57 protein-coding genes (2 of these 57 cut by a window edge) are annotated in these 56,283 nt (G+C 60.3%); 19 read left to right on the top strand and 38 right to left on the bottom strand.

The features are described from left to right. Positions 1-1,669, bottom strand: the 5' portion of a protein-coding gene (locus ACZZZU_RS22295; RefSeq protein ID WP_463551840.1) for a DNA internalization-related competence protein ComEC/Rec2. Its footprint begins 557 nt before the window's first position; 1,669 of the gene's 2,226 nt are visible here — the first part of the coding sequence; the start codon lies at positions 1,667-1,669; its stop codon lies off the left edge, out of view. A 136-nt stretch (positions 1,670-1,805) separates the two neighbouring features. On the opposite strand from ACZZZU_RS22295, the gene ACZZZU_RS22290 reads away from it, so the two are divergent. Then, entirely contained in the window at positions 1,806-2,369 is a 564-nt protein-coding gene (locus ACZZZU_RS22290; RefSeq protein ID WP_463382239.1) for a DUF2062 domain-containing protein, read from the top strand. Between the two features lie 60 nt (positions 2,370-2,429). Here the strand turns inward: ACZZZU_RS22290 and ACZZZU_RS22285 are convergent, their stop codons facing one another. The 8 genes from ACZZZU_RS22285 to ACZZZU_RS22250 all read right to left on the bottom strand — a co-directional run bounded on the left by ACZZZU_RS22285 (position 2,430) and on the right by ACZZZU_RS22250 (position 10,179). Beyond that, positions 2,430-3,083 carry a hypothetical protein gene (locus ACZZZU_RS22285; RefSeq protein WP_463551839.1) on the bottom strand — a complete coding sequence of 218 codons (654 nt, stop codon included), beginning with the start codon at positions 3,081-3,083 and terminating at the stop codon, positions 2,430-2,432. Between the two features lie 94 nt (positions 3,084-3,177). Continuing rightward, a complete protein-coding gene (locus tag ACZZZU_RS22280; protein ID WP_463551838.1) occupies positions 3,178-3,942 on the bottom strand; it encodes a hypothetical protein in 765 nt (254 codons plus the stop codon). Beyond that, on the bottom strand, positions 3,939-4,550 hold the full coding sequence (locus tag ACZZZU_RS22275) for an RNA polymerase sigma factor (protein WP_122496862.1): 612 nt from the start codon (positions 4,548-4,550) through the stop codon (positions 3,939-3,941). Before ACZZZU_RS22275 ends, ACZZZU_RS22280 begins: the two co-directional genes overlap by 4 nt. Before the next feature lies 1 nt (position 4,551). Beyond that, entirely contained in the window at positions 4,552-6,297 is a 1,746-nt protein-coding gene (locus ACZZZU_RS22270; RefSeq protein WP_463551837.1) for a vWA domain-containing protein, read from the bottom strand. 173 nt (positions 6,298-6,470) lie between these two features. After that, complete coding sequence (locus ACZZZU_RS22265) at positions 6,471-7,910, bottom strand: aminotransferase-like domain-containing protein (RefSeq protein ID WP_122496858.1); 1,440 nt, start codon at positions 7,908-7,910, stop codon at positions 6,471-6,473. Between the two features lie 278 nt (positions 7,911-8,188). Then, positions 8,189-8,998 (bottom strand): OmpA family protein, encoded by an 810-nt coding sequence (locus tag ACZZZU_RS22260; protein WP_122496856.1) that lies wholly within the window; start codon positions 8,996-8,998, stop codon positions 8,189-8,191. Further along, entirely contained in the window at positions 8,995-9,348 is a 354-nt protein-coding gene (locus ACZZZU_RS22255; RefSeq protein WP_241000653.1) for a DUF4398 domain-containing protein, read from the bottom strand. Before ACZZZU_RS22255 ends, ACZZZU_RS22260 begins: the two co-directional genes overlap by 4 nt. A gap of 12 nt (positions 9,349-9,360) precedes the next feature. Further along, a complete protein-coding gene (locus ACZZZU_RS22250; RefSeq protein WP_122496852.1) occupies positions 9,361-10,179 on the bottom strand; it encodes a transporter substrate-binding domain-containing protein in 819 nt (272 codons plus the stop codon). Between the two features lie 115 nt (positions 10,180-10,294). On the opposite strand from ACZZZU_RS22250, the gene ACZZZU_RS22245 reads away from it, so the two are divergent. Beyond that, positions 10,295-11,224 (top strand): alpha/beta fold hydrolase, encoded by a 930-nt coding sequence (locus ACZZZU_RS22245; protein WP_463551836.1) that lies wholly within the window; start codon positions 10,295-10,297, stop codon positions 11,222-11,224. Positions 11,225-11,285: 61 nt separating this feature from the next. Here ACZZZU_RS22245 and ACZZZU_RS22240 read toward each other — a convergent pair whose 3' ends face one another. Continuing rightward, positions 11,286-12,215 carry an electron transfer flavoprotein subunit alpha/FixB family protein gene (locus tag ACZZZU_RS22240; protein ID WP_463382235.1) on the bottom strand — a complete coding sequence of 310 codons (930 nt, stop codon included), beginning with the start codon at positions 12,213-12,215 and terminating at the stop codon, positions 11,286-11,288. Continuing rightward, positions 12,216-12,965: an electron transfer flavoprotein subunit beta/FixA family protein gene (locus tag ACZZZU_RS22235; RefSeq protein WP_463541656.1), complete on the bottom strand. Its 750-nt coding sequence runs from the start codon at positions 12,963-12,965 to the stop codon at positions 12,216-12,218. Positions 12,966-13,286: 321 nt separating this feature from the next. On the opposite strand from ACZZZU_RS22235, the gene ACZZZU_RS22230 reads away from it, so the two are divergent. Beyond that, complete coding sequence (locus ACZZZU_RS22230; RefSeq protein WP_463551835.1) at positions 13,287-14,951, top strand: electron transfer flavoprotein-ubiquinone oxidoreductase; 1,665 nt, start codon at positions 13,287-13,289, stop codon at positions 14,949-14,951. Positions 14,952-15,282: 331 nt separating this feature from the next. Here the strand turns inward: ACZZZU_RS22230 and ACZZZU_RS22225 are convergent, their stop codons facing one another. The 6 genes from ACZZZU_RS22225 to ACZZZU_RS22200 all read right to left on the bottom strand — a co-directional run bounded on the left by ACZZZU_RS22225 (position 15,283) and on the right by ACZZZU_RS22200 (position 20,147). Continuing rightward, a complete protein-coding gene (locus ACZZZU_RS22225; protein WP_463551834.1) occupies positions 15,283-15,846 on the bottom strand; it encodes a DUF1285 domain-containing protein in 564 nt (187 codons plus the stop codon). A gap of 12 nt (positions 15,847-15,858) precedes the next feature. Continuing rightward, a complete protein-coding gene (locus ACZZZU_RS22220) occupies positions 15,859-16,461 on the bottom strand; it encodes a DUF4823 domain-containing protein (RefSeq protein WP_122496840.1) in 603 nt (200 codons plus the stop codon). Between the two features lie 94 nt (positions 16,462-16,555). Then, entirely contained in the window at positions 16,556-17,773 is a 1,218-nt protein-coding gene (locus tag ACZZZU_RS22215) for a multidrug effflux MFS transporter (RefSeq protein WP_463551833.1), read from the bottom strand. 92 nt (positions 17,774-17,865) lie between these two features. Next, positions 17,866-18,315 carry a MarR family winged helix-turn-helix transcriptional regulator gene (locus ACZZZU_RS22210; protein WP_463551832.1) on the bottom strand — a complete coding sequence of 150 codons (450 nt, stop codon included), beginning with the start codon at positions 18,313-18,315 and terminating at the stop codon, positions 17,866-17,868. A gap of 133 nt (positions 18,316-18,448) precedes the next feature. Continuing rightward, positions 18,449-19,417: a GTP 3',8-cyclase MoaA gene (locus ACZZZU_RS22205; protein WP_463382229.1), complete on the bottom strand. Its 969-nt coding sequence runs from the start codon at positions 19,415-19,417 to the stop codon at positions 18,449-18,451. A 91-nt stretch (positions 19,418-19,508) separates the two neighbouring features. Continuing rightward, complete coding sequence (locus tag ACZZZU_RS22200; RefSeq protein ID WP_122451389.1) at positions 19,509-20,147, bottom strand: TetR/AcrR family transcriptional regulator; 639 nt, start codon at positions 20,145-20,147, stop codon at positions 19,509-19,511. 78 nt (positions 20,148-20,225) lie between these two features. Here ACZZZU_RS22200 and ACZZZU_RS22195 point away from each other — a divergent pair, with 78 nt between their 5' ends. Both ACZZZU_RS22195 and ACZZZU_RS22190 read left to right on the top strand, forming a co-directional pair. Further along, a complete protein-coding gene (locus tag ACZZZU_RS22195; protein ID WP_463551831.1) occupies positions 20,226-21,359 on the top strand; it encodes an aminotransferase class V-fold PLP-dependent enzyme in 1,134 nt (377 codons plus the stop codon). Between the two features lie 363 nt (positions 21,360-21,722). Next, complete coding sequence (locus tag ACZZZU_RS22190) at positions 21,723-22,100, top strand: hypothetical protein (RefSeq protein ID WP_463551830.1); 378 nt, start codon at positions 21,723-21,725, stop codon at positions 22,098-22,100. Here ACZZZU_RS22190 and ACZZZU_RS22185 read toward each other — a convergent pair. From ACZZZU_RS22185 to ACZZZU_RS22125, 13 genes are all read right to left on the bottom strand, one after another. Continuing rightward, a complete protein-coding gene (locus ACZZZU_RS22185) occupies positions 22,085-22,870 on the bottom strand; it encodes a TatD family hydrolase (RefSeq protein WP_122496832.1) in 786 nt (261 codons plus the stop codon). The two genes, ACZZZU_RS22190 and ACZZZU_RS22185, sit on opposite strands and share 16 nt — an antisense overlap. A 12-nt stretch (positions 22,871-22,882) precedes the next feature. Continuing rightward, a complete protein-coding gene (locus ACZZZU_RS22180) occupies positions 22,883-23,239 on the bottom strand; it encodes a PilZ domain-containing protein (RefSeq protein ID WP_108097397.1) in 357 nt (118 codons plus the stop codon). 35 nt (positions 23,240-23,274) lie between these two features. Then, a complete protein-coding gene (locus ACZZZU_RS22175; protein ID WP_463551829.1) occupies positions 23,275-24,261 on the bottom strand; it encodes a DNA polymerase III subunit delta' in 987 nt (328 codons plus the stop codon). Then, positions 24,254-24,886 carry a dTMP kinase gene (gene tmk / locus ACZZZU_RS22170; protein ID WP_463382224.1) on the bottom strand — a complete coding sequence of 211 codons (633 nt, stop codon included), beginning with the start codon at positions 24,884-24,886 and terminating at the stop codon, positions 24,254-24,256. Before tmk ends, ACZZZU_RS22175 begins: the two co-directional genes overlap by 8 nt. A gap of 18 nt (positions 24,887-24,904) precedes the next feature. Next, positions 24,905-25,960: an endolytic transglycosylase MltG gene (gene mltG / locus ACZZZU_RS22165; RefSeq protein WP_463551828.1), complete on the bottom strand. Its 1,056-nt coding sequence runs from the start codon at positions 25,958-25,960 to the stop codon at positions 24,905-24,907. Positions 25,961-25,963: 3 nt separating this feature from the next. Then, positions 25,964-26,779 carry an aminodeoxychorismate lyase gene (pabC, locus tag ACZZZU_RS22160; RefSeq protein WP_463551827.1) on the bottom strand — a complete coding sequence of 272 codons (816 nt, stop codon included), beginning with the start codon at positions 26,777-26,779 and terminating at the stop codon, positions 25,964-25,966. Beyond that, on the bottom strand, positions 26,779-28,023 hold the full coding sequence (fabF, locus tag ACZZZU_RS22155) for a beta-ketoacyl-ACP synthase II (RefSeq protein ID WP_122496822.1): 1,245 nt from the start codon (positions 28,021-28,023) through the stop codon (positions 26,779-26,781). Before fabF ends, pabC begins: the two co-directional genes overlap by 1 nt. Before the next feature lie 111 nt (positions 28,024-28,134). After that, a complete protein-coding gene (gene acpP, locus ACZZZU_RS22150; protein WP_058066290.1) occupies positions 28,135-28,368 on the bottom strand; it encodes an acyl carrier protein in 234 nt (77 codons plus the stop codon). 195 nt (positions 28,369-28,563) lie between these two features. Continuing rightward, on the bottom strand, positions 28,564-29,307 hold the full coding sequence (fabG, locus tag ACZZZU_RS22145; protein ID WP_122496820.1) for a 3-oxoacyl-ACP reductase FabG: 744 nt from the start codon (positions 29,305-29,307) through the stop codon (positions 28,564-28,566). Positions 29,308-29,322: 15 nt separating this feature from the next. Next, on the bottom strand, positions 29,323-30,261 hold the full coding sequence (gene fabD, locus ACZZZU_RS22140; protein WP_463551826.1) for an ACP S-malonyltransferase: 939 nt from the start codon (positions 30,259-30,261) through the stop codon (positions 29,323-29,325). A 116-nt stretch (positions 30,262-30,377) separates the two neighbouring features. Continuing rightward, a complete protein-coding gene (gene plsX, locus ACZZZU_RS22135) occupies positions 30,378-31,388 on the bottom strand; it encodes a phosphate acyltransferase PlsX (RefSeq protein WP_463551825.1) in 1,011 nt (336 codons plus the stop codon). Between the two features lie 3 nt (positions 31,389-31,391). Next, positions 31,392-31,574 carry a 50S ribosomal protein L32 gene (gene rpmF, locus ACZZZU_RS22130; protein WP_108097406.1) on the bottom strand — a complete coding sequence of 61 codons (183 nt, stop codon included), beginning with the start codon at positions 31,572-31,574 and terminating at the stop codon, positions 31,392-31,394. A gap of 12 nt (positions 31,575-31,586) precedes the next feature. Beyond that, entirely contained in the window at positions 31,587-32,114 is a 528-nt protein-coding gene (locus ACZZZU_RS22125; protein ID WP_463382218.1) for a YceD family protein, read from the bottom strand. Positions 32,115-32,219: 105 nt separating this feature from the next. Here ACZZZU_RS22125 and ACZZZU_RS22120 point away from each other — a divergent pair, with 105 nt between their 5' ends. Next, on the top strand, positions 32,220-32,798 hold the full coding sequence (locus ACZZZU_RS22120; protein WP_122496812.1) for a Maf family protein: 579 nt from the start codon (positions 32,220-32,222) through the stop codon (positions 32,796-32,798). A 111-nt stretch (positions 32,799-32,909) separates the two neighbouring features. Here ACZZZU_RS22120 and ACZZZU_RS22115 read toward each other — a convergent pair whose 3' ends face one another. From ACZZZU_RS22115 to rluC, 3 genes are read right to left on the bottom strand one after another with little or no spacing between them, the layout of a single operon-like run. After that, positions 32,910-33,872 carry a S49 family peptidase gene (locus ACZZZU_RS22115; RefSeq protein WP_122496810.1) on the bottom strand — a complete coding sequence of 321 codons (963 nt, stop codon included), beginning with the start codon at positions 33,870-33,872 and terminating at the stop codon, positions 32,910-32,912. Then, positions 33,853-34,557 (bottom strand): HAD-IA family hydrolase, encoded by a 705-nt coding sequence (locus ACZZZU_RS22110; RefSeq protein ID WP_463382215.1) that lies wholly within the window; start codon positions 34,555-34,557, stop codon positions 33,853-33,855. Before ACZZZU_RS22110 ends, ACZZZU_RS22115 begins: the two co-directional genes overlap by 20 nt. Continuing rightward, positions 34,550-35,503: a 23S rRNA pseudouridine(955/2504/2580) synthase RluC gene (gene rluC, locus ACZZZU_RS22105; protein ID WP_463382214.1), complete on the bottom strand. Its 954-nt coding sequence runs from the start codon at positions 35,501-35,503 to the stop codon at positions 34,550-34,552. Before rluC ends, ACZZZU_RS22110 begins: the two co-directional genes overlap by 8 nt. A gap of 569 nt (positions 35,504-36,072) precedes the next feature. On the opposite strand from rluC, the gene rne reads away from it, so the two are divergent. After that, positions 36,073-39,303: a ribonuclease E gene (gene rne / locus ACZZZU_RS22100; protein ID WP_463551824.1), complete on the top strand. Its 3,231-nt coding sequence runs from the start codon at positions 36,073-36,075 to the stop codon at positions 39,301-39,303. A gap of 356 nt (positions 39,304-39,659) precedes the next feature. Here the strand turns inward: rne and ACZZZU_RS22095 are convergent, their stop codons facing one another. Beyond that, positions 39,660-39,995: a ferric uptake regulator family protein gene (locus ACZZZU_RS22095; RefSeq protein WP_122496804.1), complete on the bottom strand. Its 336-nt coding sequence runs from the start codon at positions 39,993-39,995 to the stop codon at positions 39,660-39,662. Between the two features lie 382 nt (positions 39,996-40,377). Here ACZZZU_RS22095 and ACZZZU_RS22090 point away from each other — a divergent pair, with 382 nt between their 5' ends. The 6 genes from ACZZZU_RS22090 (at position 40,378) to ACZZZU_RS22065 (ending at position 45,893) form a co-directional block, all read left to right on the top strand. Further along, positions 40,378-41,571, top strand: a complete 1,194-nt coding sequence (locus ACZZZU_RS22090) for a PepSY-associated TM helix domain-containing protein (protein ID WP_463551823.1) — start codon at positions 40,378-40,380, stop codon at positions 41,569-41,571. Continuing rightward, positions 41,568-42,116 (top strand): thiamine pyrophosphate-binding protein, encoded by a 549-nt coding sequence (locus ACZZZU_RS22085; protein ID WP_463551822.1) that lies wholly within the window; start codon positions 41,568-41,570, stop codon positions 42,114-42,116. Before ACZZZU_RS22090 ends, ACZZZU_RS22085 begins: the two co-directional genes overlap by 4 nt. Next, entirely contained in the window at positions 42,113-42,433 is a 321-nt protein-coding gene (locus ACZZZU_RS22080; RefSeq protein ID WP_122496797.1) for a hypothetical protein, read from the top strand. The genes ACZZZU_RS22085 and ACZZZU_RS22080 overlap by 4 nt, the downstream gene beginning before the upstream one ends. 111 nt (positions 42,434-42,544) lie before the next feature. After that, positions 42,545-43,192, top strand: a complete 648-nt coding sequence (locus tag ACZZZU_RS22075) for a 7-cyano-7-deazaguanine/7-aminomethyl-7-deazaguanine transporter (RefSeq protein ID WP_463551821.1) — start codon at positions 42,545-42,547, stop codon at positions 43,190-43,192. A gap of 294 nt (positions 43,193-43,486) precedes the next feature. Beyond that, positions 43,487-44,953, top strand: coding sequence for a nucleobase:cation symporter-2 family protein (locus ACZZZU_RS22070; protein ID WP_122496794.1), 1,467 nt, complete (start codon positions 43,487-43,489; stop codon positions 44,951-44,953). 127 nt (positions 44,954-45,080) lie between these two features. Next, a complete protein-coding gene (locus ACZZZU_RS22065; RefSeq protein ID WP_463551820.1) occupies positions 45,081-45,893 on the top strand; it encodes an outer membrane protein OmpK in 813 nt (270 codons plus the stop codon). Between the two features lie 345 nt (positions 45,894-46,238). On the opposite strand, the gene ACZZZU_RS22060 is transcribed toward ACZZZU_RS22065, so the two are convergent. From ACZZZU_RS22060 to moaA, 3 genes are all read right to left on the bottom strand, one after another. After that, positions 46,239-46,688, bottom strand: a complete 450-nt coding sequence (locus tag ACZZZU_RS22060; RefSeq protein ID WP_122496790.1) for a PA2169 family four-helix-bundle protein — start codon at positions 46,686-46,688, stop codon at positions 46,239-46,241. Positions 46,689-46,898: 210 nt separating this feature from the next. Then, positions 46,899-47,717: a substrate-binding periplasmic protein gene (locus ACZZZU_RS22055; protein ID WP_463551819.1), complete on the bottom strand. Its 819-nt coding sequence runs from the start codon at positions 47,715-47,717 to the stop codon at positions 46,899-46,901. Between the two features lie 161 nt (positions 47,718-47,878). After that, a complete protein-coding gene (moaA, locus tag ACZZZU_RS22050) occupies positions 47,879-48,883 on the bottom strand; it encodes a GTP 3',8-cyclase MoaA (RefSeq protein WP_463552174.1) in 1,005 nt (334 codons plus the stop codon). A gap of 314 nt (positions 48,884-49,197) precedes the next feature. On the opposite strand from moaA, the gene ACZZZU_RS22045 reads away from it, so the two are divergent. Further along, positions 49,198-49,836, top strand: coding sequence for a TetR/AcrR family transcriptional regulator (locus ACZZZU_RS22045; protein WP_463551818.1), 639 nt, complete (start codon positions 49,198-49,200; stop codon positions 49,834-49,836). 179 nt (positions 49,837-50,015) lie between these two features. Here the strand turns inward: ACZZZU_RS22045 and ACZZZU_RS22040 are convergent, their stop codons facing one another. After that, positions 50,016-50,447 (bottom strand): GlcG/HbpS family heme-binding protein, encoded by a 432-nt coding sequence (locus ACZZZU_RS22040; RefSeq protein WP_122496786.1) that lies wholly within the window; start codon positions 50,445-50,447, stop codon positions 50,016-50,018. Between the two features lie 327 nt (positions 50,448-50,774). On the opposite strand from ACZZZU_RS22040, the gene gcl reads away from it, so the two are divergent. The 5 genes from gcl to pyk form a co-directional block, all read left to right on the top strand. Then, the gene (gcl, locus tag ACZZZU_RS22035; RefSeq protein ID WP_463551817.1) at positions 50,775-52,550 is read left to right on the top strand and encodes a glyoxylate carboligase; all 1,776 of its coding nucleotides are present in this window, start codon (positions 50,775-50,777) and stop codon (positions 52,548-52,550) included. Between the two features lie 145 nt (positions 52,551-52,695). Beyond that, the gene (hyi, locus tag ACZZZU_RS22030) at positions 52,696-53,478 is read left to right on the top strand and encodes a hydroxypyruvate isomerase (protein WP_463551816.1); all 783 of its coding nucleotides are present in this window, start codon (positions 52,696-52,698) and stop codon (positions 53,476-53,478) included. An 11-nt stretch (positions 53,479-53,489) separates the two neighbouring features. After that, positions 53,490-54,380: a 2-hydroxy-3-oxopropionate reductase gene (locus ACZZZU_RS22025; RefSeq protein WP_122451362.1), complete on the top strand. Its 891-nt coding sequence runs from the start codon at positions 53,490-53,492 to the stop codon at positions 54,378-54,380. A gap of 239 nt (positions 54,381-54,619) precedes the next feature. Beyond that, complete coding sequence (locus ACZZZU_RS22020; protein ID WP_463551815.1) at positions 54,620-55,894, top strand: glycerate kinase type-2 family protein; 1,275 nt, start codon at positions 54,620-54,622, stop codon at positions 55,892-55,894. Continuing rightward, on the top strand, positions 55,891-56,283 hold the beginning of the coding sequence (gene pyk / locus ACZZZU_RS22015; protein ID WP_463541621.1) for a pyruvate kinase. The gene runs 1,053 nt beyond the window's last position; only the first 393 of its 1,446 coding nucleotides appear in the window; the start codon lies at positions 55,891-55,893; its stop codon lies off the right edge, out of view. Before ACZZZU_RS22020 ends, pyk begins: the two co-directional genes overlap by 4 nt.

The following is a 56,283-nucleotide window of genomic DNA, read 5'->3' as shown; positions in this document are numbered from 1 at the left end:
CGTTGTCGGCATGGCTGATCAGCAGCGTGTCCAACCGCCCGACCCCGAGGCTGCGCAACGAGGGCACCACCAGCCGTTCGCCGCTATCAAAATCGCCGTGACGCGGGCCGGCGTCATAGAGCATGGCGTGGTTGCGCGTGCGCACGACCACCGCCAGGCCCTGACCAATATCCAATTGCAGCACCTCGGCCTGGCCGCTGGGAATGGAGGTCGTCGGCGGCCAGAAAAGCGGCGCCAGCATCACCAGTCCCAGCGCCCGCACCGGCACGCCGGCGGGCGCCAAGGCCAACAACGCGCCAAGCGCGCCCAGCGACCACACGCCGGGCGTGACCTGCGGCGCCAGCCAGGCCGGATGCCAGGCGGCCACCGCGCTCAGAAACCGAAACAGCAGTTCCAACAAACCGCCGGCCAATTGCAGCACCGCCTCGCCCAGCCATGGCACTGGCAACAACAGCGTGCCGACCAAGGCCAGCGGAACGACCGCCAAGCTCACCCACGGCACCGCGAGCAAATTGGCCAAAGGCCCAGTGACGCTAATGGGCAGCCCCAGCGCCAGCATTGGCGGCAGCAACCCGATGCTCATCGTCCATTGCGCGCGTGTCCACGTGCGCCACCACGGCCAGGCGCCGAGTCGCCCGCCGAATACCCAGATGAGCACCGCCACCGCCGCGAACGACAACCAGAATCCAGCCTGCAAACTGACCAGCGGCTCGGCCAGCAACACCAGATTCAACGCCATCAGCAGCGGCAGCCACGCCCCAAGATGACGAAAGCGCAGGCGCCAGATCAGCACCAGCGCCACCATCACGCACGCGCGTTGCACCGGCACCTGAAACCCCGCCATCAGCCCGTAGCCCAACGCGCCAAACCCCGCAGCAGCACACGCACAGGGCAACCAGGGCAGGTGCTGCGGCCACAGGCCCAAACGCGCCAAGCCCGCGACCAGCCCGTAGAGCAGCGCGGCAAAGAGCCCGATGTGTTGGCCGGAGATAACCAGGAGGTGCACGGTGCCGGTGTCTTGCAAAGCGCGCCAGTCGGCGCTCGACAGGCCCGAATCGTCGCCCAGCACCAGCGCGGCCAGCCCGCCTTGGCGGCCAAAGGCATCGACCTTCATCAGCCGCTGGCGCACCGCATCGCGCCAACCCAAAGGGCCGCTAGCCGCCGCCAGGCGTTCGCCGTGTTTAACCGAGCCTTGCGCCCCGATGCGTTGGGCCAGCAGCCAGGCCTCGTAGTCGAAGCCTTGTGGATTGATCAACCCGCGCGGCCGCTTGAGCGTGACCGCTAACCGCCAGGTTTCGCCGGCCTGAATGGGCGGCCCGCCGTGCCAGGTCAAGCGCATGCGCGGGGGCAATTGCGCGCGCCGGGCGCTGACTGCTTCAAGCTGAAAGCGCACCGCGCCGTTGCCTTGCGCCGGCAGGCCGACCACGCGGCCTTGCAGCCAGCGGGTCTGGCCGTCGAGCTCAGGCGCCAGCCGGTCATCAACGGCCCATTGCGCCGACAGGCAGGCCCAACTGAAGCCCAACAGCGCCAGCCCAAGCGGGCGCGCGCGAGTGAATAAAAGCACGCCGCCGAATACCGGCAATACTGTGATCAACCAAACCGGCGGCAACGCCGGCAGCCAGCGCAGGGCCAACAAACCCAGCGCCAGCGCGAACATCCCTGTACGCATTTTTTAGTGCTCCGTGTGCGCCGCCCTTGCGTCGTTTAAAGCAAACGCAGCGCGCTTATTTGTTGTCACAAAGTCAACGCATATAGCCCGCACAATCTGGGCATAATCCGCCTTTTTCCGCCTGCCGAGATGCCCTATGCCGCGCCGCCTGTTTAAGCGCTACATGCCTAATCCCGAGATGATTCGGGAGCACAAGTCGCTGCGCTTTCTCGGCTCGCTGATGCATGACCCCAACCTTTGGCACCTCAATCGTCACTCAGTGGCACGCGCCATGGCCGTCGGCTTGTTCGCTGCATTCATCCCCCTTCCTCTGCAAATGCTGTTGGCAGCTTCCCTGGCCATTCCCCTGCGCGGCAACCTGCCGATCTCGGTGGGCCTGGTATGGCTTACCAACCCGATCACCATGCCTCCGCTGTTTTATTGCACCTACAAGCTGGGCGCGTGGGTGATGCAGATACCGGCTGGGGAAATTACCGGCACCGTCTGGCCGCGCATCAGTCACTTTTTCGACGATCCGTCGTGGGAGTTGATTCAGATGCTCTGGCATCCAGTTTTGGCGCCCTTTCTGCTGGGCTCGCTGCTCACCGGGCTGATTGCCGGTGTGTTGGGGTATTCGCTGACGATGCTCTACTGGCGCTGGTGGGTGCGTAGCAGCTGGAAGAAGCGTCAGCTCAAACGGCGGGAAAAAGCGGCGACCTAGTCGTAATCAGCTCTGCAAAAAAAGGCGCCCCTTGGGCGCTTTTTTTCTTCGCGGAATCTGTTAATGGCGGAACTTGAACTGCAACTCGGCGCCGTCGAAATACCCTTCGTCCTGATCGCGGCTGCGCTCGTTGGTGATCACCCTGCCGCCCACCTCAAACGGACTCACATCGCTCGGCTTGTCAGCAAACATCTGCGGCAGCAGCGCCGGGTCAGCGGGTTTGCTCGGCGCCGCACTGGCGCCCGGCGTCACGGCAACTTTCGGCTCAAGGTCTTTGACCAGCTCTTTGGGCAAACGCAGGTCGAGCTTGGCTTTGGGCACCGGCGCTTTTTTCACGGCGGCGCTGGCCTTTTGCTGGGCGGCGGTTTGCGGCTTAGACACCTGCAGGCGCTGAATTTTGTCTGGCGGTTGCGGTGCCCGCACCGTCACGGTTTTCGGCGTGCTCGGCTCGGCGAGCTGCTTGTCGGTTGCTGGCGCGCTGGCTGTTTTCTCCGGCAGCGGTTCCAGCTTGCTTTCGATCAGCGGTTCCAGCGGTTTGATGCGCGGTGTATCGGCCACCTTGGGCGCGGACTTGGGCGCTTCAGCGGCGGGCTCACGCTGTTCCACGGCCGGCACTTGCGGCGCAGGTGGCGCTTTTGGCGGGGTCGGGTCTTTGTCGCAAGCGGCTAACAGCAGCACGGCAAACGACAGCCCAAGGAATCGGATAGCCATCATGGTTACGGGTCGAACTCGGCAGAGGCCAACATGCTCGCGCGCTCAGCCCTCCCTGGCAAGCGTGCACTCTGGGCAGGATGTAACCACTGCCCTCCTACTGCTGACCACGCGACTGCTGCAATTGTTGCAACTGCGTGCGCACATCCCGCTGCGGGTAACGCTGTTGCAGCGCCTGTAATTGCTGCTCGGCCGCCTCGCTATGGCCGTCGCGTTGCAACTGCAGAATCTGCTCCAGGCTACGTTGCAGCTGCGCGTCATCGCCTGCGGTTTTGCGCGCCAATACCGGGGCTGATGCCTTTGGCGCCGCGTCGACAAACGGCGCGGCGGGCAACACTGGCGCCTCCTGCGTGTCGCTGAGCCGCTCGTTCAACTGGCCGCTTATGACTGCCGGCGCTTGCTTGCGCATTTCCGGGCGAGCAGCGGCACGCTCCTGCACCGTGGCCTTCTTCTCGGCTTGCGGCTCGGCGGCATAGAAGGCATCAGGGTCGACGGCTTCGGCTTTCGGCGCCATCGCCGGCGCAGGTGCCGGCACCGACAAGGTGATCGGTGCGGCGTCGTATTGCTGCTCTGGCGCCCGCTCCATGGTGCGCGTCGCCAAGCCCACGCCAATGCCCAGGGTGGCAATGCTGGCAAACGCCATCGACCAGCGGGCACGCTGGCTGCCGCCGAATAACCAGCCTTGCAAGCGACTCAGCACAGGCTGCTTGGCCGGCACACGCTGGTAGTGGGCGGCTTGAGCCTGAGCCGCGGCGAGAATGCGCGCGTCCATATCAGGCGGCGGCGCTTGCTCGCTGTGGCGGCGGTAATGCTCGAGCATCGCCTGCTCCAGCTCGGCGCTGTCACGCGGTTCGTGTGTCATAGGGATACCTCGTCGGCGGTGGCCGGGTCCGTCAGCAACCGTCGTAGCTTGCTCAGGGCATAGCGCAGGCGACTTTTCACGGTCTCCGCCGGGGTTTGGGTCAGGGTCGCAATTTCGCTGACGTCCATGTCGCCATGGGCGCGGAGCAGGAACACTTCACGCTGCTCAGCCGGCAGATCATCCAGCGCCGCCTGCAGGCGCTGTTGATCACGGGTCAGGCTGAGCTGCTGCTCCGGGTTGGGCTGGTGATCGGCCTCGGCGTGCACCTGCTCGTCGTATTCGTCGTGCAGATACTGGCGCTTGCCATGCTTGCGCCAGTAGTCGATCAACCGGTTGCGGGCGATCTGGTACAGCCACGTGCTGAACTGCACCGCCTCGCGCTGCTGCGACTCGCTGCGGATCAGGCTCATCCAGGTTTCCTGGAACACTTCCTCGGCAATTGCAGAATCGCCGCATAAGCCACACAGAAATCGGAACAGCCCCAGGCGATGCCGCGCGTACAGCTCGGCAAACGCCTGGCTATCGCCCCGCCGATAGCGACGCAACAACTCGGCGTCGCCAACGGCCGTGGCAGAAACAGAAGAGTCAGGTGAAGGAGCGGCTGTCACGCTAGTCGACCTTGGCCAGGGTTTTAGGAGAAGGAGTGGTCGCAGTTTGCAGGCTCTGCGCCAGTTCCACCAGTTGTACGAATTCAGCGCGCAGGCCAAAGCGGTCGTCGCCCTTGGCGCCACGGGCCAGCTCGGCGCTGGCGGCCAGGTCGAAGCCCTGGGTGTATTGGCCGCCTTTCAATTGCTGGGCGAAGGCGGCGACGGCCGCAGCGAAGCGCAGGTCGGCACTGGCCTGGGCGATGGCCGGTGCGCTGGCGTCAGCGGCAATCGGCACTTCCAGCAAGCGGCTCGTGCTTTGCTCGGGCGCTTTGTAGCGGATGCGTACCAGAGCCATTTCGCTGGAAGCGGCGCGTTTGCTTGCCGGCTGCTCATAACGCAGCGGTTCCAGCCAGCCTTTGTTGCCAGCGGGCACGATTTCGTACAAAGCCGTTACGGTGTGGCCCGCGCCGATTTCGCCAGCATCGACCTTGTCGTTGCTGAAGTCTTCACGCTTGAGGGCGCGGTTCTCGTAACCCAGCAGGCGGTATTCGCTGACCTGCGCGGGATTGAATTCCACCTGAATTTTCACGTCCTTGGCCACGGTCATGAGCGTGGAACTGAGCTGCTGCACCAGCACCTTGCGCGCCTCGCGCAAGTTGTCGATGTACGCATAGTTGCCGTTGCCGGCATCGGCCAACTGTTCCATCAGTTGCTCGTTGTAGTTGTCGGTGCCAAAGCCGAGTGTGGTCAGCGACACGCCGGTTTTGCGCTTGTCTTCGGCGAGCTTTTTCAGGCTGTCGAAGTCGCTGATGCCGACGTTGAAGTCGCCATCGGTAGCCAGCAGGATGCGGTTGATGCCGTTCGTCACGAAGCCTTGCTGCGCTTGTTGATACGCCAACTGAATGCCCGACTCCCCTGCCGTCGAACCGCCCGCCTGCAGTTGGTCGATGGCGGCGCGGATCTTGGCCTTTTCGCTGCCGGACGTCGGCGCCAGGACCACGCTTGAATCACCGGCATAAACCACCAACGACACTTTGTCTTCGGCGCGCAGTTGGTCGACCAACAGTTTCAGCGTGCTTTGCACCAGCGGCAGGCCATCGGGGCGGTCCATAGAGCCGGACACATCGACCAAAAACACCAGGTTCGCTGGCGGCATGGCTTGGCTTTGCAAATCCGAGGCTTTGATTGCCACTTTCAACAGCCGGCTGTAGGCATTCCACGGCGTAACCGCCAGCTCGGTGCTCACACCAAAGGGCGTGTCGCCGCTGGCCGGTGGATAGCTGTAGGGAAAGTAATTCACCAGCTCTTCCAGACGCACCGCTTCTTCCGGCGGCAGTTGGCCGCGATTGAGGAAACGTCGCACGTTGGCGTAGCTGCCGGTGTCGACGTCGATGCTGAAGGTGGAAACCGGGTCTTGGGCGACGGCGTGGATCGGGTTGTCGGCGAGTTTCTGGTATTGCTCGCGGTTGGCGTCCTGATAATACGGCGACGACGCATCGGCAGCCGGCGGCGCGGCCAGCCGCTGGCTCGGTTTGACCATGCCGGCGACCGCCGCGTAGCTGGCGCTGGGCTCGGCTTTCTTCGCCTCGGCCGGCGCGACCTGCTCGGCCAGCGCATCACGGGAATAGGTAATCGGCGCGGGCGCAACGGGCGCCTGGGCGGCAACTGAATCGGCTTCCTTGACCGAGCACGCACTGAGCGTGATGGCCAGGCCACCGGCAAAACCGCAAATCAGGGGCAAACGGGATAGAGCGAGATAGTGAGCCATGCGGGCGTCTCCTGGGGGTCCATTCGCTCAGGTAGACGGAGGGGTTTGGCGGGCGGGGTTAACGGCGTAAAAATAAATGTGAGGCCGGGTAAAACAACTGTAGGAGAGGCTTTAGCCTCGATGCTTTGGTTTTAAAAGCATCGAGGCTAAAGCCTCTCCTACAAAGAGCCGCGTCAGATGAGGTTAGGCGTCTCTTGGCACAGCTGATTGGCCAGCATGCCGAGCGTCATCAAGGCCCGCTCCGACTCACGGTTCCACGGAATGCCACAGTTCAACCGCACGCAGTGGTTGAACTGTTCGGTGTTGCTGAAGATCAGCCCCGGCGCAATGCTGATGCCCTGTTGCAGCGCCCGTACGTGCAGGTCTTTGGTGTTGACCCGGCGCGGCAGGCTGACCCACAGAATAAAGCCACCTTTGGGCCGGGTAATCTGCGTGCCTTCGGGGAAGTACTGCTGCACAGCCAGTTGGAACGCGCTGAGGTTTTTCCGGTACTCGTGGCGGATGTAGCGCAGGTGGCGGTCGTAGCCGCCGTTTTCCAGGTAGGCCGCCACGCCCATTTGCGTGACGCTGCACGCTGAGTGAGTGGTGAAGGTTTGCAGGCGCTGAATGTCGTCCTGGTATTTGCTGGCGACAATCCAGCCCACGCGCACGCCCGGCGACAAGGTTTTGGAGAAGCTCGAGCAGTACAGCACGCGCCCTTCGCGGTCGTGAGATTTCAGCGCTTTGGTCGGGCCTTGCTCGAACAGCAGTTCGCCGTAAATGTCGTCTTCAACAATATGGAAATCGAACTCGCGGGCTTGGCGCAGCAGTTGTTTTTGCCGGTCTTCCGGAATGGTGCCGCCCAACGGGTTGCTCAACCGCGCGGTGAGCACCAGCGCTTTGATCGGCCATTGGCTCGCCGCCAACTGCAGGGCTTCGAGGCTGATGCCGGTGGTGGGGTCGCTGGGGATTTCGATCACTTTCAGGCCGAGCAAATCGGCCAATTGCAGCAGGCCGTAATACGTGGGCGACTCGGTGGCGATCAGGTCGCCGGGCTTGGTCAGCACGCGCAACGACATTTGCAAGGCGTCGACGCAGCCATGGGTGATAACCACTTCAGCGGGGTCAACGACCACGCCGGCATCGCGCATACGGATCGCCACCTGACGGCGCAGCGGCTCGAAGCCTGGGCTGAACATATAGCTGAAGGCGCGTGGACTGTGAAACCGGGTGACCTTGGCCAATTGCTGATGCAGCGCGCGCACCGGCAAATAATCCACATGGGGCACCGCGGCGCCAAAGGGGAAAACCCCTTCGCGACGGGCTTCGGTCAGCACTTGGTTGATGATGCTGCTGCGAGTGACCAAGCCAGGGCGCTCTACCCGGGCGATGTCCGGGGTGGCGGCGGTTAGCGCCGGCGTTTGGTGAACGTAAAAGCCCGACTGCGGCCGAGCGCGGATCAGGCCTTGGTCTTCAAGGTTGGCGTACGCCTGCAACACCGTGGCGTGGCTGACGTTCAGCTGTGAGCTCATCTTGCGTACCGACGGCACGCGCTCGCCCGGTTGATACACGCCGCGGCGGATATCTTCGGCCAATTGCTGGGCGATACGTTGATAGAGCAACAGACTGGTCATGGCGGCTTTCCCTGATTGAGCGTGAACACCGATACAGTAGCGAAACAGTTTAGAACTGAACCGGCACAGTTGCAGATTTTGTTTTGCATACAGAACAGGGAAGACCGGGCGTGGGGCAGCGCTCATCGCGGGCTGGACGTGGGCTGCGGTTTACTGAACGAGCCTGGATCCTCGCGTGCGCGAGGATGACGGTGGTGGGTTTGGGAGGCCGGATAACACTGGGCATAAAAAAGCCCCGGACGCTGCGAGCGACCGGGGCTGGGTATGAGGCGCTCGGACTACCGATCCGAGCCCAACTTGCCCTGGTCGTCAGAGAACACGATTTCCACCCGACGGTTTTGCGCACGGCCACGGGACGAGGCGTTTTCGGTGACCGGGAAATCGGCGCCGTAACCGACGGCCTGGATACGGCTTTGGTCGATGCCAAGGTCGATCAGGGTGTCGGCCACCGCTTGCGCGCGCGCCTTGGATAGTTCGAGGTTTTCCTCCCGGCTGCCCCGGTTGTCGGTGTAACCCTCAACGCGCACCACGCGGCGGGGGTTGAGCTGGAGGAACTGCACCAGTTTGAGCAAGGTGCGATTGGCGGCCGGCTTCAACTCGGCATCGCTGGCGTCAAACAGCACATCGCCCAGCGTGAGTACCAGACCACGGTTGGTTTCGGTGGCGGCCAGATTGATCTGCTCTTCCAGCCATTTGCCCTGCTGCTGGACGCTCAACAGCTTGGCTTCACGCAGGTTGAGTTGCAGCCGTTCGACGTCCATTTGCAGCTTGGCCTGGCGCTCTTGATTGACGCTGAGCTTGGTGTGCTCGGCGGCGATCGCGCTGTAGCGCTGGCTCAGGTAGGCGTAATGCTGAACGTCAGCATCGCTGCCCCAGTAGGTGGACAAACGATCGGCGCGCGACAGCGAGTCGCCGGCGCGAATCACATCGCGGGGGGCGTAGCGCAGGGCGTCGGTGTCTTCTTTGACTTTCTGAAAACTGTCGCGGGCGGCTTCCAGGCTTTGCTCGGCATCCGGTTCAGTGGCGCAGCCGGTGAGCAGCACGGTGGCCACGGCGGCGGCAAACAGGCGGTAGGCAATCGGGTTCACTGCATCGCCCCCAGTTGTTTGTGAAGGCGTTTGATGCGGGCGTTCAGATCAGCCAACTGTTTTTCACTCTTGCTGGTGAGCACGCGGCCCTCGGCCAGGCGCGCATCCAGTTCGGCTTGTTCGGCAAACATGCGCGCGCGTTTGTAGTCTTGCTCGTTCATGTTTTTCTGCGCGCGGGCCAGCTTCTGTTCGGCCAGCACCATCTCGGGAATCTGCTCGTCGGCGCCCACCGCTTTGGCTTGGGCGACGGCCTGTTCAGTCAGGCGCATTTGTTCGATCGGCGCGGGGTCTTTGGTACAACCGGCCAGCGCCACAAGGGCCACGGCGATTGCCAGTGTGCGTCTATGAATCACAAAAAGTTCCTACTGTTTCGAGGGAGTCGCCGCCTGCAATTGCTGTTCTTTCCAACGCTCAAGATTGCGTTCCAGCAAGGCTTGCGGGGCACCAGAGGCGGCCAATTCTGTCATTTTTTTCGCCAGTTGTCCGCGTAGCCACGGCTCGTTGCAAGCCGAGTTGAACGACAACGTCAGGTACAGGCCTTCGCTGGAAATCGGCGGCTCAAGGGCTTCAAGGTCGGCGGTCATGCCCAGGGTTTCGGCGAGCGCCAGGCCCGGATAACGTTCATACAACACGTAGTCGGTGCGTTCCAACAGCAGCTTTTGATACGCCTGGGTAAGGCTCGGTACGGTTTCCAGGCTGAGGTTGTCTTTGGCGTAGTGGTCGAAGGCCTGGCCGAAACTGTTGTTCACCAAGGTGCCACCGGTGTGCAGGCGCAGGTCGTCCCACTGGGCATACGGGAAGCCTTTGCCGCGTTTTACCCAGACCACGCTGCTGGTTTCCAGAAACGCGGGATGCACGTAATCCATGGTTTCCAGACGGGACAATGTGAGGAATGCGCCGGCAATCATGTCGACCCGCCCGGTGCGCACTTCTTCCTGCGCGCGCGACCAGGGGCCGGTGTAGATCACGTCAATGGTGAGGTTGAGTTCTTTGCCCAACTGTTTGAGCAAGTCGGCGTTGGCGCCTATCAGCTGCTTAGGGTTGGCCGGGTCGCGCCATAAATAAGGAGGGTATTCAGGGTTACCAGTCGCCACCAGGCGTTCACACTTTCCAGCAGCAGCGCTCAAGCCTGGCAAACCGGCGAGCAGCAACAACAGCGCGATAAGGTGGCGTATCTGCATCAGCGGGTTTCCCGAACTGAACGTTGGTTGGGGGTGACGGCCTGGTGTGCCGACCACACACAGCGTCATGCTAGCTTAGACGAATTGAAATAATTATTGGCGATAAGGACGGTCCATGAAAAAACTACTCGTTGGGTTTGCGATCTGCGTGGCAGCAATTGCCGCGCTGCTGTACTTCTCCCCCGCCACCCTGATGGCCACGGCTCAGTTCGCCGAACGGCAAATGGCCGGGCTGAGCAGCGAGCAGACCATGGTCGGCGACCTGAGCATCCACTATTACCAGGGCGGCCCGGCCGACGGCGAAACCATTCTGATGATTCACGGTTTCGGCGCCAACAAAGACAACTGGCTGCGCTTCGCCAAATTCTTTACCAAGCGCTATCAGGTGATCGCCATCGACCTGCCCGGCTTCGGCGATAGCAGCAAACCGAATGCCAGCTACGACGTGGGCACCCAAGCCGAACGCGTCGCCGCTTTCGTAAACACCCTGGGCCTGAAAAAACTGCACGTGATTGGCAACTCCATGGGCGGCCAAATCGCCGCGCTGTATGCCGCGCGCCACCCGGAAGAAGTGCTCTCGGTGGGCCTGCTGGACAATGCCGGCATTACCTCACCGAAGAAAAGCGAGCTGTACGAAATGCTCGAACGCGGCGAGCCGAACCCGCTGGTCGCGCGTGACGCCGAGAGCTTCGCCAAGCTGGTGGCCTTCGTGTTCGTTGAGCCACCGGCGATGCCGAAGAACCTGCAGCGCTACATGGCTGAGCAGGCGAGCGCCAGAAGCGAGCAAAATGACAAAGTGTTCAGCCATCTGCGCGAGCGCTACATTCCGCTGGAACCGGAGCTGCCAAAAATTCAGGCGCCGACGTTGATACTGTGGGGCGACAAGGATCGCGTGCTGGATGTGTCGAGCATCGAGGTGATGAAGCCGCTGCTGAAAAAGCCAACCGTGGTGATCATGAAAGACTGCGGCCATGTGCCGATGATCGAGCGGCCGGAAGAAACGGCCGGGCATTACCAGGCGTTTCTGGACAGCGCGAAAAGCTAAGGTGTCAGGCATAAAAAAACCCGCTCAGTGAGCGGGTTTTTTATTGGGCAGAAAGCGCGGGTTAAACCAGCTTTTCCAGCTCCGGTACAGCTTCGAACAAGTCCGCAACCAGACCGTAATCGGCAACCTGGAAGATCGGCGCTTCTTCGTCTTTGTTGATGGCGACGATGACTTTGGAGTCTTTCATACCGGCCAAGTGCTGGATGGCGCCGGAAATGCCGACCGCGATGTACAACTGCGGTGCGACGATTTTACCGGTTTGGCCAACCTGCATGTCGTTCGGTACGAAACCGGCGTCGACAGCAGCACGGGATGCACCCACAGCTGCGCCGAGTTTGTCGGCCAGTGCGTACAGGTGTTTGAAGTTGTCACCGTTCTGCATGCCACGACCGCCGGAAACGACGATTTTGGCAGCGGTCAGCTCAGGACGGTCGGACTTGGCCAGCTCTTCGCCAACAAAGGACGACTTGCCAGCATCAGCCGGGCCGCTCACTGCTTCAACAGCAGCGGAACCGCCAACAGCCGCAACCGGATCGAAACCGGTGGAACGCACAGTGATCACTTTCACGGCAGCCGAAGACTGCACGGTAGCGATGGCGTTACCGGCGTAGATCGGACGCTTGAAGGTGTCAGCGCTTTCTACCGAGATGATCTCGGAGATTTGATCAACATCCAGTGCAGCGGCAACGCGCGGCAGGATGTTTTTGCCGTTGGAAGTAGCGCTAGCCAGGATGTGGCTGTAGCTCTTGCCAAGGTCAGCGATCAGCGGCGCAACGTTTTCTGGCAGTTGGTTAGCGTAGGCAGCGTTGTCAGCTACCAGCACTTTCGAAACGCCAGCGATCTTGGCAGCAGCTTCCGCAGCGGCGCCGGCATTGCTGCCTGCAACCAGCACGTGAATGTCACCACCGATTTTTGCAGCAGCGGCCACAGTGTTCAGGGTGGCTGGCGCCAGGGCGGAATTGGTGTGTTCAGCGATAACCAGGATAGTCATTTAGATTACCTTCGCCTCGTTCTTCAGTTTCTCGACCAGTTCAGCAACCGACTTGACCTTGATGCCTGCGCTGCGAGCAGCCGGCGCTTCAACTTTCAAGGTTTTGACGGTAGACGAGGTGGAGACGCCCAAAGCGTCTGGAGTCAGAGTCTCCAGCGGCTTCTTCTTGGCTTTCATGATGTTCGGCAGCGACGCGTAGCGCGGTTCGTTCAGGCGCAGGTCGGTGGTCACGATAGCCGGCAGGTTCAACGCAACGGTCTGCAGACCGCCGTCGATTTCGCGGGTGACGTTAACCTTGTCGCCAGCTACTTCAACCTTGGAGGCGAAGGTGCCTTGCGCGTAGCCGCTGAGGGCAGCGAGCATCTGGCCGGTCTGGTTGTTGTCGCTGTCGATGGCTTGTTTGCCGAGGATGACCAGCTGAGGCTGCTCTTTATCCACAACAGCCTTGAGCAGCTTGGCCACGGCGAGCGAGTTCAGCTCTTCCGCGGTATCAACCAGAATGGCGCGGTCAGCACCCAGAGCCAGCGCGGTGCGCAGCTGCTCTTGAGCGGTGTTCGGGCCGATGGAAACCACGACGATCTCGGTAGCCACGCCTTTCTCTTTCAGGCGGACGGCTTCTTCCACAGCGATTTCGCAGAAGGGATTCATCGACATTTTGACGTTGGCGAGATCAACGCCGGAGTTGTCCGCTTTGACGCGAACCTTGACGTTGTAGTCAACCACTCGTTTGACAGCTACAAGAACCTTCATGGATTCCTCGTTACTCTCCGGTGAATAAGAAGTCGCCAAAAGACAATGGCGGGTGATGCTCGTCGGCCGGAACCGACGGTCAGCCTACAGCACGGCTAGCGCAAAACCGCCCGTATCTTGACCGTATCGCCCAAACGGGTCAATACGACAAAATGGCCACTTTAAGCCGCGTAAACCTGATTCTAGCAGGCTATTGAGAAATTCAAACAAACGTTTGTATTGGACCCGTCGGGGTCCGTGGATATAATGCGCCGACACAGCTCACGGAACGAGCCCGATCCTCAAATAAAACATAGATAGAGCCTGAGTAGGAGATTGCCTGTGGAACGCGAATTTATGGAGTTCGACGTCGTCATCGTTGGCGCCGGCCCAGCGGGCCTGTCCGCCGCCTGCCGACTGAAGCAGAAAGCCGCCGAAGCGGGTAAAGAGATCAGCGTCTGCGTAGTCGAGAAAGGCTCCGAAGTCGGCGCCCACATCCTCTCCGGCGCCGTGTTCGAGCCCCGCGCACTGAACGAGCTTTTCCCCGACTGGAAAGAGCTTGGCGCCCCGCTCAACACGCCGGTCAAGCGCGACGACATCTATATGTTGAAAGATGCCGAAGCCGCCATCAAAGTGCCGAACCTGTTTGTGCCTAAAACCATGCACAACGAAGGCAACTACATCATCTCCCTCGGCAACCTCTGCCGCTGGCTGGCGCAACAGGCTGAAAACCTGGGCGTGGAAGTCTATCCAGGCTTTGCCGCGCAAGAAGCGCTGATCGACGAAAACGGCGTGATCAAAGGCATTCTGACTGGCGACCTGGGCGTAGACCGCGAAGGCCACCCTAAAGAAGGCGTGTACACCCCGGGCATGGAGTTGCGCGGTAAGTACACCCTGTTCGCCGAAGGCTGCCGTGGCCACATCGGCAAGCAGCTGATCAAGAAGTACAACCTCGACAGCGACGCCGACGCCCAGCACTACGGCATCGGCATCAAGGAAATCTGGGACATTGACCCAGCCAAACACGAGCAAGGCCTGGTGCTGCACACCGCCGGCTGGCCGTTGGACGTTGTCGGTACCGAGAACACTGGCGGCTCGTTCCTGTACCACTTGGAAAACAACCAAGTGGTTGTTGGCCTGATCGTTGATCTGTCGTACGCAAACCCCCACCTGTCGCCGTTCGACGAGTTCCAGCGCTACAAGCACCACCCGGTGATCAAGCAGTACCTGGAAGGCGGCAAGCGCGTTTCCTACGGCGCCCGCGCCATCTGCAAAGGCGGCCTGAACTCGCTGCCGAAGATGGTGTTCAACGGCGGCGCGCTGATCGGGTGCGACCTCGGCACCCTGAACTTCGCCAAAATCAAAGGCAGCCACACCGCCATGAAGTCCGGCATGCTCGCCGCTGACGCCGTGGCCGACGCCCTGTTCGCCGGTAGCGAAGGCGGCGACCTGCTCAATGGTTACGTCGAGTCGTTCAAAGCCAGCTGGCTGTACGACGAGCTGTTCCGCAGCCGCAACTTCGGCGCGGCGCTGCACAAGTACGGTCCGCTGCTGGGCGGCGCATTCAACTTCGTTGACCAGAACCTGTTCGGCGGCAAAATCCCGTTCACCCTGCACGACAACAAGCCGGATTACGCCTGCCTGAAGACCGCTGCAGAGTCGAAGAAAATTGCCTACCCGAAACCGGACGGCAAACTCAGCTTCGACAAGCTGAGCTCGGTATTCCTCTCCAACACCAACCATGAAGAGGAACAACCTTGCCACCTGAAGCTGATCGACCCAAGCATTCCGCTGCTGAAAAACCTGCCGCTCTACGACGAGCCTGCGCAGCGTTATTGCCCAGCGGGCGTGTATGAAATCGTGACGCAGGAAAACGGCGAGAAGAAATTCCAGATCAACGCCCAGAACTGCGTGCACTGCAAAACCTGCGACATTAAAGACCCCGCCCAGAACATCAACTGGGTGGCGCCGGAAGGGGCTGGCGGTCCGAACTACCCCAACATGTAATAGCGTTGGGTAAAAATAAGGGCTCCCTCGGGAGCCCTTATTTTTTCCTGCCCCGATCGGCTGCGCGTCGGCCGGGCTGCGTTAAAAACGCTTTCTGAATGCTCATTGGCTACAGCCAACTGCGCTTCAAAAACCGTTTCTGCCTTGCGCGGCTCTAGCTCGCTCGATCTGCTTCTCGTGAATTCCAACCCAAAGCCAAAGAGGCCATTACGCCAAAGCATCGAGGCTGAAGCCTCTCCTACGGGAATCGTGTTTTTGTAGGAGAGGCTTCAGCCTCGATTCCTGCAAACCTCGATGAGCCGCATGGCGCAATCGTCACCTATTCGCGGCATCAATCCGGCTGTGGCGCAATGGGGAAAAACTCGCCGCTGCTCCATACGCCCAGCCAGCTTCGGCCATCGATGTCGCGGGGCACCGCCAACTCGACCAACTGGTAAAACACGTTGCGGTGAATCAGCGCCTCCAGGTTGGTGCGCACATGCACATACGGCGCGGGCTCCTCGGTCGTCGGGTCGATCACAAAGCGCATCGGGTGCTCCGGCCCCGCCTCGGTCACGTCTTCCACGTTGGTGGTAAAGCGCAGCACCTGCGCCTCGCCCTCGCCTTCCACATCAACGCTGACGGCTACGAACGGCGCGTCATCGACGGTGATGCCGACCTTCTCAACCGGAGTAATCAGAAAATAGTCATCGCCGTCGCGGCGGATGATGGTGGAGAACAGGCGCACCATGGGTTTACGGCCAATCGGCGTGCCCAGGTAATACCAAGTGCCGTCCCGGGCGATGCGCATGTCGATGTCGCCGCAGAAATCCGGATTCCACAGATGCACCGGCGGCAGGCCTTTGCTTTTCGGAATTTGCCCGAGCAGGTCGCCCGCCTTGCCTGGATCACTCATGCCCTCTCCTCTCTATTCATTCAAACCCAGCAGACGACGCGCGTATTCCTGCATGGGCGGCCCAACCAAGTCGTCGGGCTTGTTGTCGTATAGCGTCAGAAAACCACCACGGCTTCGAATGCGCGCGGTATCCACCAGGTAGCGCGTGTTGGTCTCGATCAGCATCACTTGAATCACGCTGTGGTCGACACCCAGGCGATCCAGCGCTTCCTGCTCGGTCCATTCGTCTTCGGTGCCGATGCGATCATCAGCGCCGGCGAACCGTGTATACAACAGGTAATTCGCGCCCGCCGCCCGCGCCTGGCTCAGCGCTTCGTCCAACCCCGCCGGCTGCTTGGCACGACGCACCATTGGAAAATATTCGACAAAGCCGTTGAACGCCTGTTCCGCCACTATGTTGGGGCGCGGCGCATGGCCGCCCGGCGGCACGAAATGCCCCTGGGCTATATAGATGAAGGAATCGGCCTGCAAACGCCACGGGCTGGACCGGCGGATATCGCTGTGGTCGAGCAACCCGGCATCGCTGAGTTGATTGAGAGCGCCATCGCTCAAGTCGCTGACTTTCATGCAGCCCCCGAGGGCCAGCAGCGTCAGCAGCATAATCAGATTACGCATAGTGAGTCTCCGCACGTCGGTGACAGAAAGCCGACGCATAACGCGCAGGCTTGCAGCTTCCGCGCCAGGCTTCAACTCAACGCCCAGAGAGCGCTCACTTCACGGCCAAGAAAACCAGGAACGAGGCAGTCAGCGCGCCAGTTGCCACCAGCGCAAACGAGGTATACGCCGGCAGTCCGAGACTCGCACCCACCGTGATCGCGGCGGCCGCGCAGCTCATTTGCAAAAACCCGAGCAGTGCCGAGGCAGTACCGGCTTGCTTGCCAAATGGATGCAGCGCAATGGCCGTACCCAGCGGATTAACAAGCCCCATACCCAACAGAAAAACCGTCTGAGACACGCAGAACGCCACGAAATTATCCGGCGCAACAAACAACCCAGCGCTTCCCGCCAACGCCGCCACGATGCCACAACGGCCGACGAATGCGGGGCCTTTGACGCGCGCCAGACGCGGCGCCGTAAATCCCGCGCCGAAGACCACGAAAACGGTGGCGGCGAAAAACACGCCCAGTTGCAGCGACGACAAGCCGAAGCCGCCCATCAAGATCGCCGGAGCCATGGAGAAAAACGCGTAGAGCGTGCCGATCACCAAACTCACCGACAATGCCGGCGCAATGAAACGGCGATCCAGCAGCAACTGCTTGTAGCTCGAAAGAATCGCGCCGATCGAGAGCTTCACCCGGTTGTCCGCGCCATGGGTTTCGCCCAGCCGCGCCGCGTAGTGAACGGCCAGCACCACCGCGAGGATCGCCACGAAACCGAACGTCGCACGCCAGCCGAAAAAGCTGCTGAACAATCCGCCGAGTAGCGGCGAAAAACCCGGCGCAGCGGCCATAGCCACCATGATCATCGCCAGCGTGCGGGCAAGCTCATCGCCGTCAAACAAGTCGCGGGCGATAGCGCGTGACAGCACCGACGTCGCGCAAACCCCCAGCGCTTGAACGATTCGCCCGGCGATTAGAACGGATAGCGTGTGCGACATCGCGCAGACGGCACTGCCCACAACGAACAACACCACGCCCGCCATCACCAACCGGCGACGACCGAAGCGGTCCGACAGCGGCCCGACAAACAACTGGCCCAAGGCAAACGCCAGGAAAAAGCTGCTAAGCGTGGCGCTGAGTTCAGTCACCGAAGCGCCTAGATCGCCCGCCATCGCAGGGAAGGCCGGAAGAATGATATTGGTCGCCAGCGCACCGAGGGCGGCGAAACCTGCCAACAGAAACAACAACTCTCCAGTCAGGCGGATTGGCGTCTTCATCGTCGCTACGTTTTCCTGCGCGGGCAGGCGATTGTGTTCAGTGGTTTCCATCGCGGACATCCGTATGGCTGCAGTGCAACAAGCCCGTAGGTGAGGAAAGAGCCGAGTGGTAGTCGAGCTCTGCGTTAATAATCAACGTGGGTTCAGCGCGTGACATCGGCTTCTTCGCCGAGCGAGGCGATACAGCCGTCGAGCAGCTCGTGCAGCAAGGCGACCCGCTCGACACCGAGCTGTTCGTTCAGCACCGTCTGCGCTTGCTTCCAGGCCACCAGGCCCTCCTCCCGCTTGGCCTTGCCAGCGTCGGTCGCCTCAACCAGACGGCTTCTTGCATCCCCCCCAGCGCCCACGGCAACCCAGCCCTGCGTCACCAACGGCTGCATATTTCTGCTCAAGGTCGAGGCATCCATTTGCATGCGTTTTGCCAGGTCGCCGGGGCGAATCGGCCCGAGTTTGACGATGAAAGAAAGCAGCGCGTACTGCGTATTTTTAAGACCGGACTGCGCGACAAAGCTGTCGTAGTGACGCGTGACGATACGGGTCAGCTGACGAAGCTTGAGGTTGGTACAGCCCTGAGGGGTGATTGGCTTATTCATGGACATGAGTGTATATGCAACAGTTGCATATGCAATCATTCACGCGACGAGTAAGTTCGGCGCGAAGCGTGATCGAAGGGAGTGAGTGTTGCGAAGAACCGCGCCCCCGTGGGCGAGAGGCACGGATAACGAGTTAGCCGCCGATGATTTTCATCACGGTAACGCCGCCAGAAAAGGCGACCTCCTGCTTGTCCCCCAGCGCTTTCATCAATAGTCCTTGCAGCGCAGGCAAAGCTTGGTGGCGGGGTTTTTCCAGCAGGTCGCCAACGTAGTGGCGATTGCTCGACGACAGGCAACCATGCAACCAGCCGGTGGACGACAGGCGCAGGCGAGAACAGGTACGGCAGAACGGCACGCTTTCGTTGGCAATAACGCCAAAATAGCCGTGGCCGGGAATTTGATAACGCAGCGCCGTAGCATCCAGCGGCGCGTCGGCTTGTTGGTAGTCGTAACGCTCGCCAATCATTTCCAGCAGCGCCGGCATGCTGATGAATTGCTGCTGAAAGCTGTTGCCATCACGGGCCAGGTGGCCCATGCGCATCAGCTCGATAAACCGCAGTTCGAAGCCACGCTCCAGGCAGTAATCGAGCAGCGGCAGCACTTGATCAAGGTTTTGGCCCCGCAGCGGCACCATGTTCAGTTTGATTTTCATGCCCGCCGCCCGCGCCTGTTCCAGACCGTCGAGCACGGTGGCCAGGTCGCCACCGCGAGCGATTCGGCGGAACGCGGTCGGGTCGAGGGTGTCGAGGGAAACATTCAGTCGGCGGATACCGGCTTCGCGCAGAATCGGCAGTTTTTTCGCCAGCAATTGACCGTTGGTAGTCAGGCTGATATCGCGCAGGCCCAGCGTGCTGACGCCTTGCAACAGCGCCTCCAGCTTGGGACTGACCAGCGGCTCGCCACCGGTAATGCGCAATTGCTCGATGCCGGCCGCCTCGATCAGGTAAGCCACACCACGAACCAGGGCATCGGCCGACAGTTCGTCTTGCGCTGCGACCAGGCGTTTACCGTCTGGCACGCAATACGTACAGGCGTAGTTACAGGCGGCGGTCAGACTGATCCGTAAATTGCGGAAGCGCCTGCCCTGACGGTCAACGATCATGGATGACTCCGGCGAAGAATAGGCCGGAGTATAAGCCCGCCGTCAGCCTATCTGCATGCCGTACATGCCGAAATAGACTGACTGAATGGGTTCAGATGACTGGAGGCTCGCCATCGCGCTTGCGCTTGTTGCCCATGCGCACGCCGATGTCCATCAGGAATTGGAAAAAGCCTTCCTGGTCTTCCAGCACATTGCTCCAGAACGGCGAGTGGTAAAGCGCCACGGCGCCATGTACCAGCGCCCAGGCGGCGCAATAGTGGAAGTACGGAGGAACGTCTTCCAGCTTGCCTTCGGCGATACGGCCTTTGATCAGCAAGGTAAGGCGTTCGAAGTTGGAAGCGCGAATTTTGTGCAGCTGTTCGACCATTTCCGGCACTTGATTGCCCTTGACCACTTTCTCTTCCAAGCGGTCAAACAGGCGATAGCGCTGCGGGTCGCGCATGCGGAATTCGAAATAGGCGCGGGACAACGCTTCCTTGTCGCGGTCCACGTCGGCCGAGTGCAGCAGCTCGTTCAAATCCCGCTCGTAGTCGAGCATCAGACGCAGATACACCTCAGCCTTGGATTTGAAGTGCTTATAGATAGTGCCTTTGCCAATCCCTACGGCGTCGGCGATCATCTCGACCGTGACGCTATCCTCACCCTGTTCTAGGAAGAGTTTCAGCGCGACATCGAGAATCTCTTGCTCGCGGCGGCGAAATTCACGGATCTTTCGGGGTTCTTTCTGCATAGGAAGAGACTGCGGAGGTCAAAAATCGAAGCCGCGTATTATGCCTATTTAGTGCCAAATTGCACGGATCATCAGACCATGTACGCCTTTCATGACGAGTTTATGCAAGATCCTGGCTTGCGCTATCTCAATCACGCCGCCGTTGCCCCATGGCCACGACGCGCCGCGCAGGCAGTTGCGCAGTTCGCTGAACAGAACGTGCTGCTGGGCGCGCGTGACTATGCCGATTGGATGAATATTGAGCAGCGCCTGCGCGAACGCTTTATGCGTCTGCTTAATGCGCCGTCCACCGACGACGTGGCGCTGGTGAAAAACACTTCCGAGGCTCTGTCGTTTGTGGCGTTCGGTCTGGACTGGCAGCCAGGCGAGCAAATCATCATCAGCGATGAAGAGTTCCCGTCCAACCGCGTGGTATGGGAGGCCCTGGCGCCATTGGGCGTCGAGGTGGTGCAAGTAAGCCTTAGCGGTCTCGACCCCGAGCAGAACCTGCTCAACGCCTGCGGCCCGAAAACACGTTTGATGGCCATCAGCGCCGTGCAATTTGCCAGCGGCCTGCGCCTGGACTTAACCAAGCTCGGCCATGGCTGCCGCCAGCGCGGCGTGCTGTTTTGCGTGGACGCCATCCAGCAGTTGGGCGCGCAGCCGTTCGACGTTCAAGCCAATCAATGCGACTTCGCCATGGCCGATGGGCACAAATGGCTGCTCGGCCCTGAAGGGCTGGGGGTTTTCTACTGCCGTGCGGAAATGCGTGAGCAACTAAAACTGCACGAATACGGCTGGCACATGCTCGAGCGAATGGGCGACTACACACGCACCGACTGGGAGCCTGCCCGCAGCGCCAGGCGTTTCGAATGCGGCAGCCCGAACATGCTCGGCGCCATGGCGCTTGAAGCGAGCCTGTCGCTGTTGGAGGAAGTGAGCATGGTGCGCGTGGGCGAGTTGATTGAAGAGCGCGTGCAATGGCTGCAAGACGGGCTCACCGCCCTGCCCGGCCTCACGCTGCATTCGCCACTGAATCCGCTGCGGCGGGCGGGCATCATCACCTTTAGCGTTGATGGGCATGACACGCAGGCGCTATATCAGAAATTGAAAGCGCAGGACGTGGTGTGCATTCCGCGCGGCAAAGGCATCCGTTTGTCGCCGCACTTTTACACCGAAGCGCGGGTGATCGAGGAAACCCTGGCGGTGCTCCAGCAGGCAATTGCTGGCTGAGCACTCAACAGCGGCGCCGGTATTCCAAATATGTTTAAGCAGGCGGTTGGCGGCACTGGCGGATCAGCGAAGTTCGCCAATACTGATGGTTACTGGCGTGGGCATCTCCCCCAAGTGCCGCGCCAGCCAAGGTACCGTGGACTGTGTACCTTGATTTACTCCTAATGGTCTTAACCCGGATTCATCCCCCAGAGTCCGGGTTTTTTTTCATTTCGGTTTTATAGCTGCTGCGCTCGGTCTGGCTGCGTTGGACTGGGTGTGCGAGATGCTCATTGGCTTGATGCCAACTCCGCTCTCTCCCACCCAGTCCGCCTTGCCATACCTTCGCTCGCGACGCTCTAAAAGCGAAATGTGCGTTTGGCCATGAAGAGCGAGATCAAGATCGAGATCAAGGGCGGCTTCGCTTTGCTGGCCAGGGGCAAGGGCGAGGTCGAGGGCGGCTTTGCTTTGCTTGCCAAGGGCAAGGGCGAGGTCAAGGGCGGCTTTGCTTTGCTCGCCAAGGGCAAAGGCGAGATCAAGGGCGGCTTTGCTTTGCTCGCCAAGGGCAAAGGCGAGATCAAGGGCGACTTTGCTTTGCTCGCTAGGGGCAAAGGCGAGATCAAGGGCGGCTTTGCTTTGCTCGCTAAGGGCAAAGGCAGAGGCAAATGCTGGCGGGTTTTTTGTGGGAGAGGCTTTAGCCTCGATGCTTTTGCGGGTGACTCGATTACTTCAGAGGTGACTGCCGATCACTCTGCTACGTGAGCAAGAGGGAACAGGCGTTTGAAGTTTTCGGTGGTTTGCTGGGCGAACGTTTCGTAGTCGACGCCGCGGTGGTTGGCGAGGAATTCGGCGACTTCGCGCACGTATTGGGGCAGGTTGGGTTTGCCGCGATACGGGATCGGGGCGAGGTAGGGGGAGTCGGTTTCGACCAGCAGGCGGTCGGCGGGCACTTGGCGGGCGACTTCGCGTAAGGCGTCGGCGTTGCGGAAGGTGACGATGCCGGACAAGGAGATGTAGAAGCCCAGGTCGAGCGCGGCCTTGGCCATGGGCCAGTCTTCGGTGAAGCAGTGCAGCACGCCGGCGGTGGACAAGGCAGCTTCGCGCAGCAGTTCAAGCGTATCGGCGCGAGCTTCGCGGGTGTGGACGATGACGGGTTTGCCAGTGATTTTCGCCGCTTCCAGATGCAGACGAAACGCTTCGCGCTGCAACTCGGCGGCTTCCGGTTCGTAGTGGTAGTCCAGGCCGGTTTCACCAATGGCGACCACGCGCGGGTGGTTCAGCTCGTTCAGCAGCCAGTCCAGCGCCGGGGCGGCGCCGGGCTCGAGGTCCAGCGGGTGCACGCCAACGGAGCAGTCCACGTCGGCGTAGCGCTCGGCCAAACCTTTTACGGCGGCGGCGTTATCGGCACTGACGCCGATGCAAAGGAAATGGCCGACGCCCCGCGCCCGCGCGGCGTCCAGCGCAGCATCCAGGGAGCCGCCGTGAATGGCGAGGTCGAGGCGGTCAAGGTGACAGTGGGAATCTACCAACATGCGCAGCGGGGCTTACATCGTGTGGGTCGGGCGGTCGGAAGTCAGCGCGCCCGCGAGGTAGGTTTCGATTTTGTTGCGGGCGGTGTTATCGCCGTCGTTGAACTGCACGCCGACGCCAGCGGCACGATTGCCTTGGGCGCCTTTGGGGGTAATCCATACGACTTTACCGGCGACCGGAATTTTTTCCGGTTCGTCCATCAGGTTGAGCAACATAAACACTTCGTCGCCCAGCTTGTAGCTTTTGTTCGTAGGAATGAACAAACCGCCGTTTTTAATGAAGGGCATGTACGCGGCATAGAGCACGGACTTGTCCTTGATGGTCAGGGACAGGATTCCGTTACGCGGGCCAAGATTCGGTGGCATGCTCATGCTGCATTCCTAGCTTACTGATTCAAGGGCTGATTCTAGCCTTGTCCGGGCAGGCTTGCCCACTGCACAAGCAGTGCTTCGAGTAGCAAAACGCGATTCAAGTTGGCTTTGCCCAATACTTTTTGACGCTGCGCCAGCAGCCATTCCTGAATCGCCAACACCTTGGCCTGCCCCGACTTGTCCGCCAGGTACTGCACCACCTTGCGCATATCGGCCAAACCCAAACCGTCTTCGTCTTTGGTGAGCTGGTAACGCAGCGTCAGCTGCGCCCACTCGCAAAACCAGTCGAACAGTTGCAGCAGCGGAATGCTGTTCCAGCCTTCGGCCAACTGGCTCGCTGCCACCTGCTGCTTGAGAAGTTTCTTCACGCCGTCGACGACCTGTGCACGCTGCTCGCGAACGCCTTGAGCATTCAACTTGACGGCATTCAACGGCGAGCCGGCGGCCAGGGTCAGCAGCTCAACGCGCTCCTCGGCGCTGCAATCGGGTAATGCCTCCGCCAACCACGCCATGCTCTGCGCTTCGCTCGGCAACGGACAGGCTTGCTGCACGCAGCGGCTTTTCACCGTAGGCAGCAAACGGCTCGGTTGATGGCACACCAGCAACAGCACGGTGTCGCCAGACGGCTCTTCCAGGCTTTTCAGCAAGGCATTCGCCGCATTCAGGTTCATCGATTCAGCAGGCTCAACCAGCACAACCTTGCGGCCCGCCAGCTGCGCCGTTTGCACCACAAACCCCACCAGCTCGCGCACTTGGTCGACCTTTATGGCTTTGTCGGCCTCTTCGGGCTCAAGAATAAAGTTGTCCGGATGGGTGCCTGCGGCCAGCAACACGCAGGATTTGCACTTGCCACACGCTCGCAGATTCTCTGGTGCGCGGCAAAGCAGCGCGGCCATCAGGTTTTCTGCCAGCGCCCGTTTACCAATCCCCGCAGGGCCGTGCAACAAGTAAGCGTGCGCGTGCTGCGCGCGGCCAGCCAGGGTTTGCCAAAGACTGGTCTGCCAGGGAAAAACCTCAGCCACGGGCGCGCTCCAGTAACTCGGGTAGAAGGCCATCCAGCGCTACTTGCACGTCGCTGAGTGACTGCGCGGCATCCACCACGCGATAGCGCTGCGGGTGCGCTTCGGCGCGTTGCAGATACGCGTGACGAACCGCATCGAAGAACGCCCTGCCCTCCTGTTCGAACCGGTCCAGCCGGCCACGCGCGCTGGCGCGGGCCAGGCCGACCTCAACGGGCAAGTCGAATATCAGGGTCAGATCAGGCCGCAAGTCGCCCTGAACAAAGCGCTCAAGCTCGGCGATACGATCCTGCGGCAGGCCACGACCGCCGCCCTGATAGGCGTAGGTCGCGTCGGTGAAACGGTCACAAAGCACCACGGCACCACGGGCGAGCGCCGGGCGAATCACCTGCGCCAGATGTTGTGCACGGGCGGCGAAAACCAGGAGCAGCTCGGTGTCGGCCGCCATCCGCTCATCGCTGGGGGCCAGCAGCAATTCACGAACACGTTCGGCAAGCGGCGTGCCGCCAGGCTCGCGGCTGAGCACCACGTCCAGCCCTGCAGCCCGCAGATGCTCGGCCAGGTACTCGCGGTTGGTGCTTTTGCCGGCGCCTTCCGGGCCTTCGAGGGTAATAAACAGGCCAGTCACGGGTGGTCCTTTCAATAGCTATTGCACAGCCGGCGCGGGCGCGGGGCTGGAGCGGTAGTCGGCGCGTCGCTTGAGCTGAAACTCGCGCACTGCTCGGTTGTGGTTGTCGAGGTCGTCGGAGAATACATGGCTGCCATCGCCACGGGCGACAAAATACAAGCTCTTGCCGTCGACCGGATGAAGCGCCGCATGGATGGCCTCTCGACCCACCATGGCAATGGGTGTGGGCGGCATACCGGCGATCATGTAGGTGTTGTAAGGCGTAGCCTCGCGCAGATGGGCGCGGGTTAATTTGCCGGTGTAACGCTCGCCCAAGCCGTAAATGACGGTGGGATCGGTCTGCAACTGCATGCCCTGTTGCAGCCGACGAACGAACACGCCAGCAATCTGCCCACGCTCTTGCGGCACGCCGGTTTCCTTCTCGATCATCGAGGCCATGATCAGCGCGTCGTAGGCGTCTTTGTAGGGCAGGTCGGCGTTGGTGTCGCGCTGTTTCCATTCTTCATCCAGCACAGCGGCCAGCCGCGCGAAGGCTTGCTTGAGCAGATCGGTATCGCTCATGCCACGGACATAGCGGTAGGTATCGGGAAAGAATCGCCCTTCAGGGAAAACGCCACGTTGACCGATGCGCTCCATGACTTGCGCATCCGTAAGCTCGGTGATGGTCTGTTCCAGTTTGATTTGCTTGGCCAAGGCCGCGCGCACCTGACGGAAATTCCAGCCTTCCACCAGCGTGAGGCTGTATTGCACGACATCGCCACGCTGCCAGAGGGTCAGCATGTCTTTAGCCGTCGCGCCTGGATTGAGCTGGTATTCACCGCTATGCAGCGCTTGCCCGGAAAGGTTGAAGCGCCAGTATATTCGCAGCCAGAACGCGCCGTTAAGCACCCCTTCGCTTTCCAATCGATTGAGCACGCCGCCCGGCGTCGCGCCGGCGGGTACTTCCATGACGTAACCCGCTGGTACATTCAGCGTCTGTTTCAGCGCGCTGTTTTGCTGCCACACGAAGAACGCCAGCAGCAGGCCAGCCAGCAGCACTCCGCCTTCCAATAGCAGCAGTAATTTTCGAATCACGAATTAGCAGTCCAGTAGGTCGCGGGCAAGGCGTTGAAGTTTACGGGTGAGCGGTCCAACCGGCCAGCGATGCGCTTGCAGCGCACACACCGGCCAAACGCCGTACAGACTATTGCAGACGAACACCTCGTGGGCCGCCAGCAATTGCGCCTGACTGACCGCCTCGATCGACACCTGAAGGCCGAGACCTTCAGCGCGCGCCAACAGCTCGGCACGCATCACGCCGGCGACACCGCAGCGGCTTAGCTCGGGCGTGATCAACCCGCCGTCGCGAACGATAAACAGATTGCTGTAAACGCCTTCGATCACGCGGCCGGACACGTCCAGCATCAGCCCTTCAGCGTGCTCGCTGTCGTGCCATTCGGAGCGCGCCAGCACCTGCTCAAGCCGATTGAGGTGTTTGAGGCCGGCCAATAGCGGCTGCTCGGCCAAGCGGGTGACGCACGGGAACAAGCGAATGCCTTGCTCGGCGTTGACGGCCGGATACGCAGGAAAAGAAGACGCCACCAGAATGCGTCGCGCCGTGGCATTCGTTGGCGCCGCGTAGCCACGCAACCCATCGCCGCGAGTGACGATGAGCTTGGCCACGCCCTCGCCCACTTCGGCCGAAAAGGCCAGCAACTCGCTACGAATGTGCGCAAGGTCAGCGGGAATGGATAGGCGCGTGCAGCCCTCGGCGAGTCGCGCCAGATGGCGCTCAAGCAACTGCGGGCTGCCGCGTTTGATGCCGATGGTTTCGAACAGGCCGTCGCCGTAGGCAAGGCCGCGATCCGTAACGGAAGCGGCCTCTGCTGGGCGTCCATCGACCCAGCTCAACATCACTCGGTGAACCGGCGGAACACCAGAGAGCCGTTAGTGCCGCCAAAGCCGAACGAGTTGGACACCACGATATCGATGGGCATCTGGCGTGCTTCGTTGGCAACGAAGTCGAGGTCACAGCCTTCGTCCGGTTCTTCCAGGTTGATGGTCGGTGGTGCGACCTGATCACGAATGGCCAGCACGCTGAAGATTGCCTCCACAGCACCGGCAGCACCGAGCAGATGGCCGGTCATCGATTTGGTCGAGCTGACCGCCAACTTGTACGCGTGATCGCCGAAAACGGTTTTAACCGCTTGGGCTTCAGCCAAGTCGCCCGTAGGCGTCGAGGTGCCGTGGGCGTTGATGTATTGGACCTGGTCAGTATTGACGTTGGCATCGCGCAGGGCATTGCGGATGCAGCGCATGGCGCCGGCGCCGTCTTCGGGCGGCGAAGTCATATGGTAAGCGTCACCGCTCATGCCGAAACCGATGAGCTCGGCGTAGATATGCGCACCGCGTGCCTTGGCGTGCTCAAGCTCTTCAAGTACCAGAGCGCCGGCGCCGTCGGCGAGTACGAAACCGTCACGGCCTTTGTCCCACGGACGGCTGGCGCGAGTTGGGTCGTCGTTGCGCGTAGACATTGCCCGCGCAGCGGCAAAACCGCCAATGCCCAGACCGCAGGCGGCCATTTCAGCGCCTCCGGCGATCATCACGTCGGCTTCGCCGTAGGCAATGTTGCGCGCCGCCATGCCGATGCAATGCGTACCGGTGGTACAGGCCGTGGCGATGGCGTAGTTCGGCCCCTGCAAACCCAGGTGGATCGACAGGAAGCCGGAAATCATGTTGATGATCGAACCCGGCACAAAAAACGGCGAAATACGCCGCGGGCCTTGGTCGAACAGGGCTTTGCAGTTGTTTTCAATGTTGGTCAGGCCGCCAATGCCCGAACCCATGGCTACGCCAATGCGTTCACGGTTGGCGTCGGTGACTTCCAGCCCGGCATCACGCACCGCTTGAAAGCTGGCTGCGAGCCCGTACTGAATGAACAGGTCAATTTTGCGAGCGTCTTTGGCCGAGAGGTATTCCTCGACGTTGAAGCCTTTCACCGAACCACCGATACGGGTGGAAAAGGCAGAAAGGTCCGTATGCTCGATCAGGCCAATACCGCTTTGGCCGGCCAAAATGCCCTGCCAGCTGCTTGGAACATCGGTACCCAGGGGCGACAACATGCCCATACCGGTGACCACGACGCGTCTACGCGACACAGCAATCTCCTCTTATGCGTTTACACAGCGTCCGACGGACGCTTAAAGAAAAACCGCACGCCTTGTGGGCAGTGCGGCTTTTCCAGGTCGGGAGTCGACGATTACGGGTTATTACGCGTGAGCGGTAACGTAATCGATAGCTTCCTGAACGGTGGTGATTTTTTCGGCTTGCTCGTCCGGGATTTCGGTTTCGAATTCCTCTTCCAGAGCCATCACCAGTTCAACGGTGTCAAGAGAGTCGGCACCCAGGTCCTCGACGAAGGAAGCGCTGTTGGTCACTTCCTCTTCCTTGACGCCAAGTTGCTCGGCAACGATTTTCTTGACGCGTTCTTCGATGGTGCTCATACCTTGTTTTCACTCCTAATGAACAAATCCAGGCAGCTGGTCTGTGTGTAAGTGTATAGAAAGGGTTTTGCGCATTTCAAGCTGAATGCCGTAGCCCTTCTGGATCACTCCAACGATATGTCTATAAACCAGTTGCAGCTTTATAACGGATTTTAGACAGCTCGTATGACAGTTTTCCGCAGGGCGGCGTCACATTCAACTCATATACATTCCGCCATTCACGGGAATAGTAGCCCCGGTCACGTAAGCTGCGCCATCGGAAGCCAGGAAAGACACCACGTTAGCGATCTCTTCGGCCTGGCCCAAACGGCCCAGCGGAATCTGTGCCTGAAGCGCTTCACGCTGTGCTTCGGGCAGCTCGCGGGTCATATCGGTGTCAATAAAACCTGGCGCAACCGAGTTAACGGTAATCGCCCGCGAACCTACTTCACGCGCCAGGGCACGACTGAAACCTTCCAGCCCGGCCTTGGCTGCCGCGTAGTTTACCTGCCCGGCGTTGCCCATGGCGCCCACCACCGAACCGATATTAATAATTCTGCCCCAGCGCGCCTTGGTCATACCGCGCAGCACCGCTTTGGTGACGCGATACAGACTGCTGAGATTGGTGTTGATAACGTCGTGCCATTCTTCATCTTTCATGCGCAGCATCAGGTTGTCGCGAGTGATCCCCGCGTTGTTAACGACGATGAGCGGTGCACCGAACTGCTTCGAAATAGCGTCCAACACGCTGGTTACAGACTCGTCACTGCCAACATCAAGGACCAGGCCAGCGCCCTCGATGCTGTTGGCTTTGAAGTACTCGGTAATTTTCGCAGCACCCGATTCAGACGTAGCGGTACCCACAACGGTTGCGCCCTGACGGCCCAATTCAAGGGCGATGGCCTGCCCAATACCACGACTGGCGCCGGTGACCAGCGCGATCTTTCCTTGCAGACTCATGGAAGCTTCTCCTAATCAGGCGAGCGCCGCGCGGGTCGCGGCGTAGGCGTCTGGGGTGTCGAGATTGTAGGTGTTGATGCCTTTGACACAGCGCTTGTTCAGGCCCGACAAGACTTTGCCAGGACCGCATTCGACCAAGTGGGTAACGCCCGCCTCGGACAGCCGCACGATGGATTCAACCCAACGAACCGGGTTGTAAAGCTGGGCAAGCAAGTCGCGCTTGAGCACTTCCAGATCGTCGACCACGGCCGCGCTGACGTTTTGTACCAGCGCAATTTGCGGCGCTTTCCAGGCGATGGCAGTAACCGACTCGGCGAACTGCTCGGCCGCCGGACGCATTAACGCGCAATGCGACGGCACACTGACCGGCAACGGCATTGCACGCTTGGCACCACGGGCTTTGCACGCCTCGATGGCGCGTTCCACCGCCGCAGCCGAACCGGCAATTACCACTTGGCCTGGGGCATTGAAGTTCACCGCGCTAACCACATCACCCTGCGCCGCTTCAGCGCAAGCCGCCAACACATCCGCATCTTCCAGCCCGAGAATGGCTGCCATGCCGCCCTGCCCGGCCGGAACCGCTTTCTGCATCAACTGACCACGACGCTCGACCAGTTTCACCGCATCAGCAAATTCCAGACTACCTGCGGCGACCAACGCCGAGTACTCGCCCAGACTGTGCCCGGCGACAAATGCCGGGCGCGCGCCGGATTCGGCCAACCAGACACGCCACAGCGCAACCGAAGCGGCCAGAATGGCGGGCTGGGTTTTGTCGGTTTGATTGAGGTTTTCTTCCGGACCGGTCTGGGTCAGCGCCCAGAGGTCATATCCCAAAGCTTCAGAAGCTTCGGCAAAGGTATCAAGCACCAGCGGTTGCTGTGCGCCGTGCTCGGCTAGCATTCCCAGAGACTGTGAGCCTTGGCCTGGGAAGACGAATGCGAGGGATGCAGACATGTTGAACGGTCCCTAATGGTCTTATCGTCGGGAGAATTACGCACGAGCCAGTCGTGCCTAACAAACTGACAGTTGGATGACGGGCCACCGAGTGCAGTCACATCGGCGGTTACGCATTACAACAACAGATGTTCGAGACGCCCATGCAGGCGCTGGGGTAAATCTTCGCGTACTTCCATGACCGCTCGGCGAATGGCGCTTTCGAAGCCTTCTGGCCCTGCAGCGCCATGGCTTTTTACCACGATGGCCTGCAAACCGAGAAAACTGGCGCCGTTATGTCGCGCGGGCGCAAGTTCGCCTTTCAACCGTTTGAGGACCGGTAACGCCAGCGATCCAATCAATCGAGAGCCGAGGTTCTGCTTGAACAGCGCCTCCATCCGCGCCGAGATCATCGACGCCAGCCCCTCGCTGGACTTCAGCAAAATATTGCCGACAAAACCGTCGCACACCACCACGTCGGCCTCGCCACGATACAGGCCGTCGCCTTCGATAAAACCGATGTAATTCAATTCAGCGACGGGCTGCAAAAGACTCGCTGCCAGTTTCACCTGCTGGTTGCCTTTAACGTCTTCGGTGCCCACGTTTAATAGCGCAATGCGCGGACGTACGACACCAAGCGCTTCGGCCGCTACGGCGCCCATCACGGCAAACTGGTAAAGATGTTCAGCGCTGCAATCGACGTTTGCGCCCAGGTCCAGCAACTGGCAATGGCCGCGCTGGGTTGGGATGGCCGTCATCATTGCCGGACGGTCGATACCGGGCAGCGTCTTTAATAAATAACGCGACAACGCCATCAGCGCGCCAGTATTGCCGGCGCTGACGCACGCTTGCGCGCGACCGTCTCGCACCAACTCCAGCGCCACGCGCATTGAAGAGTCGGGCTTGCTGCGCAACGCCTGGGCAGGACGATCATCCATCGCGATGACCTCGCTGGCCTGCTCAAGATGCAGACGAGCGCGATCGACACCCGGATGGCGTGCGATGAGTTCATTCAGTAAGGAGGTTTGGCCGACGAGGACCAGGTGTAACGAGGGGAATTCAGCCAAGCAAGCAATGCAGGCTGGAACAATGCTGTGGGGACCGAAGTCCCCACCCATTGCGTCAATCGCGATGATCGGAGCGGACAAGGATTACTCGTCAGCGCCCTTGTCGATCACTTTACGGCCACGGTATACGCCTTCTGGCGATACGTGGTGACGCAGGTGAACTTCACCGGTGCTCTTCTCTACGGAGAGAGTTGCAGCGTCGAGAGCGTCGTGCGAACGACGCATATCGCGTGCGGAGCGGGATTTTTTGTTCTGCTGAACAGCCATAATTAATAACTCCTAAACGTTTGGGTCACGCTTTAACTGTGCCAATACACTGAACGGGTTGGACCGCGATACCTCGTCCTCGCTCGGTTCAGGCTCTTCAAGGCCTGCCGGTTGCTGGCAATCTTCTGGATCATGCATAGGGACGATGGGCAAGGCGAGCAACAGCTCCTCCTCGATCAACGCCGGCAGATCCAATGGATCCTCACCCAATTCCAGCACGTCGTAGCCTTGCGGCACAGACTGGGTATTCCCACCTTCTTTCACCACAGCGTAACTGCACTCGCTGTGTATAGGCAGGGCGACCAGCTCCAGACAACGCTGACAAACCATCTTGACCTCAACGTCGATCGAGCTATGCATCACTGGCGATCTGCGCTCATCGCGTTCGAAAACAAACTTCGCACGGACGACACCGACATCGTCGGAAAGCGGATCGCAGAGACGCTGCAAACTGGCTAGCGGCAGCTCACCTTCAAGGGTGGCACCACGATCTGCCAGTTTGCGCGGATCAACGTGAGGAGGAATCGGGCCATTCAACATAGGCGCAGCATTCTAGGGATGCACCCCTGCTCTGTCAAAGGGAAATTCAGCCTGGGCGCCGAGGGGTTGGCTGAGTAGAATCGCAGCGATAACAAAGGAATAGCCATGCCTTCGCTCCTCCTCGCCTCAAGCTCTGCCTATCGTCGCGAGCTGTTGTCCCGACTTCGCTTGCCCTTTACATGTGCGAGCCCGGATATCGACGAAACGCGCCTTGCCGACGAAACACCCCAAGCTCTGGTGCTGCGCCTGGCGGAACAAAAAGCCAGAGCGCTTGCCGAGCGCTATCCGCACCACCTGATCATCGGTTCGGACCAAGTGGCCGTACTAGGTAATGAGGTGCTCGGCAAACCCCACGACTTCGCTCGCGCCCATCGCCAACTCAGCAACGCCAGCGGTAAGAGCGTGACATTTCTTACCGGACTGGCCCTGCTCAATAGCGAAAGCGGAATCTGCCAGGTCGACCACGTGCCGTTCACAGTGCACTTTCGCGAGCTCGACGCTGAGCGCATCACGCGTTACCTGGAAGCAGAGCAGCCGTATGACTGCGCAGGCAGCTTCAAGGCCGAAGGACTGGGCGTTAGCCTTTTCCGCGCCACCGAAGGCAGTGACGCGACGAGCCTGATCGGCTTACCGCTGATTCGCCTGGTGGACATGCTGCTGAAGGAAGGCGTGAGCATTCCCTAACGCCTTCCTTTATATAGGACCTGAAAAGCATCACGGCTGAAGCCGCTCCCACGAAGAGCAAACCTCTGCAGGACCGGCTTCAGCCGCGATTTAAGCTAAACGCAATATCAATCAGCGCAAGGTCGGCCCGGAAAAGCCCATCCACATGGCGGCATGCTCCGCCACGCTGGCGCCCAACTTCTTGGCGAAGCGGTCGAACGGCGTTTCTTGCACGGTGTAATCCACCAATTCCTTCTCGCCGATCACGTCACGCGCTACGGAACTGGTGTTGCCCAGGCCGTCGATCAAGCCCAACTGCAGCGCTTGCTCGCCACTCCAAATCAAGCCGGAAAACAGCTCCGGGTGCTCAGCGTCTTTCAAACGGTCACCACGACCTTGCTTCACAGCAGCGATGAATTGCTTGTGCGTGGTGGTCAGCACGCCCTGCCAGAACTCAGTTTCCTGTGGCTTCTGCGGCTGGAACGGATCGAGAAATGCCTTGTGCTCGCCTGAGGTGTAAACACGGCGATCAACGCCGAGCTTTTCCATGGTGCCGACAAAGCCGAACGTCGCCGCCGTCACCCCAATCGAGCCAACCAAGCTGGACTTATCGGCATAAATCGCATCAGCGGCGCTGGCGATGTAATACGCACCTGACGCACCCAAGTCAGCGATTACGGCGTACACCTTGATGTCCGGGTGCTCACCGCGCAGACGGCGGATTTCGTCATAAACATAACCGGACTGCACCGGACTGCCGCCTGGGCTGTTGATACGCAGGACGATGCCCTTGGTATTCGCATCTTCAAAGGCAGAGCGCAAGCTTCCGACAATATTGTCGGCACTGGCCGCTTCTTGGTCCGCAATCATCCCGCGAATTTCGATAACTGCGGTATGAGCCGCGCTGCGCGAGCCGCCGCTTTTGGAAAAATTCAGCGCCGGCGAAAACAGCGCCAGGGCCCCAAACAGATAAATAAAGGTCAGCGCCTTGAAGAAAATGCCCCAGCGCCGAGCCCGACGCTGTTCCTGCACGCTGGCCAGCAGGGTTTTCTCCAGCAACTTCCAGCTTTTGTCGTCATTCAACTCGTTCGACATATTCACTCGCCCCTAGCGTTGGTCGAGCGTCGCGCGATTCCAACCAGGCGCGCAGCTCGGAAAAATGTTCGATCTTCAGTCGCGGACCACACTGACTCAGCGTTTCCAGCGTTTGCGCACCGTACCCAACAGCCACCGAATCCATACCAGCCCGGCGCGCCATTTCCAGGTCAAAAACCGAATCGCCGACCATCAAGGCGCGCTCCGGCGGCACACCGCAAAACGCAAGAATCTGTTCCAGCATCAGCGGCTCCGGCTTGCTCGCGGTTTCGTCGGCGCAGCGGGTGATGTCGAAAAACTCGCTCCAACCTTGATCGGCCAGCACACGGTCAAGGCCGTGCCGCCCTTTCCCTGTCGCTACCGCCAGTTGATACCCGGCCTCACGAAACGCCGTCATCGCCTCCGCCACGCCGGGAAACAGCGCAGACGGGGTTGATTCAAGCTTTAGGTAGTTCTCGCTGTAGGACTGGCGATAGCGATGGGCTAAATCTGCATCCTTTAGATCGGGATACAGCGCCACCACTACTTCGGGCAAACCCAAGCCAATGATGGCTTTCAACTCGGTGTCGCTGCGCGGTGGCAAATCACATTCGCGAGCCGCCTGGTGCAGCGCTGCCACGATACGACCGATGGAATTCACCAGAGTGCCGTCCCAGTCGAAGATCAGCAGCTGGTAATCAGACACTCAAACGCTCCACGGTTTTGCGCCACATATCGTCGACCGGCGCTTCCAACTTCAATACGCCACCTTCAGGCAGCGGCACGTGCAATTCATAGGCGTGTAAGAACAGACGCTTCCCACCCAAATCACGGATCTCGCGGGTGAAATCGTCGTCGCCATATTTGGAGTCGCCTGCGATGCAATGCCCGGCATGTTTGGCATGCACGCGAATCTGGTGGGTACGGCCAGTTACAGGCTTGGCTTCCACCAACGTGGCGAATTCGCCGAAGCGGCGCAGCACGCGGAACAGCGTCAGCGCCTCTTTCCCTTCTTCGTTGATTTCCACCATGCGCTCACCGGAACGCAGGTTGCTCTTGAGCAGCGGCGCATTCACTTGCTTCTTCGCGGTCGCCCAATGCCCGCGCACCAACGCCATGTAACGCTTGTCGACGCCGTCTTTGCGCAGCGCCTCATGCAGATGGCGCAGCATGCTGCGTTTTTTGGCAATCATCAGCAGGCCAGAGGTGTCACGGTCCAGCCGGTGCACCAACTCAAGATCCTTACAGTCGGGGCGCAACTGGCGGAAGGCCTCGATCACCCCGTAATTCAAGCCGCTGCCGCCGTGAACGGCGATGCCGGCCGGCTTGTTAATCACGATCAAGGCTTTGTCTTCGAACACAATCGACGCTTCCAGGCGCTGCAGCAGCCCCTGGGCCAGCGGCACTTCTTCATCAGGCTCGGACAAGCGCAAAGGCGGCACGCGAACGATGTCGCCTGCCTGCAATTTGTATTCGGGTTTGATCCTTCCTTTATTCACGCGAACTTCGCCTTTACGCAAAATTCGGTAAATCAAGGTTTTCGGCACTCCTTTGAGGCGAGTGCGCAGAAAGTTATCGATTCGCTGACCGGCAAGTTCCGGTTCAACCTCGAGCAGCTGGACGCCGGAGGTCGGAGGGGTGGGTTCTGTCATGGCCGCGATCATAACAATTTTTTATTGATTTGAAGCACTTAATCATTGCTGCTATAGTCCCGAACGCCGCCAAAAGCGGCCCGGTTGCGGATGTTTGCCCACCTTTGCAAGCCCCTCCCGTGTGCAACGTAATTCTGGACGTAAGGCCGTCCCACGGAATATTCAAAGATAGATGGCTGAAAAGGCCACGAATATTCCGGAAATAACGCCTTGAGCCATGACGCGCTAACTACCCTCGGGGAAGTTAGCGGTAAATGCCAACCCGCTGCAGATTCTGCGAGCGGCACCCGATTTTCAGCGATACGTGTAGGGTGGAGATGCACAACCTCGGACTGCGTAGCTTTAGAAGACGTGTTATTTCGTCCGCTACCGATGGTTGATTCCTCCTCCTGACCAAGTGCTTGTTTCACAACAGCAAGCAGGAGACGTCTGTCGCCACCCCGGCCCCGTTGGCCGGCGTTGTTAGACATGGAACGACTTACAACCGTTTCTGACGAGCCCTGACACCGACCCTGAGAGTCGTGTGTGCCGAACGCCGTTTCCGGCAGCCCGGAAACCGACGGTACTACATGAAAAGAATGCTGATTAACGCGACTCAACCTGAAGAGTTGCGTGTCGCACTGGTAGATGGTCAGAAACTCTACGACCTCGATATTGAATCGGGCGCTCGTGAGCAGAAAAAGGCCAACATCTACAAAGGCAAAATCACCCGCATCGAACCTAGCCTTGAAGCCGCTTTTGTTGATTTCGGCTCCGAGCGCCACGGTTTCTTGCCCCTCAAAGAAATTTCCCGCGAATACTTCAAGAAAGCGCCTGAAGGCCGCGTCAACATTAAAGAAGTGTTGAGCGAAGGCCAGGAAGTTATCGTTCAAGTTGAAAAAGAAGAACGTGGCAACAAGGGCGCCGCCCTCACTACGTTTATCAGCCTGGCCGGTCGTTATCTGGTTCTGATGCCTAACAACCCGCGTGCCGGTGGCATCTCGCGTCGCATCGAAGGCGAAGAGCGCAACGAGCTGCGTGAAGCCTTGAATGGTCTGGTCGCGCCAAGCGACATGGGCCTGATCGTGCGCACTGCCGGCCTTGGCCGCAGCAGCGAAGAAATGCAATGGGACCTCGATTACCTGCTGCAACTGTGGAGCGCGATCAAAGAAGCATCGCTGGACCGCTCCGCTCCATTCCTGATCTACCAAGAAAGCAACGTCATCATTCGCGCCATCCGCGACTACCTGCGCCAGGACATCGGCGAAGTATTGGTCGACAGCGTCGAAGCCCAGGAAGAAGCCCTCAGCTTCATCCGCCAGGTGATGCCGCAGTACGCCAGCAAGATCAAGCTGTACGAAGACAGCGTACCGCTGTTCAACCGTTTCCAGATCGAAAGCCAGATCGAAACCGCCTTCCAGCGTGAAGTGAAGTTGCCGTCCGGCGGCTCCATCGTCATCGATCCAACCGAAGCCCTGGTGTCCATCGACATCAACTCGGCGCGCGCCACCAAAGGCAGCGACATCGAAGAAACCGCGCTGCAAACCAACCTTGAAGCCGCTGAAGAAATCGCGCGCCAACTGCGCCTGCGTGATATCGGCGGCCTGATCGTTATCGACTTCATCGACATGACGCCTGCGAAAAATCAGCGCGCTGTGGAAGAGAAAGTCCGCGAAAGCCTCGAAGCAGATCGCGCCCGTGTTCAAGTGGGTCGCATCTCGCGCTTCGGTCTGCTGGAAATGTCCCGTCAGCGTCTGCGCCCTTCCCTTGCCGAAGGCAGCGGTATCGTCTGCCCGCGTTGCAACGGTCAAGGCATCATCCGTGACGTTGAGTCGCTGTCGCTGGCAATTCTGCGCCTGATCGAAGAAGAAGCTCTGAAAGACCGCACCGCCGAAGTTCGCGCTCAAGTGCCGATTCCGGTTGCTGCGTTCCTGCTTAACGAGAAGCGCAACTCGATTACCAAAATCGAACTGCGTACTCGCGCCCGCATCGTGATTCTGCCGAACGACCATCTGGAAACGCCGCACTTCGAAGTGCAGCGAATCCGTGACGATAGCCCTGAAGCTCAGACCTCCCAGTCGAGCTACGAAATGGCTGCCGCCGAAGTGGAAGAAGTCGCGCAAACAGCTGCGACTCGCACCCTGGTTCGCCAGGAAGCCGCCATCAAGGCCACCCCGCAACGCGCCGCACCGACGCCTGTCGCTACCGAGCAACCTGTTGCCGCCGCTGAACCAAGCCTGTTCCGTGGCCTGGTGAAGTCGCTGGTCAGCCTGTTCGCCGGCAAGGAAGAAGAAAAGCCGGTCGTTGTCGAGAAGAAAACCACTGGCGACCGCCCTCAGCGCAGCGATGAGCGTCGCAACGGTCGTCAGCAGAACCGCAACCGTGGCGGCCGTCGTGACGAAGAGCGCAAGCCGCGCGAAGACCGTGGTCCTCGTGAAGAGCGCGCGCCACGCGAGCCCCGCGAAGAACGCGCACCGCGCGAAGCCCGCGAGCCCCGTGAGCCGCGTGAAGACCAGGCTCCCCGTGAAGAGCGCGCACCTCGCGCCCCGCGTGAAGAGCGCAAACCGCGTGAGCCACGTGCACCGCGTGAAGACCGCGCCCCACGTGAAGATCGCCCACAACGCGAACTGCGTGAGCCGTTGGACGCACAAGGTCAGGAAACGCCGAGCGAAGAGCGAGTTGAGCGCAAACCGCGCGAAGAGCGTCAGCCACGAGCGCCGCGTGAAGAACGCCAACTGCGCCCTGTTGCTGATGCCGCCGGTAGCGAAGAAGAGTTGCTGAACACCGACGAGCAGCACGACGACGACCAGGAACATGCCGAGGGCGGTGACCGTCCACGTCGCCGTTCGCGCGGTCAGCGCCGTCGCAGCAACCGTCGTGAGCGTCAGCGTGATGCCAACGGCAACATCATCGAAGGCAGCGAAGAAGGTAACGAAGAGGCCAGCGGCAACGCTGAAGCTCAGCGCACCGAAGCGCCTACCGCTGAAGTTGCCACTGCCGTAGCTGCGGCCGCCGCCGTGGCTGTCAGCGAAATCGTTGCAGACCAGCACACCGCAGAAGCTGCACCGGTTGAGCCTGCAAACGAGCCCCAAGCCGCCGCGACCGAGCACAGCGAACCTGTTGCTGTGGTTGAAGCGCCTGCGGTTGAGGCGGTCGTTGAAGCGCCTGCATTTGAAGCGCCTGCATTTGAACCGCTTGTAGCTGAACCCGCCGTGGTTGAAGCCAGCGCCGTTGAAGGCACCACGCCTGTAGAGGCGAGCGTCAACGAAGCGCCTGCTGCTCCAGCGCCAGCTTACGAAGCACCGGTTGTAACTGAAGCTGCTCCGGCTGCCGAGACTGCTCCCGCTCCAGCTGAAACCGCTCCGGCTCCTGTAGTTGAAGCAGTGGAAGTGGCCGTAGTTGCCGAAGTGGTAGCCGAGCCCGCTCCCGTCGTAACCAGCAATGGCCGCGCGCCGAACGACCCACGCGAAGTGCGTCGCCGTCAGCGTGAAGCCGAGCGTTTGGCCAAGGAAGCTCAAGAAGCATCGGCATCGGTGGTCGACGCCGTTGCTGCCGCCGAGCCCGTTGGCATTACCGCTCACGCGATTGCCGATGTTGAGCACACCGTGGAAGAAGAAAAAGCCAAACAGGACGACGCGGCCGAGCCTGCTCCGGTGCACGTGGCTGAGCCGGCTGTGATTGCTGACAGCAACGTCGAGGAAACTAAGGCTGACGAAACCAGCGCCGAGCTACCGGCAGCGCAGGAAGAAGTTGCCGAGTTTTCCGAGAAAGACGACGCCAAGAAAGAAGAAGACAAGAACGAGAACAAACCGCTCGTTTAAGCCTTCGCGCTGATTTAGCGCGGTAAAAAAAGGGATGCCAGTTGGCATCCCTTTTTTATTGTTCGCTGAGAGCAACCAGGTCTCGAAAGTACTCAGCTTGTCTGCGTATCGCCGTCATTCCCGCGCACGCGGGAATCCAGAATCGCGAGCCGGACGGTACTTGCAACCCGTTTCGCTAAACCCTGGCGTCAGTAAAAACGGCTCAAAAATTCACCGCTGCGGTACGCCTGATCGAGCCTGGATCCCCGCGTTCGCGGGGATGACGGTGGTGGCTGAGCGGGTTTCGGTTTCCCCGCAGAAAATCTGATTGCCGACAGCTCGAACAGAGGCGAAGCAAATCCAGGCGAGAAACGCCCTCACCCCGCCCTACGCTGCCCCGCCATATCCAAGGCATCCGACACCAGCGCATAGCCCTGCGCATCGTTACGCCACACCAACCCGCCTTGCCACATGCGGCGCAGCGCCTGGCTGAGGCAGAGTTGGGATATCGGCACTTGGGCGTCAATCAATCGCGCATGCATTTCCTGCAACGTCAGGGCCTGGCCTTGTTCGCTGCATTCGCACAGCACGTCGAGAATCTTCAAGCGCGGCTGGCTGCATTTCAGGCCAGCGGCGCCGAGGATGCGTTTGAAGCGCTGGTTACTGTGCTGAGCGGGCAAGCTGCTCAGGCGCGCCATTTGAGGCTGGTTCATGGTTGAACCTCGCGTTTGCTGAAAGACATCGCCACGTCGTATCCACTCGCCATTGCCAGAGCCACCCTGCCCTCGTTCGGTCTGTTCACTCGTTTCATGTGCCACTCCTTGACCCTGGCGCTCGTGGAAAAATGTGGCGCCTTATTAACAAGACGGATGAGCCGGCAAAAAACCGCAAAAGATTCTGACGATAGGTCGAAAAATTTTCCGTCCCGCTTCTGCCTCGCCACGCTGGACACATTTTCTTGCATCTGCCGGTGCGGGTTTTGCCCACGCTATCCGTCTTGTACATAGGGACGTCTGAAACCACGACTTTCCGCCCCCGCGTTTTCGTAGCGCTGTGTAGCGCTGGTCCTTTCCTCCAGTTAAGCCCTTTTTGTTTATGTCGAAAAAAACCCGCGCAAAAACCTGGTTTCTCGTGCACAGCTGGCTGGCGCTGCCCATCTGGTTTTTCCTGCTAATCGTTTGCGTCACCGGCACGCTGGCGGTGGTCAGCCAGGAAATTGTCTGGCTGGCCAACCCGGACATCCGCGCCAGCCAACCGAACGACGACGCCCAGCCGTTGAGCTATGGCCAGGTATTGGCCGCCATCCACAAAGAGCGGCCAAAGCTGGCGGTGGAATGGTTGGCCACCCCCGACGAATCGCATTTCGCCCTCACCGCTCAGGTCAGCGAACCGGGCGGCGGCACCTACCGCTTGTATATCAACCCTTATAGCGGAGCGATTCAGGGCGTCAGCCCGACGTTCGACTTCAGCGCCTTCACCCGCGCGCTGCACGGCTGGTGGCTGGTGCCGTTCACCAATGGCTATAGCTGGGGCTGGTATTTGGTGTCACTGCTTGGCTTGCCCATGCTGGTGTCGTTGATCACCGGACTGGTGGTGTACAAGCGCTTCTGGAAAGGCTTCTTCACCCCGCGCCTGCGCTTTAACCAAGGCGCGCGAATTTTCTGGGGCGACTTCCATCGCCTGAGCGGCATCTGGTCGATCTGGTTTATCGCGGTCATTTCCATCACCGGCACCTGGTTCCTGATCGAGGCGCTGCTGTCCGATCTGCACATTTCAATTTCCACCGAAGGCCCACCGGCTTTTGTTTCCCGCCAGGAAATAGCGCTGACTGCAGACGGTCTGGCACCGCCGCAACTGGGCCTGGATCAAATCACCGCCATCGCCGCAGCGCAGATTCCCGGCCTCGACATCAGCTTTATTTCCATGCCCGAAGATGCCTTCAGCCATTACAGCGTCGGCGGGCGCGGCTGGTATCCGTTGATGTATCAAACCGCCGAGATCAACCCGTACACCGGCGCGGTAGCCGGCGCCAACCTGCTGCAAGACCGCAGCGCGCTGGAGTTCGTCACCGAGTCGATGCGCCCACTGCACACCGGCGATTTCGGCGGGATATGGATCAAGCTGATCTGGTTTTTCTTCGGTTTGGTGCTGAGCATGATGGTGCTTAGCGGCTTGCTGATCTGGAGTAAGCGCACCGTGCAAGCCACTGCCAACCTGGCCAAACGAACGCAGCGGGTTCGTCCGGATGCTGCCGCCACGCTTACCCCGGCGTCGGAGGTGCAGCCATGAACAAAGCCATCACTGCGCCACGCCGCCAACCAGCCCTGCACCGCCTGTGGCACAAATACCGCTTTCATCTGAATATTTTGCTGGTGTTGATTCCGCTGGGTTTCATGCCCGCTTACTTGCAGAACGCAGCGATGTTTCGCGGCACATTAGGGCTGGGTGAGCGCGACATCGGCGAGTTCACCGTCGGCCCGTGGTCTGCCCGTGTGGCCGAGTGGCACGCGGGCGACCCGGAAGCCGAAGGGCAGGCCGGCAACATGAAGGAATTCACTGTTGCGCTGTGTGAGCGCTGTTTGCCGCAGGTGAAAGCGGCTTACTTGCGCATCGGCAAACCGCGCAGCTTGCGCACCGCCGGCGCGTTGCTGTCGGGCAGCCCGTACCGGCTGATGGCCGAAGTGGTGGTGCCACGCAACACCACGGCCGGCAGCGAGTTGTGGCTGACCGTCGAAGGCTGGGACGGCAGCGTGCACCAGACAGCCATTCCACTCGCCACCGCCTCGCCCTCACTGGTGAGTTGGCTAGAACGCCAACCCGGAGCCCGCCCATGAACCGCGCCCTGCCTTTGCTACTCGCCAGCCTTGCACTCGGCCTGAGCCCCCACACGCAAGCCCATGGTCTGTATTGCCAGTGCCAGCCTGTGGCCGACGGGCAAGTGCGTTGCAACGGCGGTTTGTCAGACGGCACCGCCCTGCCCGGCGCCGCGCTGGATGTGATTGGCTACGATGAAAAGCCACTGATCACCGGCAAGCTGGGCGAGGATTCGAGCTTCACCTTCCCCCGCCCCGATGGCGAGTTTTACGTGCTGATGGAACTGGGTCCTGGCCATACGGTAGAGGTCGATCACACCGACATCCCAGCGCCATAACTCCACCCATCAGCCGAGTCCGACGCCAGTAAGCACGCGGTGCGCGCAGCAGGTAGAATGCGCGCCGTTTCCATGGGTTCCCTAACCCCATCGATCAAAAAGGTCCTGCTTATGTCCCTGATTTCTGCCGACCGTCGGCGTGGCGCGCTGACGTTTCTGGTGCTGTTCCACATCGTCATCATCATTGCCAGCAACTACCTGGTGCAGCTGCCAATCACGCTGTTCGGCTGGCACACGACGTGGGGCGCGTTCAGTTTCCCGTTTATTTTCCTGGCCACCGACCTCACCGTGCGCCTGCTCGGCAAAGGCCCGGCGCGCCTGGTAATTGCCCAGGTGATGGTGCCGGCTCTGGTGGTCTCGTACATCGTCTCGGTGCTGTTTCAGGAAGCCAGCTTCCGTGGCGTTGGCGCCCTGCTGAAATTCAACGAGTTCGTGCTGCGAATTTCCCTGGCCAGCTTTCTGGCCTATGCGCTCGGGCAGATTCTCGACATTCAGGTATTCGACCGTTTGCGCCAACTGCGCCAATGGTGGGTGGCGCCCACGGTGTCGACCATCTTCGGCAACCTGCTCGACACCTTTGTGTTCTTCGCCGTCGCCTTCTGGCACAGCAGCAACCCGTTTATGGCCGAGCACTGGGTGGAAATCGCCACGGTCGATTACGGCGTGAAGCTGACCATCAGCCTGCTGCTGTTCGTGCCGCTGTATGGCGTGTTGCTCAATGCCATCTTGCGCGTACTGGCGGGCCGCCCGGCCCGCTAAGTCCTGCGCTGCTTATCGAGGCTAAAGCCTCTCCTACAGATCCGAGCGGTCGCTGTGGGAGACGCTTTAGCCTCGATTCCTTCCGTCTCGACCATGGCTTTTCGCCAGCCGCGCGCTTTCGGCCCGCCCATCAATTTTGTGCACAATCCTAAATAAAATTGTTCCACATCCTGTCCACAAGTGATTATGATCGGCACATTCTGACCAGGTAGACAGATTTTTCATCCTGGCGGACAGAGGGTCACTGACCCTCGTGAGCCCATGACCGAATAAAAACAATTGGCAGGCGCAACTATGACTACACCCGATAGCTCCACCCGCTCGGACCTCATCTACGGTCTTAACGACCGCCCGCATTTCAGTGCAGCGTTGTTCGCCGCCCTGCAACACGTTCTTGCCAGCTTCGTTGGCATCATCACCCCCACCTTGATCATCGGCGGCGCCCTGGGCCTGCAGAGTGAAGTGCCGTACCTGATCAGCATGGCGTTATTCGTCTCTGGGCTGGGTACGTTCATTCAGGCGCGGCGCTTCGGCCCGGTAGGCTCCGGTTTGTTGTGCCTGCAAGGCACCAGCTTTGCCTTTATCAGCGTGATTCTCAGCGCCGGTTTTATGGTGAAGTCACGCGGGGGCGGCACCGATGAAATTCTCTCGACGATTTTCGGCGTGTGCTTTTTCGCCGCGTTTATCGAAGTCACGCTCAGCCAGTTCATTGGCAAGTTGCGCAAGCTGATCACCCCGGTGGTGACCGGCACCATCATCACCTTGATGGGTCTGTCGCTGATCAAGGTGGCGGTTACTGACATGGCCGGCGGTTTCGGCGCGGCCGACCTCGGCGCCCTTACCAACCTGGGCCTGGCCTTTTTGGTGCTGGCGATCATCGTGGTGTTGAACCGTTTCGACATCCCGATTCTGCGGCTGTCCGCCATTATCATCGGCCTGGGCATCGGCTTTGTCGTGGCGTGGGCGATGGGCAAGGTGGACTTCGCAGCCATGCCGGACGTCGCTGCGGTCAGCATTCCGGTGCCGTTCAAGTACGGGTTCTCGTTTGACCTGTATGCCTTTATTCCGGTCGCGGTGATCTTCCTGATTACCCCGCTGGAAGCCGCTGGCGACCTTACCGCCAACTCGATGATTTCCCAGCAGCCGGTGCGCGGCCCTGTCTACATCCGCCGCATCAAGTCGGGCTTGCTTGCCGACGGCCTCAACTCGGCCATGGCCGCTGTGTTCAACAGCATGCCAATGGTGACGTTCGCGCAGAACAACGGCGTGATCCAGCTGACCGGCGTGGCCAGCCGCTACGTGGCGTATTTCATTGCCGCCCTGCTGGTGCTGTTGGGCCTGTTCCCGGTGGTAGGCGCGGTGTTGCAGCTGATGCCAAAACCGGTGCTCGGTGGCGCCACCTTGATTATGTTCGGCACCGTGGCGGTGGCCGGTATCAAGATTCTTTCCGAGGCGGGTCTACACCGTCGCAACATGCTCATCGTGTCGATCTCGCTCGGCCTGGGCCTGGGTGTTGCGGCAGTGCCGGAGGTGCTGCGCGAGTTGCCGAGCGCGCTGCATAACATCTTCGAATCGCCGATTACCGTCGGTGCCTTTGCCGCCATCCTGCTGAATATCTTCCTGCCGGAAGAGTACCTGGACGAAGTGGACGAGCATGAGTTCGACCCCGAGGCGTCGATTGTCGAAGTGATGCAAAACCCTAGCGACGACGACATCGCCCTCGACCAGGCGCGTGCGGCCAAAGCCAGCCTGCAAAGCTGACGCGCCCGCCTCGCCCCGTTCAACTCAAACGCTGCACAGCGTCCGCACCTCGCCAGGGTCGGGCGTTGTGCGGCGTCTGGGCTGCAAGAGCTGCACTACCCTCACTAAAAACAACAAGGAAAACCCCATGAACCTGAAGCGTTTGCCGCACTGCCTCGCGCTGTCTGCCGGTCTGTTCACTGGTAGCCAGGCTGCGTTGGCGGATGACCTGCTGCAATGGCAGAACAACAGCCTGACCTACCTCTATGGCCAGGATTTCAAGGTCAACCCTGAAATCCAGCAAACCGTCACCTTCGAGCACGCCGACGGCTGGAAGTACGGTGACAACTTCCTGTTTATCGACAAGATTTTCTACAACGGCAAAGCCGACTCGGGCGTTGGCAACAACACCTATTACGGCGAATTCAGCCCGCGTTTCTCGCTGAGCAAAATCACCGGCGAGAAGATTGGCTTCGGTCCGGTCAACGATGTGTTGCTGGCCTTCACCTACGAATTCGGCGAAGGCGATGTGGAGTCGTACCTGGTAGGCCCGGCGTTCGACCTGAACATCCCCGGCTTCGACTTCTTCCAGCTCAACTTCTACAACCGCCAAACCGATGGCAACCGCCCTGGCGATGACGTTTGGCAGATCACCCCGGCGTGGAGCTACACCATTCCAGTCGGCGGCTCGGACATCCTGATCGATGGTTTCATGGACTGGGTGGTCGACAACGACGAGAACGCGCGCGGCACGTACCACGCCAACCTGCACTTCAACCCACAGATCAAATACGACCTGGGCAAAGCGCTGCATTGGGGCGAAAAGCAGCTGTACGTCGGTATCGAGTACGACTACTGGAAAGACAAATATGGCATCGACGACGACAGTTTCCTCGGCGACGAGATTCTGCAAGGCACCGACCAGAACACCGCGAGTCTGCTGGTGAAGGTGCACTTCTAAACCGGTTTCGGGGTGGCGAACGGCTGCTGGGTAGGCAGAGTTGTTCGTCATCCCGAAAGCTAAAAACTCGAGGCTAAAGCCTCTCCTACAAGGACGTGTTTGCTCCTGTGGGAGAGGCCTTAGCCTCGAGCTTTTGATCTAGGAAAAAGGCAGGGTTGTTCGTCATCGCAACGCAAAAAACTCGAGGCTAAAGCCTCTCCTACAAGAACGTGTTGCTCCTGTGGGAGAGGCTTTAGCCTCGAGTTTTTGATCAAAAAAAAGGGCGAGTCGCATGCAGCGACCCGCCCTTTTCACGTTAACCGACGACGGATGAGCGCCGGTTAACGACCACCGGCGGTGCCCGTGTTAGCTGGCACGCGCCATGTTGCGCAGGGCTTTCACCTGATCGTGGTTGCGCTGTACGCCTTGGCGTTGTTTTTCAACGATGCTGCGCACGTTCGACGGCAGCTCTTTTTCCAGCGCTTCGTTGTAGTGCTTCAGGGCCACGTCTTCGCCGCGCTCGCATTCGTTGAGAATGGCGGTTTCGCTATGGCCGGTGAGTGCGCTTTTCAGGTTCACCCAGCCGCGGTGCAGGTCGCCCGTGGTGCTGGTGCTGGTTTCCGGGTCGCCGCCCAGGCTGCGCACCAGTTGCTGTAGCTCGCTGGCCGCAGCCGCACATTCCGCGGCGCGCTGGCTGAACAAGCCTTTGAGTTCGGCATTTTCAACGTCGTTCGCGCACTCACGGAAGCCTTTCTCACCGTCTTTGCTGGTCTCGATCAGGTTGTTGAGTACCGAGATAGTGTCTTTGCTTTCCATGGTCAAAATCCTCTTTTGGCGAGCAGCGTCACGCTGCAGGTTGTTGGCCGATGTGCCCGTTTGGGCTTTATCGACCGCTCGCAAAAATGGACGTGACCCGTTGCGTAAAGGTTCAGCACATTCGCCGACCGGTACGCGCAAGCGGCAACCGACAACCGCGCTAAAACGCAGGCGCGGCGCGGCGTCTAACCGCTTGTCAGGGCCGCAGATTCACGGCGCCGGCTTGGCTTTCTGGCGCTTGAGAAAATCGACTTTCCACTGCTCCAGCCCCATAAATTCCGAGTCGAGATTGGCCTCGACCTGGTACTTGTCTTTGAGCGCAGCGATGGCCTCGTGTTGCTCGGCGAGAAACTGGTCAAAGCGCTGAATCAGCTCGGGATGCTTGCTGCTCGACAGGTGAAAGGTGCCGCGCGTGTACGGGAGTTTGGAGTCGAACACCAACGCACCGGGGCGGGCGCGAATGTTGTCTAGGTAATAGGTGGCGACCACCACGTTGAAGTAGGCGCCATCGGATTGTTTTTTCAGCGCCAGCTTGATCATCGCGGGCAAATCCTCGCCTTCAATCAGGCGCGTCTGCTTGGACTCGATGCGAGCCTGATACGCCCAGGGCGTCCAGCCGTTGACGATGGCCAGCCGTTGCAAGGTATCAACGCCCTGCCCTTGCTGCTTGGGCGGCACCAGCACGCCGTCGACGTAATTCACCACGGCCTGGCTATAGCGCAGGTTTTTGCCGGCTTTCTGCTCTTGCGCCCAAGTGCTGTTGTCCGGGTATTTGAAATCCACTTCGCCCTGCAGCAACGCCGGCAGCAGCCGCTCGACGGGCAACGGCCGGTACTCCAACTGCACGCCGGCTTTGACGGCAAACAGGTCAAGCACTTCCCGGGCAAAGCCGGAATAGTTGCCCTGTTTGTCGGTGGCGTAGTGCGGCAAGAACGGCGTGTTTTCCACGCCGACGACATAGGTTTGGGCGTTGGCGGTGGTGGTGATTAATAGCGCGGCGATGGCGGTGCAAACGAGCTTCGGTTTCACGGCAGTTTTCCTGTTTTTGTTTTTGTGAAGGGACGGCACCCTGCGCGCCAGCAGGATCAATGGTGTTTCCAGGAATCGAGGCTAAAGCCTCTCCCACAAGGGCAGCTCGGGCCTGTAGGAGAGGCTTCAGCCTCGAGCTTTTCATTCCCCGTATTGGCAGTTCAGCCGCCAGTCATGCTCATAAACCGCAGCACCTGCACTTGCTCGGCTTGGTCGAAGTGATGGCGTTCGGGCTTCAGGTGCAGGGCGTTAACCAGCGCCTGACGCAAGCGCTCGCTGTCGCCGGGATGGGCACGCATCAGGCCTTTCAAATCGAGGGCACCTTCGTGGCCGAGGCACAGCACCAGCTTGCCCTCGGCAGTCACGCGCACGCGGTTGCAGTCGCCGCAAAAGTTGTGGCTGTGCGGTGAGATAAAACCGACCTGGGTGTCGCTGCCGACCACCTGCCAATAGCGCGACGGTCCGCCGGTGACGCGGCTGCTGCGCACCAGGGCGAAGCGCTGTTCGATTAGCGCGCGCACTTGGTCGCTGGAGCAAAAGGTCTGTTCGCGTTGATGGCTGGTGACCGAGCCCAACGGCATTTCTTCGATAAAACTGATGTCCAGCCCGCGCTCGACGGCGAACTGCACGAGGTCATGTACTTCGTCATCGTTGCGCCCGCGTTGCACCACGCAGTTGAGCTTGATGCGCGCGAAGCCCGCCGCCCGCGCGGCCTCGATGCCGGCGAGCACGTGGTCCAGCGCGTCGCGGCGGGTGAAGGCGGCAAAACGCTCGCGCTGCAACGAGTCGAGGCTGATGTTCAAGCGCTTGACGCCCGCCTCGCGCAGCGGCGCGGCGAGGTGTCCGAGCTGCGAGCCGTTGCTGGTGATGGCCAAATCTTCCAACTCGCTGCGCGCGCCCAGGCGTTGCAGCAAGCCCACCACGCCCTTGCGCACCAGCGGTTCGCCGCCCGTGATGCGGATGCGTTTGACGCCCAGGCCGATAAACGCGTCGGCCACGGCGTACAGCTCTTCGAGGGTGAGAATCTGCGCGCGCGGGGCGAACTGCATGTCTTCGCTCATGCAGTACGTGCAGCGAAAATCGCAGCGGTCGGTAACCGACAAACGCAGGTAGGTGATGCGCCGCCCGAAGGGATCGACCAGGCTGGCGTCAGGTGCAAGCGGCAAGGACACGACGGATCTCCAACTGCTCAGGGAGCCGAAAAAGGGGACGTAAGAATTAGCTGACCACGAAGTCAGAAATGTACTCAAAAAATGCTGATCGCGTATACAAGAATTTTGCTCAGCCGATGTTCTGTAGGAGCTACCTTGGTAGCGAATGGGCCCTCTCACACATCAGCGTTTTCAGGATTCGCGAGCAAGCTCGCTCCTACAAAAAGCGCGGTTCCTGCCTGACATTGAGCCTCGCGCAAACGCGGTGCTACCATGCCCGACCACTCAGCAAGCCCATCGATGCGGTGCCACAGCAAAAGAGTCTTTAGATGACCAGTATCCGTGAGCGCAACAAAGAGTTGATTCTGCGCGCAGCCAGCGAAGAGTTCGCCGACAAAGGCTTCGCCGCCACCAAGACCAGCGACATCGCCGCCAAAGCGGGCTTGCCCAAGCCCAACGTGTATTACTACTTCAAGTCCAAAGAAAACCTCTACCGCGAGGTGCTGGAAAGCATTGTCGAACCCTTGCTGCAGGCTTCGCAGCCGTTCAACGAAGGCGGTCTGCCCGCCGATGTATTGCGCGCTTACATCCGCTCGAAAATCCGCATTTCCCGCGACCTGGCCTACGCCTCGAAAGTGTTCGCCAGTGAAATCATGCACGGCGCCCCACACCTGTCCGCCGAGCAAACCGCGCAACTGAACGCCCAGGCCAAGCACAACATCAGCTGCATTCAAGCCTGGATCGACCAGGGCCTGATGGCCAAGGTAGACCCGCACCATTTGCTCTTCAGCATCTGGGCTGCGACGCAGACCTACGCCGATTTCGACTGGCAGATTTCCATCGTCACGGGCAAATCCAAGCTCGACGACGCCGACTATGAGGCGGCGGCCGAGACGATTATTCGGATGGTGATTAAGGGGTGTGAGGTGAGTGAGGGGGCTGGGGCTAAGGTTAAGGTGGTTGGGTAAGGCGGTTTTTTGTACAGACGCTAATTGCGGTTACGTCCAGTGCTGTACCCGGCCGGAGATTCTGGATTCCCGCTTTCGCGGGAATGACGGAGTTGTAAGTAGAACCACCGTCATCCTCGCGCAGGCGGGGATCCAGAATTTCGGACCAATCACCGCTCCCTAATCAACCAATACCCTCCTTACCCAATATCCGCCTGCAACCCCGCCGCCAACACCCCCTTCACGGCACATTGTTCATCAATGTCCGACGTATCCCCACTAATCCCCACCGCCCCAATCACCTGATTATTCGCATCGCGAATCAGCACGCCGCCCGGCGCGGGAATTACGTTGCCTTGGGCCAGCGTGTTCACTGCCGCAATGAAACTCGGCCGTTGCTGCGCGTCATTGGCGATTTGGCGCGACGCCTTGCCGAGTGCCACCGCGCCCCAGGCTTTGCCGATGGCAATTTGCGGGCGAAGCATGCTTGAGCCGTCTTCGCGCAGCAGCGAAATCAAATGACCGCCAGCGTCCAGCACCGCAATGGTCAGGGGCGCTGCCGAGGCCGCGCGGCCTGCCGACTGGGCTTGCTCGGTGATCTGGGTGGCGAGTTGCAGGGTTAAAGCGCTCATGGGGTAAATCCCTTCTTGTAATTGAAAGCGTACGGAACACACCACCGGAGCAGGCAAACGCACCCGGCGGTGCAATCAAAAGACGGCTTAACTATCGCAGCCAAAACAAAAAACGCAAGCTATCGATACAATCCAGCGAGCTTTTGTATACATACAATTTCACCCAACCCCACGCCGCCGCTGAAACCCGCGCTAAAACAGGCGTTTTAAATCTGTTTCGCCTTGCCGCGCTTTGCCCGCGAAAAAATGTTGACCTTAAAGTCATGGCCTGAATAGAATCCGCCACAGCAAGTTGTATACAATTTAAGAACAAAAGAGGCACAACAAATGGCCAAAATGAGAGCAATCGAGGCAGCCGTCCTCGTTATGCGCCGCGAAGGCGTCGACACCGCGTTTGGTATTCCCGGCGCCGCCATCAACCCCCTGTACGCCTCGCTGAAAAAAGTCGGCGGCATCGACCACGTTCTGGCTCGCCACGTGGAAGGCGCTTCGCACATGGCCGAGGGTTACACCCGCACTAAAGCGGGCAACATCGGTGTGTGCATCGGCACCTCCGGTCCTGCCGGCACCGACATGGTCACTGGTCTGTATAGCGCCAGCGCCGACTCCATCCCGATTCTGTGCATCACCGGCCAGGCGCCGCGTGCCCGTATGCACAAGGAAGATTTCCAGGCCGTCGATATCACCAGCATCGTCAAGCCAGTGACCAAGTGGGCAACCACCGTCATGGAACCGGGCCAAGTGCCGTACGCGTTCCAGAAAGCCTTTTATGAAATGCGCAGCGGCCGCCCGGGCCCCGTGCTGATCGACCTGCCGTTCGACGTGCAGATGGCTGAAATCGAATTCGATATCGACGCCTACCAGCCGCTGCCGCTGAGCCGCCCGGCCGCCAACCGCGCCCAGGCCGAGAAAGCCCTGGCGCTGCTGAACGACGCCGAGCGCCCCTTGCTGGTAGCCGGCGGCGGCGTGATCAACGCCGATGCCAGCGATAAGCTGGTCGAGTTCGCCGAATTGGTCGGCGTGCCGGTTGTTCCAACCCTGATGGGCTGGGGCACCATTCCAGACGATCACCCGCTGATGGTCGGCATGGTCGGTCTGCAAACCTCGCACCGCTACGGCAACGCCACGCTGCTGGAGTCGGACCTGGTGTTCGGCATCGGTAACCGTTGGGCCAACCGCCACACCGGTTCGGTGGATGTATACACCGAAGGTCGCCGCTTTATTCACGTGGATATTGAGCCGACGCAAATCGGTCGCGTGTTCAACCCGGACCTGGGCATCGTTTCCGACGCCGGCGCCGCGTTGGATATGTTCATCACCGTGGCCAAGGAATGGAAAGCCGCTGGCAAGCTGAAAAACCGTGCCGCCTGGCTGGATTCCTGCCACCAGCGCAAACGCACCCTGCAGCGCAAAACCCACTTCGACAACGTGCCGGTTAAACCGCAGCGCGTGTACGAAGAAATGAACGAAGCCTTCGGCAAAGACACCTGCTACGTCAGCACCATCGGGCTGTCGCAGATTGCCGGCGCGCAGTTCCTGCACGTCTACAAGCCGCGTCACTGGATCAACTGCGGCCAGGCCGGCCCGCTGGGCTGGACCATTCCTGCCGCGCTGGGCGTGGTGAAAGCCGACCCAAGCCGCAAAGTTGTCGCGCTGTCTGGCGACTACGACTTCCAGTTCATGATCGAAGAACTGGCCGTGGGCGCGCAATTCAACTTGCCGTACATCCACGTGGTGGTGAACAACTCCTACCTGGGCTTGATCCGTCAGGCACAGCGCGGTTTCGAGATGGACTACTGCGTGCAGTTGGCCTTCGAAAACATCAACGCGCCGGAGCTGAACGGCTATGGCGTGGACCACGTGGCGGTCGCTGAAGGTCTGGGTTGCAAGGCCATTCGCGTGTTCGAGCCGAACGAGATCCAGCCGGCCCTGCGTCAGGCGCAAGAGTTGATGGCACAGCACCGCGTACCGGTGGTGGTGGAAATCATTCTGGAGCGCGTGACCAACATTTCCATGGGCACCGAGATCAATGCCGTCAACGAGTTCGAAGACCTGGCACTGACCGGCTCGGATGCGCCGACTGCGATTTCGTTGCTGGACTAACCGCAGCCCTCACCCCCTGCCCCTCTCCCGCAAGCGGTAGAGGGGAGCCGACTAGCGCATTTCAGTCCCCTCTCCCGCTCGCGGGAGAGGGCTAGGGTGAGGGGCTTTTGCGTTGCCCCTCCCATGCAAGCTGAGGAGAAAAGACATGCCACGCTTTGCCGCCAACCTGTCCATGCTGTTCACCGAAGTGGACTTCCTGGACCGTTTCGACGCTGCCGCCCACGCCGGCTTCAGCGGCGTTGAATACCTGTTTCCGTACGACTTCCCCGCCGAAGAAATCAAAGCCCGCCTGAACACCCACAAGCTGGAGCAGGTGCTGTTCAACCTGCCCGCCGGCGACTGGGCCAAGGGTGAACGCGGCATCGCCTGCCACCCGGACCGCGTTGAAGAATTCCGCGCCGGCGTAGACAAAGCCATCGCCTACGCCAAGGTGCTCGGCAACACGCAAATCAACTGCCTGGCCGGCATCCGTCCGCAAGGTCCGGATTGCGCCACGGTTGAGCAAACGTTCGTAGACAACCTGAAATACGCGGCTGAAAAGCTGCAAGCCGCCGGTATCAAGCTGGTCATGGAAATGATCAACACCCGCGACATCCCCGGCTTCTACCTGAACACCACCAAGCAGGCGCTGGCCATTCGCGACAAGGTCGCCAGCAGCAACCTGTTCCTGCAGTACGACATCTACCACATGCAAATCATGGAAGGTGACCTGGCCCGCAGCCTGGAAGGCAACCTGGCCGTGATCAATCACGTGCAGTTGGCCGACAACCCTGGCCGCAACGAGCCTGGCACGGGCGAGATCAACTACCGCTTCCTGTTCGAGCACCTGGACCGCATCGGGTATCAGGGCTGGGTTGGCTGTGAATACAAGCCTGCCACCACCACCGCCGCCGGTCTCGGCTGGCTCAAGACTCATAACGCCATCTAAGGAGCATTCCCATGGCTAAAATCGGTTTTATCGGCACCGGCATCATGGGCAAACCCATGGCCCAAAACCTGCAAAAAGCAGGTCACACCCTGTTCTTCTCCGAGCACTTCGACAAAGCCCCGGCCGACCTGCTGGGCGACAACGGCGTTGGCCTGGCCAACCCGAAGGAAGTGGCGCAGGAATCCGAATTCATCATCATCATGGTGCCGGATACACCGCAAGTTGAAGACGTGCTGTTCCGCAAGGACGGTGTGGTTGAAGGCGTTGGCGCCGGCAAAGTGGTGATCGACATGAGCTCGATCTCCCCTACCGCCACCAAAGCCTTCGCCGAAAAAATCAAAGCCACCGGTGCTGCGTATCTCGACGCTCCGGTGTCTGGCGGTGAAGTGGGCGCCAAAGCGGCCACCCTGTCGATCATGGTCGGCGGTTGCCCGAATGCCTTTGAACGCGTGCTGCCGCTGTTCCAGGCCATGGGCAAAAACATCACCCGCGTGGGCGGCAATGGCGACGGTCAGACCGCCAAAGTGGCCAACCAGATCATCGTTGCCCTGAACATTCAGGCCGTTGCCGAAGCCCTGCTGTTCGCCGCCAAGAACGGCGCCGATCCAGCCAAAGTGCGTGAAGCGCTGATGGGCGGTTTCGCCGGGTCGAAAATTCTTGAAGTGCACGGCGAGCGCATGATCAAAGGCACCTTCGACCCAGGCTTCCGCATCAGCCTGCACCAGAAAGACCTCAACCTGGCGCTGGCCGGCGCCAAAGAGCTGGGCCTGAACCTGCCCAACACCGCCAATGCCCAGCAAGTGTTCAGCACCTGCGCAGCCATCGGCGGCAGCAACTGGGACCACTCGGCGCTGATCAAAGGCCTGGAACACATGGCCAATTTCTCGATTCGCAAAGACTGAGCAATACGTGGGTTGGGCCGGTCCGCTTGGTGATCCTCATCGTGGCCCCCGCTCGTTGGTTCGCCAACGGACCGTTCCAACCCACGCCCCTTTTCGACCTGCCCGGTAAGCGGTGTCACGGCCTGCAAGCCGGGTGGGTCGATTTCAGTCCACAGCCCTTGTGCCCGTAAAGGGACAGCGAGGTTTGTGGACTGCAATCGACCTGCACGCATAACAAGAAACGAGTTGGAGTAGTCCTGATGAACCTCGACCCCAAGAGTCTGCTGCGCGACCTGTTCGCCACCGCCATCGACGCCGCCCACCCGCGCCAGGTATTGGCCGACCACCTGCCCGCCGACCGCAGCGGCCGGGTGATTGTCATCGGCGCCGGCAAGGCGGCAGCGGCCATGGCCGAAGTGGTGGAGCGCGAGTGGCAGGGCGAGGTGTCCGGCCTGGTGGTGACGCGCTACGAGCACGGCGCCAACTGCCAGAAAATTGAAGTGGTGGAAGCCGCGCACCCGGTGCCGGACGACGCCGGCGAGCGCGTGGCCCGCCGCGTGTTGGAGCTGGTGAGCAACCTGCAAGAAAGCGACCGCGTGATCTTCCTGCTCTCCGGCGGCGGCTCGTCGCTGCTGGCCTTGCCCGCCGCCGGCATCAGCCTGCAAGACAAACAGGCGCTGAACAAAGCACTGCTCAAATCCGGCGCCACCATTGGCGAGATGAACTGCGTGCGCAAGCACCTCTCGGCCATCAAAGGCGGGCGTCTGGCCGAAGCCTCGTGGCCGGCCAGCGTGTACACCTACGCGATTTCCGATGTGCCGGGCGACGAAGCCACGGTGATTGCCTCCGGCCCAACCGTGGCCGACCCCACCACCTCGCAGCAGGCGCTGGCGATTCTGGCGCGCTACAACATCGATATTCCCGCCAACGTGCGCGACTGGCTGAACAGCCCGGAATCGGAAACCGTGAAACCCGGCGACCCGTGCCTGGCGCGCAGCCACTTCCAATTGATCGCCACGCCGCAGCAGTCGCTCGACGCCGCTGCCGCGAAGGTTGAAGCCGCCGGTTTGCCGGTATTGATTCTCGGCGACCTGGAAGGTGAGTCGCGGGAAGTGGCCAAGGTGCACGCCGGCATCGCCCGGCAGATTCAACTGCACGGCCAGCCGATCAAACCGCCGTGCGTGATTCTTTCCGGCGGCGAAACCACCGTGACCGTGCGCGGTGACGGCCGTGGCGGACGCAACGCCGAGTTTCTGCTGAGCCTCACCGAAAGCCTCAAAGGCCTGCCCGGCGTGTATGCCCTGGCCGTCGATACCGACGGCATCGACGGCTCCGAAGACAATGCCGGCGCCCTGATGACGCCCAGCAGCTACGCCCGCGCCGCCGCGCTGAACCTTTCGGCCAGCGACGAGCTGGATAACAACAATGGCTATGGCTACTTCGCGGCCCTGGACGAGCTGATCGTCACCGGCCCGACGCGGACCAACGTCAACGATTTTCGCGCCATTCTGATTCTTGAGAAGCCTGCCCAATGAGCCTGCCTAGCCCCAACGAAAAGAAACCCAACGCCGACAAGAAAGTGAAAATTCTCGCCACCCTCGGCCCGGCTGTGCGCGGCGTTGATGACGTGCGCCATCTGGTCGAAGCCGGGGTCAACCTGTTCCGCCTCAACTTCAGCCATGGCGAGCACGCCGACCACGCCGAGCGCTATCAATGGGTGCGCGAAGTGGAGCGCCAGCTGAACACGCCCATCGGCATTCTGATGGACCTGCAAGGACCGAAGCTGCGCGTGGGCCGGTTCGCCGCCGGCAAGGTCAACCTAAACCGTGGCCAGGCGTTCCGCCTCGATCTGGATACCACGCCCGGCGATGAACGCCGGGTCAACCTGCCCCACCCGGAAATCATCGAAGCGCTGGAGCCGGGC

The sequence above is a fragment of the Pseudomonas sp. AC136 genome (genome assembly GCF_979258585.1).
The sequence above is the reverse complement of the archived record's forward strand: the minus strand, read 5'-3'. Positions and strand labels throughout refer to the sequence as shown.

Excerpts from the sequence above, each read along its gene's own strand:
- ACZZZU_RS22025 (WP_122451362.1), top strand. The coding sequence starts at position 53,490 with ATGGCTAAAATCGGTTTTATCGGCACCGGCATCATGGGCAAACCCATG.
- ACZZZU_RS22075 (WP_463551821.1), top strand. The coding sequence starts at position 42,545 with ATGTCCCTGATTTCTGCCGACCGTCGGCGTGGCGCGCTGACGTTTCTG.
- ACZZZU_RS22060 (WP_122496790.1), bottom strand. The coding sequence starts at position 46,688 with ATGGAAAGCAAAGACACTATCTCGGTACTCAACAACCTGATCGAGACC.
- ACZZZU_RS22200 (WP_122451389.1), bottom strand. The coding sequence starts at position 20,147 with ATGCAGAAAGAACCCCGAAAGATCCGTGAATTTCGCCGCCGCGAGCAA.
- ACZZZU_RS22245 (WP_463551836.1), top strand. The coding sequence starts at position 10,295 with ATGAAAAAACTACTCGTTGGGTTTGCGATCTGCGTGGCAGCAATTGCC.
- ACZZZU_RS22070 (WP_122496794.1), top strand. The coding sequence starts at position 43,487 with ATGACTACACCCGATAGCTCCACCCGCTCGGACCTCATCTACGGTCTT.
- ACZZZU_RS22195 (WP_463551831.1), top strand. The coding sequence starts at position 20,226 with ATGTACGCCTTTCATGACGAGTTTATGCAAGATCCTGGCTTGCGCTAT.
- ACZZZU_RS22040 (WP_122496786.1), bottom strand. The coding sequence starts at position 50,447 with ATGAGCGCTTTAACCCTGCAACTCGCCACCCAGATCACCGAGCAAGCC.
- acpP (WP_058066290.1), bottom strand. The coding sequence starts at position 28,368 with ATGAGCACCATCGAAGAACGCGTCAAGAAAATCGTTGCCGAGCAACTT.
- ACZZZU_RS22095 (WP_122496804.1), bottom strand. The coding sequence starts at position 39,995 with ATGAACCAGCCTCAAATGGCGCGCCTGAGCAGCTTGCCCGCTCAGCAC.
- ACZZZU_RS22290 (WP_463382239.1), top strand. The coding sequence starts at position 1,806 with ATGCCGCGCCGCCTGTTTAAGCGCTACATGCCTAATCCCGAGATGATT.
- ACZZZU_RS22045 (WP_463551818.1), top strand. The coding sequence starts at position 49,198 with ATGACCAGTATCCGTGAGCGCAACAAAGAGTTGATTCTGCGCGCAGCC.
- fabG (WP_122496820.1), bottom strand. The coding sequence starts at position 29,307 with ATGAGTCTGCAAGGAAAGATCGCGCTGGTCACCGGCGCCAGTCGTGGT.
- rne (WP_463551824.1), top strand. The coding sequence starts at position 36,073 with ATGAAAAGAATGCTGATTAACGCGACTCAACCTGAAGAGTTGCGTGTC.
- ACZZZU_RS22090 (WP_463551823.1), top strand. The coding sequence starts at position 40,378 with ATGTCGAAAAAAACCCGCGCAAAAACCTGGTTTCTCGTGCACAGCTGG.
- rpmF (WP_108097406.1), bottom strand. The coding sequence starts at position 31,574 with ATGGCTGTTCAGCAGAACAAAAAATCCCGCTCCGCACGCGATATGCGT.
- ACZZZU_RS22120 (WP_122496812.1), top strand. The coding sequence starts at position 32,220 with ATGCCTTCGCTCCTCCTCGCCTCAAGCTCTGCCTATCGTCGCGAGCTG.
- ACZZZU_RS22285 (WP_463551839.1), bottom strand. The coding sequence starts at position 3,083 with ATGATGGCTATCCGATTCCTTGGGCTGTCGTTTGCCGTGCTGCTGTTA.
- ACZZZU_RS22225 (WP_463551834.1), bottom strand. The coding sequence starts at position 15,846 with ATGAGTGATCCAGGCAAGGCGGGCGACCTGCTCGGGCAAATTCCGAAA.
- ACZZZU_RS22220 (WP_122496840.1), bottom strand. The coding sequence starts at position 16,461 with ATGCGTAATCTGATTATGCTGCTGACGCTGCTGGCCCTCGGGGGCTGC.
- ACZZZU_RS22235 (WP_463541656.1), bottom strand. The coding sequence starts at position 12,965 with ATGAAGGTTCTTGTAGCTGTCAAACGAGTGGTTGACTACAACGTCAAG.
- ACZZZU_RS22065 (WP_463551820.1), top strand. The coding sequence starts at position 45,081 with ATGAACCTGAAGCGTTTGCCGCACTGCCTCGCGCTGTCTGCCGGTCTG.
- ACZZZU_RS22210 (WP_463551832.1), bottom strand. The coding sequence starts at position 18,315 with ATGAATAAGCCAATCACCCCTCAGGGCTGTACCAACCTCAAGCTTCGT.
- ACZZZU_RS22190 (WP_463551830.1), top strand. The coding sequence starts at position 21,723 with ATGAAGAGCGAGATCAAGATCGAGATCAAGGGCGGCTTCGCTTTGCTG.
- ACZZZU_RS22020 (WP_463551815.1), top strand. The coding sequence starts at position 54,620 with ATGAACCTCGACCCCAAGAGTCTGCTGCGCGACCTGTTCGCCACCGCC.
- ACZZZU_RS22280 (WP_463551838.1), bottom strand. The coding sequence starts at position 3,942 with ATGACACACGAACCGCGTGACAGCGCCGAGCTGGAGCAGGCGATGCTC.
- ACZZZU_RS22250 (WP_122496852.1), bottom strand. The coding sequence starts at position 10,179 with ATGCAGATACGCCACCTTATCGCGCTGTTGTTGCTGCTCGCCGGTTTG.
- fabD (WP_463551826.1), bottom strand. The coding sequence starts at position 30,261 with ATGTCTGCATCCCTCGCATTCGTCTTCCCAGGCCAAGGCTCACAGTCT.
- ACZZZU_RS22085 (WP_463551822.1), top strand. The coding sequence starts at position 41,568 with ATGAACAAAGCCATCACTGCGCCACGCCGCCAACCAGCCCTGCACCGC.
- ACZZZU_RS22265 (WP_122496858.1), bottom strand. The coding sequence starts at position 7,910 with ATGACCAGTCTGTTGCTCTATCAACGTATCGCCCAGCAATTGGCCGAA.
- rluC (WP_463382214.1), bottom strand. The coding sequence starts at position 35,503 with ATGACAGAACCCACCCCTCCGACCTCCGGCGTCCAGCTGCTCGAGGTT.
- ACZZZU_RS22205 (WP_463382229.1), bottom strand. The coding sequence starts at position 19,417 with ATGATCGTTGACCGTCAGGGCAGGCGCTTCCGCAATTTACGGATCAGT.
- ACZZZU_RS22240 (WP_463382235.1), bottom strand. The coding sequence starts at position 12,215 with ATGACTATCCTGGTTATCGCTGAACACACCAATTCCGCCCTGGCGCCA.
- gcl (WP_463551817.1), top strand. The coding sequence starts at position 50,775 with ATGGCCAAAATGAGAGCAATCGAGGCAGCCGTCCTCGTTATGCGCCGC.
- ACZZZU_RS22080 (WP_122496797.1), top strand. The coding sequence starts at position 42,113 with ATGAACCGCGCCCTGCCTTTGCTACTCGCCAGCCTTGCACTCGGCCTG.
- hyi (WP_463551816.1), top strand. The coding sequence starts at position 52,696 with ATGCCACGCTTTGCCGCCAACCTGTCCATGCTGTTCACCGAAGTGGAC.
- ACZZZU_RS22180 (WP_108097397.1), bottom strand. The coding sequence starts at position 23,239 with ATGAGCATGCCACCGAATCTTGGCCCGCGTAACGGAATCCTGTCCCTG.
- ACZZZU_RS22215 (WP_463551833.1), bottom strand. The coding sequence starts at position 17,773 with ATGGAAACCACTGAACACAATCGCCTGCCCGCGCAGGAAAACGTAGCG.
- ACZZZU_RS22115 (WP_122496810.1), bottom strand. The coding sequence starts at position 33,872 with ATGTCGAACGAGTTGAATGACGACAAAAGCTGGAAGTTGCTGGAGAAA.
- pabC (WP_463551827.1), bottom strand. The coding sequence starts at position 26,779 with ATGTTGAGCTGGGTCGATGGACGCCCAGCAGAGGCCGCTTCCGTTACG.
- ACZZZU_RS22125 (WP_463382218.1), bottom strand. The coding sequence starts at position 32,114 with ATGTTGAATGGCCCGATTCCTCCTCACGTTGATCCGCGCAAACTGGCA.
- ACZZZU_RS22270 (WP_463551837.1), bottom strand. The coding sequence starts at position 6,297 with ATGGCTCACTATCTCGCTCTATCCCGTTTGCCCCTGATTTGCGGTTTT.
- ACZZZU_RS22185 (WP_122496832.1), bottom strand. The coding sequence starts at position 22,870 with ATGTTGGTAGATTCCCACTGTCACCTTGACCGCCTCGACCTCGCCATT.